The following is a 57,281-nucleotide window of genomic DNA, read 5'->3' on the forward strand; positions in this document are numbered from 1 at the left end:
CAGACGGTGATAATGAAACCGTAGCCCGGACGAGGCGTTTACGCCGACTCCGGGGAGGATGCACCGCAATAACGTAAATGCAGCAACGGATAAGGTCGCCCATGATCGTCCGTCTCCGACCGACCGGTCACGACAAATCCCATCTTCTGATAGAAACCCACCGCCTGCGCATTCTGCTCGTTTACATCCGTGGTCAGATCGGGAATTAGCGACAGCGCATGTTCAACCAACTTGCGCCCCACGCCGGTTCCTCGTGCATCAGGATCGACAAATAGCGCTTCCAGATGATGCTCAGACAGCAGCATAAACGCCACCGGCACATCATTATCATCTACCGCCACCCAGAGTGGGGCTTCCGGCAGAAATGCCCGTACCTGGACCTCAATATCGGCCCTATCCTGCGCAGAAAGAAAATCATGCGTCGCATCGACCGAACGACACCAAATCGCAATCAGCCGTTCGCCCTCATGGCGCTGTGAACGTCGAATTATCATCATTTTTCTCCTTTTCGAATCGTTTCAACATTCTACCCTATTAGTAATTGAAACTTTCTCACCTTCAACTTGCAGACTCGACATTTAACGGAAATCTGGGTATCGTTAGCTGTCTGGATGTCTAAACGTTTATACGTATGCTGTGAGGTAATAAGGTTATGCCGATTCGGGTGCAGGACGAGCTACCAGCCGTCAATTTCTTGCGTGATGAGAACGTCTTTGTGATGACCACGTCGCGTGCTACGGGTCAGGAAATTCGTCCTTTGAAGGTGCTGATCCTCAACCTGATGCCGAAGAAGATTGAGACAGAAAACCAATTTTTACGCCTTCTGTCAAACTCTCCGCTACAGCTGGATATCCAGCTCCTGCGTATTGATGCACGCGAGTCGCGTAATACACCAACGGAGCATCTTAATAACTTTTACTGCAATTTCGACGACATTCGCGACCAGAACTTCGATGGTTTGATAGTCACTGGTGCGCCGCTTGGGCTGGTAGAATTTAACGACGTTGCCTACTGGCCGCAGATCAAACAGGTGCTCGAGTGGGCCAAAGATCACGTCACGTCGACGCTGTTTGTCTGTTGGGCGGTACAGGCCGCGCTCAATATTCTCTATGGCATTCCTAAGCAAACCCGCAACGACAAGCTCTCCGGCGTTTATGAACACCACATTCTCCATCCGCATGCCCTGCTGACGCGCGGCTTTGACGATAGCTTCCTGGCCCCGCACTCTCGCTATGCCGACTTCCCGGCGCAGCTGATTCGTGACTATACCGACCTGGAAATTCTCGCCGAAACGGAAGGCGGTGACGCCTATCTGTTCGCCAGCAAAGACAAGCGCATCGCCTTTGTTACCGGCCACCCGGAATACGATGCCCATACCCTGGCGAGCGAGTTTTTCCGCGATGTGGATGCCGGTTTAACCCCGGAAGTACCGTATAACTACTTCCCGAAAGATGACCCAAATAACAAACCGCACGCGACCTGGCGCAGCCACGGAAATCTGCTGTTTGCTAACTGGCTCAACTACTACGTCTACCAGATCACACCGTACGATCTGCGGAATATGAACCCTACGCTGGATTGATCCTCTACCTTCCACGATCCTAAAGCGTTTCAGCATTCTCAATCAGGCACCTTCGGGTGCCTTTTTTGTTTCCGAAATAACCCCCAGTACAAAATAAATTTTTATCTTATTACTAATCAATAAGTTGTATTTATTTTAAATTTAAAATGGAAATTGTTTTTGTTTTTTTAATTTTATTGATTAGGATTAAAAGCGTTGAGCGAAAACTACACAACGATCTTCTGCTCAGCTGGCGGGGAAACTATTCGGATCACTCACGAGGAGCTGCACCATGACACAACAGGCCACAACAACCGATGAACTGGCTTTTCTGAAGCCTTCTGGCGCGCAGGAACAGCAGGTTCTGACTGCGGAAGCGGTGGAATTTCTGACCGAACTGGTGATCCGATTTACGCCTAAACGCAACAAGCTGCTGGCTGCACGTATCCAACAGCAGCAGGATATCGACGACGGCAAACTTCCAGGTTTTATTTCGGAAACTGCTTCCATTCGTCAGGGTGACTGGACGGTGCGCGGTATTCCGGCTGATTTGCAGGATCGTCGTGTAGAAATCACCGGGCCGGTTGAGCGCAAAATGGTGATTAACGCAATGAACGCCAACGTCAAAGTGTTCATGGCCGATTTTGAAGACTCCCTCGCGCCGGACTGGAATAAGGTCATTGAAGGTCAGATCAACCTGCGCGATGCCGTTAACGGCACCATCAGCTATACCAACGACGCGGGAAAAATCTACCAGCTCAAGCCCAACCCGGCGGTGCTCATCTGCCGCGTGCGCGGCCTGCACCTGCCAGAAAAACACGTGACATGGCGCGGTGAAGCCATCCCGGGCAGCCTGTTTGATTTCGCACTCTACTTCTTCCACAACTTCCAGGCGTTGCTGGCCAAAGGCAGCGGCCCCTATTTCTATCTGCCGAAAACGCAGGCCTGGCAGGAAGCGGCCTGGTGGAACGAGGTGTTCTGCTTTGCGGAAGACCGCTTTAACCTGCCGCGTGGCACCATCAAAGCCACGCTGCTGATTGAAACGCTGCCGGCGGTTTTCCAGATGGATGAAATTTTACACGCGCTGCGTGACCATATTGTTGGCCTGAACTGTGGCCGCTGGGACTACATCTTCAGCTATATCAAAACCCTGAAGAACCACCCGGACCGCGTCCTGCCGGATCGTCAGGTGGTGACGATGGATAAACCGTTCCTCAGCGCTTACTCGCGTCTGCTGATTAAAACCTGCCACAAGCGTGGCGCCTTCGCCATGGGCGGCATGGCGGCGTTTATCCCAAGCAAAGATGCCGAGCGTAACGCGCAGGTGCTGAATAAGGTGAAAGCGGATAAATCGCTGGAAGCCAATAACGGCCACGACGGCACCTGGGTGGCGCACCCCGGTCTGGCTGATACCGCAATGGCGGTGTTTAACGAGGTGCTGGGTGAGCGTCCAAACCAGTTAACCGTTTCCCGCGCTGACGACGCGCCGATTACCGCTGAAGAACTGCTTTCACCGTGCGACGGCGAGCGTACGGAAGAGGGGATGCGAGCCAACATTCGCGTGGCGGTGCAGTACATCGAAGCCTGGATCTCCGGCAACGGCTGCGTACCGATTTATGGCCTGATGGAAGATGCGGCAACCGCTGAGATCTCCCGTACTTCCATCTGGCAGTGGATCCACCATCAGAAGACGCTGAGCAACGGCAAACCGGTCACCAAACCGCTGTTCCGCCAGATGCTGGCCGAAGAGCTGCTGGTTATCAAAGACGAGCTGGGCGATGCGCGCTTCAGCGGCGGCCGTTTCGATGATGCCGCACGCCTGATGGAGCAGATCACCACCTCCGACGAACTTATCGACTTCTTGACCCTGCCTGGCTACCGCCTGCTGGCGTAATTCACCACATAACAATATGGAGCATCTGCACATGAAAACTCGTACCCAACAAATCGAAGATTTACAAAAAGAGTGGACGCAGCCTCGCTGGGAGGGCATTCGTCGCCCGTACAGCGCGGAAGAAGTGGTGAAACTGCGCGGGTCGGTCAACCCGGAATGTACGCTGGCTCAGCTTGGTGCCGCCAGAATGTGGCGTTTGCTGCACGGTGAATCGAAAAAGGGCTACGTCAACAGCCTTGGCGCGCTGACCGGCGGTCAGGCGCTGCAGCAGGCAAAAGCGGGTATTGAAGCGGTGTACCTGTCTGGCTGGCAGGTGGCGGCAGACGCGAACCTGGCCTCCAGCATGTACCCGGACCAGTCGCTCTACCCGGCGAACTCCGTCCCGGCGGTGGTCGACAGAATCAACAACACCTTCCGCCGTGCGGATCAAATTCAGTGGGCGAACGGTATTGAGCCAAACGACCCGTGCTATGTGGACTATTTCCTGCCGATCGTTGCGGATGCAGAAGCCGGCTTCGGTGGCGTACTGAACGCCTTTGAACTGATGAAGTCGATGATTGCAGCCGGTGCAGCGGCGGTGCACTTCGAAGATCAGCTGGCCTCAGTGAAAAAATGCGGTCACATGGGTGGCAAGGTGCTGGTACCGACTCAGGAAGCGATTCAGAAACTGGTTGCTGCGCGTCTGGCGGCCGATGTGATGGGCGTACCGACCCTGCTGATCGCCCGTACCGATGCGGATGCGGCGGATCTTATCACCTCCGACTGCGACCCGTACGATAGCGACTTTATCACCGGTGAGCGCACCAGCGAAGGCTTCTACCGTACCCATGCGGGCATTGAACAAGCCATTAGCCGCGGCCTGGCGTACGCGCCGTATGCTGACCTGGTATGGTGTGAAACCTCCACCCCGGATCTGGCGCTGGCGAAGCGCTTTGCCGACGCTATCCACGCGAAATACCCAGGCAAGCTGCTGGCCTACAACTGCTCGCCGTCATTCAACTGGCAGAAAAAGCTGGATGATAAAACCATCGCCAGCTTCCAGCAGCAGCTGTCAGATATGGGCTACAAGTACCAGTTCATCACCCTGGCGGGCATCCACAGCATGTGGTTCAACATGTTCGACCTGGCGCACTCTTACGCCCAGGGTGAGGGGATGAAGCACTACGTTGAGAAGGTGCAGCAGGCTGAGTTCGCCGCGGCGAAAGATGGCTACACCTTCGTTTCTCATCAGCAGGAAGTGGGCACCGGCTATTTCGATAATGTCACTACCATTATCCAGGGCGGCACCTCCTCGGTGACCGCGCTGACCGGCTCGACTGAAGAATCGCAGTTCTGATTACTGCCCGGTGGCGCAGCGCTTACCGGGCCTACAACAACATGTAGGCCGGAGAAGCGAACGCGCCATCCGGCATGACTCGGTGCCGGATGGGGAATAATAATGACGCGAGGCCTGGAATTACTGATTGCGCAGACCATTTTGCAGGGATTTGACGCCCAGTACGGGCGTTTTCTGGAAGTCACTTCCGGCGCACAGCAACGGTTTGAACAGGCCGACTGGCATGCGGTTCAGCAGGCGATGAAAAGCCGTATCCATCTGTACGACCACCACGTGGGGTTGGTGGTTGAACAGCTGCGCTGCATTACCGATGGTAAGAGCACCGATGCGGATTTTCTGCTGCGCGTTAAAGCGCAGTACACCCGCCTGCTGCCGGATTACCCGCGCTTTGAAATTGCCGAGAGCTTTTTTAACTCGGTCTATTGTCGATTATTCGATCACCGCTCGCTTAGCCCCGAGCGGTTATTTATTTTCAGCTCGCAGCCGGAGCGCCGCTTCCGCGCCATTCCCCGGCCGCTAGCGAAAGACTTCTTTCCCGAATATGGCTGGGAAGCGGTGATTTTCAAAATGCTCAGCGACCTGCCGCTGCGTCTGCCGTGGCAAAATAAATTCCGCGATGTTGGCTATATCATGGCGCACCTGAGCGAAACGCTGGGCGCTGAGATGCTGCATCGTGCGCATCTGCAAATTGCTAACGAACTGTTTTATCGTAATAAAGCGGCCTGGCTTATCGGTAAGCTCATCACGCCAAACGGTACGCTGCCGTTTTTAATCCCGATTCATCGCACCGATGAAGGGGAGCTTTTCGTCGATACCTGCCTCACCACCACCGAAGAGGCGAGCATCGTCTTTGGTTTCGCGCGTTCCTACTTTATGGTTTATGCCCCGCTGCCTGCCGCCCTGGTAGAGTGGCTGCGGGAGATCCTGCCGGGCAAAACCACCGCCGAACTGTATATGGCGATTGGCTGCCAGAAGCATGCGAAAACCGAAAGCTATCGTGAGTACCTGAACTATATCGCCAGCACCGACGAGCAGTTTATCGAAGCGCCGGGCATTCGCGGGATGGTGATGCTGGTATTTACGCTACCGGGCTTTGACCGGGTGTTTAAGGTGATCAAAGACCGCTTTGCGCCGCAAAAAGAGATGTCTGCCGCTCACGTACGCGCCTGCTACCAGCTGGTAAAAGAGCATGACCGCGTGGGCCGCATGGCGGATACCCAGGAATTTGAAAACTTCGTGCTGGATAAGCAGCAGATTGCGCCCGCGTTAATGGCGCTGTTGTTGCAGGAAGTGCCGGGTAAGATCGTCGATATGGGCGATAAAATTGCGATAAGCCATCTCTATATCGAACGCCGAATGGTGCCGCTGAATATCTGGCTGGAGCGGGTGGACGGTCAACCGCTGCGTGATGCGGTGGAGGAGTACGGCAACGCCATTCGCCAGCTTGCCGCCGCCAATATTTTCCCCGGCGATATGCTGTTTAAAAACTTCGGCGTAACCCGCCACGGCCGCGTGGTGTTCTACGACTACGATGAGATTTGCTATATGACGGAGGTGAACTTCCGCGATATTCCGCCGCCGCGCTACCCGGAAGATGAGCTCGCCAGCGAGCCCTGGTACAGCGTGTCGCCAGGGGATGTCTTCCCGGAAGAGTTCCGCCACTGGCTATGCGCCGACCCGCGTATCGGGCCGCTGTTTGAGGAGATGCACGCCGACCTGCTCAGCGCCGACTACTGGCGCGGCCTGCAGACGCGTATCAAAAATGGGCATGTGGAAGATGTTTATGCCTACCGCCGCAAGCAGAGGTTTTGCATCAGGTTTTCTCCCTCTCCTTGTGGGAGAGGGCCGGGGTGAGGGCATCAGGCCGCACGCAACCCTAACGAATTCCGCCGTACGCCAGCGTCACCTCTTTCGCCGCCTTAATCACCATCGCGCCAAACTCGGTGACCCGGTCGTCGGTAATGCGTGAAATCGGCCCGGAGATGGAGATGGCCGCAAACGGCTCGCGGTGCTCATCGTAAATACACGACGCCACGCAGCGCAGGCCGAGCGCATGCTCTTCATCATCAAACGAATAGCCGCGCTTGCGCGTCTGGGCCAAATCGTCCTTCAGATGCACCGGCGACACCAGCGTGGCGTGGGTGTAAGCGTGTAGCCCCTTACGGTGCAAAAGGCTGGTGACTTCCTCTTCGCTCAACTGAGATAAAAACGCTTTGCCCGCGCCGGAGGCATGCATCGGCAGCTTGCCGCCAATCGGGGCGGACATACGCATCAGCTGCGTACACTGCACCTGGTCGATAATAATCGCCTGATGATCGCTCTTATCAAGCACCGCCAGATTCACCGTCTCGCCGGAGTCTTCCATCAGCTTACGCAGAATCGGGTGCACGATCGCCAGCAGATTACGGCTTTGCAGGAAGCTGCTGCCGACGATAAAGGCGTGTGCGCCCACGGACCAGTGGCCCAGTTCTCCTACCTGACGCACGAACCCCAACTGCTGCATGGTGGTGAGCAGGCGGTGCGTGGTGGAGTTCGGTAGCCCAGCCTGCTGCGCGAGTTCGGTCAGCGCGACGCTGCTATGGGATTCGGCAATCCACTCCAGCAGCTTCAGGCCGCGGGTCAGTGATTGTACCTGGCCAGTTGCGGGGGCAGCGGCAGGGGCGGGTTTTCTACCGCGTTTCGCAGGAACGTTGGCAACCATCGCAACTCCTTTCTGTATCGTGGAAATTGTTTTCGTTTTTATTGATTATAATACAACCGTTCGTATTACTGCTCCGATGAGTCATGTTGAACATGTCTCAAGTAGCAAGTTGTTTCCTTTTCCACCCTCACAGTTTATGCCAGTATGCTTTATTGCCTTTTTATGTCTGGGTTTCGTTGAGCGGTGTCGGGAGTGCTTGTGAGCAGCAAAGTGGAGCAACTGCGTGCGCAGTTAAATGAACGTATTCTGGTTCTGGACGGGGGCATGGGCACCATGATCCAGGGCTATCGTCTGAGCGAGCAGGACTTCCGCGGCGAGCGTTTCGCCGACTGGCCCTGTGACCTGAAGGGAAACAACGACCTGCTGGTGCTCAGCAAGCCGGAGGTGATCGGCGCTATCCATAACGCCTACTTTGAAGCGGGCGCGGATATCATTGAAACCAACACCTTTAACTCCACGACCATCGCCATGGCGGATTACCAGATGGAATCCCTGTCGGCGGAGATTAACTACGCCGCGGCGAAGCTGGCGCGCGCCTGTGCCGACGAATGGACGGCGCGCACGCCGAATAAACCGCGCTACGTCGCGGGCGTGCTTGGCCCAACCAACCGTACTGCGTCTATCTCACCGGACGTCAACGACCCGGCTTACCGTAACGTCACCTTCGATCAGTTGGTGGCTGCCTACCGTGAGTCCACCAAAGCGCTGGTGGAGGGCGGTAGCGACCTGATCCTGATTGAGACCGTCTTCGATACCCTGAACGCCAAAGCGGCGATTTTTGCGGTGAAGGAAGAGTTTGAAGCGCTGGGCGTTGACCTGCCGATCATGATTTCCGGCACCATCACCGACGCCTCCGGGCGTACGCTCTCCGGCCAGACCACCGAAGCATTCTACAACTCCCTGCGTCACGCTGACGCCCTGACCTTCGGCCTCAACTGTGCGTTAGGCCCGGATGAACTGCGCCAGTACGTACAGGAGCTGTCGCGCATTGCGGAATGCTACGTGACCGCGCACCCGAACGCCGGTCTGCCGAACGCCTTCGGCGAGTACGACCTCGATGCCGACACGATGGCCGCCCAGATTCAGGAATGGGCGCAGGCGGGCTTCCTCAACGTGGTCGGCGGCTGCTGCGGCACCACGCCAGAACACATTGCGGCGATGAGCCGCGCCGTCGAAGGTTTACCGCCGCGCAAGCTGCCGGATCTGCCGGTTGCTTGCCGTCTGTCAGGCCTTGAGCCGCTGAACATCGGCGACGACAGCCTGTTTGTCAACGTCGGTGAACGTACCAACGTCACCGGTTCGGCGAAATTTAAGCGCCTGATCAAAGAAGAGAAATACAACGAAGCGCTGGACGTGGCCCGCCAGCAGGTGGAAAGCGGCGCGCAGATCATCGACATCAACATGGATGAAGGGATGCTCGACGCCGAAGCGGCGATGGTGCGTTTCCTCAACCTGATTGCCGGTGAGCCGGATATTGCCCGCGTACCGATCATGATCGACTCTTCCAAATGGGAGGTTATCGAAAAAGGGCTGAAGTGCATCCAGGGCAAGGGCATCGTCAACTCCATCTCGATGAAAGAGGGCGTTGAGCCGTTTATCGCACACGCGAAAAAGGTGCGTCGCTACGGCGCGGCGATGGTGGTGATGGCCTTTGATGAAGTGGGTCAGGCCGACACCCGCGAACGCAAAATTGAGATTTGCCGCCGCGCCTACAACATTCTGACCCAAGAGGTGGACTTCCCGCCGGAAGACATCATCTTTGACCCGAATATCTTCGCCGTGGCTACCGGCATTGAAGAGCACAACAACTATGCGCAGGACTTTATCGGTGCCTGCGAAGACATCAAACGCGAACTGCCACACGCGCTGATCTCCGGCGGTGTATCTAACGTATCGTTCTCGTTCCGCGGCAACGACCCGGTACGTGAAGCGATCCACGCGGTGTTCCTCTACTACGCCATCCGTAACGGCATGGACATGGGGATCGTCAACGCTGGTCAGCTGGCGATTTATGACGACCTGCCGGCCGAGCTGCGCGATGCGGTAGAAGACGTGATCCTCAACCGTCGCGACGACGGCACTGAGCGTCTGCTGGAGCTGGCCGAAAAATATCGCGGCAGCAAAACCGACGAGACCGCCAACGCGCAACAGGCTGAATGGCGCAGTTGGGACGTGAAAAAGCGTCTCGAATACTCGCTGGTGAAAGGCATTACCGAATTTATCGAACTCGACACTGAAGAGGCCCGCCAACAGGCCACGCGCCCAATTGAGGTTATCGAAGGGCCGTTAATGGACGGCATGAACGTGGTCGGCGACCTGTTCGGCGAGGGCAAAATGTTCCTGCCGCAGGTGGTGAAATCGGCCCGCGTGATGAAGCAGGCGGTGGCCTATCTCGAACCGTACATTGAAGCCAGCAAAGAGAAAGGCTCCAGTAACGGCAAGATGGTTATCGCAACCGTGAAGGGCGACGTACACGACATCGGCAAAAACATCGTTGGCGTGGTGCTGCAGTGTAATAACTACGAAATCATCGACCTCGGCGTGATGGTGCCGGCGGATAAAATCCTCAAAACTGCCAAAGAGGTGAATGCGGATCTGATTGGCCTCTCTGGCCTGATTACCCCATCGCTGGATGAAATGGTCAACGTGGCAAAAGAGATGGAGCGTCAGGGCTTTACCATTCCGCTGCTGATTGGCGGCGCGACCACCTCAAAAGCGCATACCGCGGTGAAAATCGAGCAGAACTACAGCGGCCCAACGGTCTATGTACAGAACGCCTCGCGCACCGTTGGCGTTGTCGCGGCGTTGCTCTCGGATACTCAGCACGACGACTTTGTTGCTCGTACGCGTAAAGAGTACGAAACCGTGCGTATTCAGCACGGGCGTAAGAAACCACGCACGCCGCCGGTGACGCTGGCTGCGGCGCGTGAAAACGATCTGGCGTTCGACTGGGAAAACTACACCCCGCCGGTGGCGCATCGACTGGGCGTGCAGGAAGTCGAAGCCAGCATCGAAACGCTACGTAACTACATCGACTGGACGCCGTTCTTTATGACCTGGTCGCTGGCCGGGAAGTATCCGCGCATTCTCGAAGATGAAGTGGTGGGGGAAGAGGCGAAGCGCCTGTTCAAAGATGCCAACGACATGCTGGATATGCTGAGTGCGGAGAAATCCCTCAACCCCCGTGGCGTCGTCGGGCTGTTCCCGGCCAACCGCGTGGGTGACGATGTGGAAATCTATCGCGACGAAACGCGCACCCACGTGCTGACCGTCAGCCGTCATCTGCGTCAGCAAACGGAGAAAGTCGGCTTTGCTAACTACTGCCTGTCTGACTTTGTGGCGCCGAAAACCTCCGGCAAAGCGGACTACATCGGTGCCTTCGCGGTAACCGGTGGTCTGGAAGAAGATGCTCTGGCCGATGCGTTTGAAGCGCAGCACGATGATTACAACAAGATCATGGTGAAGGCGATTTCTGACCGTCTGGCGGAAGCCTTCGCCGAGTATCTGCATGAGCGCGTGCGTAAGGTTTACTGGGGCTATGCGCCGAATGAAAACCTGAGCAACGAAGAGCTGATCCGCGAAAACTACCAGGGGATTCGCCCGGCACCGGGCTACCCGGCCTGCCCGGAACATACCGAGAAGGGCACCATCTGGGAGCTGCTGGACGTGGAAACCCACACCGGCATGAAGCTGACCGAATCCTTCGCCATGTGGCCAGGCGCGTCGGTCTCCGGTTGGTACTTCAGCCACCCGGACAGCAAGTACTACGCGGTGGCGCAGATCCAGCGCGACCAGGTTGAGGATTACGCCTTCCGTAAAGGGATGAGCGTGGCGGAAGTGGAGCGCTGGCTGGCGCCGAACCTCGGCTACGATGCCGACTGATTCACAAAACCGTCATCTTTCCTTACAACTAACAGGGCGCTCTTAGGGCGCCCTGTCTCTTTATTGTGCGTAAACCCTTATACTGAAAGAAGGCTCACGCGCGCTGTACACCTTTTCCGGCCAGCATAGGGATGATTTGTCGGCCTGATAAGCGCAGCGCCAACAGGCATATGAGCCTCAGGAACCCATAACAATAAGGAGAAAATGATTCCGTGTTAACTCTGCTGCACCTGCTTTCTGCCGTCTCGCTGTTGGTGTGGGGCACCCATATCGTGCGTACTGGCGTGATGCGCGTCTTCGGCGCGCGCCTGCGTACCGTGCTCAGCCGCAGCGTCGAGAAAAAACCGCTCGCCTTCTGCGCGGGTATTGGTGTTACCGCGCTGGTCCAGAGCAGTAATGCCACCACTATGCTGGTGACCTCCTTTGTCGCGCAGGATCTGGTCGCCCTGACGCCTGCGCTGGTGATTGTGCTGGGCGCCGACGTGGGGACCGCGCTGATGGCGCGTATCCTGACCTTCGATCTGTCGTGGCTGTCGCCGCTGCTGATATTTATCGGCGTAGCCTTTTTCCTTGGCCGCAAGCAGACCCGCGAAGGGCAGCTTGGCCGCGTCGGGATTGGCCTGGGGCTTATCCTGCTGGCGCTGGAATTAATTGTTCAGGCGGTCAGACCGATTACCGAAGCCAACGGCGTACAGGTGATTTTTGCCTCGCTGACCGGCGATATTCTGCTGGATGCCCTGATTGGTGCGGTGTTTGCCATCATCAGTTACTCCAGCCTGGCGGCGGTACTGCTGACGGCGACGCTGACCACCGCAGGGATTATCTCTTTCCCGGTGGCGCTGTGCCTGGTGATTGGCGCCAACCTGGGCTCTGGCCTGCTGGCGATGCTCAACAACAGCGCCGCGAACGCCGCTGCCCGCCGCGTGGCGCTGGGAAGCCTGCTGTTCAAGCTGGTGGGCAGCCTGATCATTCTGCCGTTCGTCCACATGTTGGCCGACGTGATGCACAAGCTGCCGCTGCCGGAGTCCGAGTTGGTTATCTACTTCCACGTCTTCTACAACCTGATTCGCTGCCTGGCGATGGTACCGTTCGCCGAGCCGATGGCGCGACTCTGTAAGCGTCTGATTCGCGATGAACCGGAGCTGGACGCCAACCTCAAGCCGAAGCACCTGGACGTGACCGCGCTGGATACCCCAACGCTAGCGCTGGCTAATGCTGCCCGAGAAACGCTACGCATCGGTGATGCCACTGAGCAGATGCTGGATGGGTTAAAGAAGGTGATGCACGGCGAGCCGCGTGAAGAGAAAAACCTGCGTAAGCAGGCGGATGATATCAATGTGCTCTACACCGCCATCAAGCTCTATCTGGCGCGAATGCCGAAAGATGAGCTGGCGGAAGAGGAGTCCCGCCGCTGGGCGGAGATTATCGAAATGTCGCTTAACCTCGAACAGGCTTCGGACATTATCGAGCGCATGGGCAGCGAGATTGCCGACAAATCGCTGGCTGCGCGCCGTGCCTTCTCGGTTGAGGGGTTAAAAGAGCTGGAGGCGTTGTATGAGCTGTTGTTAAGTAACCTGCAGCTGGCGATGTCAGTGTTCTTCGCCGGTGACGTCACCAGCGCCCGTCGCCTGCGTCGCAGCAAGCACCGGTTCCGTATTCTGAACCGCCGCTACGCGCACGCGCACGTCGACCGCCTGCACCAGCAGAACGTGCAGAGTATTGAAACCAGTACTCTGCACCTGGCGTTGCTGGGTGACATGCTGCGCCTGAACTCACTATTCTGCTCCGTTGCCTACAGCGTGCTGGAGCAGCCGGATGAAGACGACGACCGCGACGATTACTAGCGCAACCCCGGCGTCGCTGCGCTCGGCCGGGCTACCTTGATGATACGTAGCCCGGGCGAGGCGTTTACGCCGACCCCGGGTTTACGGCTCAGAAGCGATGCCCTTCCTCCAGCGCCACTGCCTCTTCGCCCGCTCTGAACACATAGGTCGTACGCGGCCCGCCAAGCGTCGCTTCCCCGTTTGCCACCTGAATCCAGTTGCCTTCCGGCAGACCAATCACCGTTAATTCCGGCGCCACGACCAACAGTTCGCGAATACGCTGCTCGCGGGTTTCGCCTTTATGGCCTTCCGGCAGCGCGTTGGTGAAGTGCGGGTTAATCTGCAGCGGGAACAGCCCCAGCGCATCAAACCCTTTCGGATCGACAATCGGCATATCGTTGGTGGTACGGATGGTCTGGCAGGCGAGGTTCGCGCCCGCGCTCCAGCCTACGTACAGCGCACCGCGCTTCACTACGTCGACAATCGGTGCCAGCAGCCCGCGCTCGCGGCTCTCTTTCAGCAGCTGGAAGGTGTTGCCGCCGCCGACGATAATCACCTCGGCATTTTCAATCGCGGAAATAGGATCTGCCACGCTATGGATACCGGTGACCGTCACGCCCAGCGGCGCCAGAACGGCGGCGGTTTTTGCCGTGTACTCGTCCCAGGTCTGCGTCACGCCTGCAAACGGCAGAAACACCGCGCGACGGCGGCCGTTCAACTGTCCGGCAATCAGCGGCAGCGCGTGTTCCAGCCAGGCTTTACCTGGCAGCGTTGAGTTACTCAGCAGAAGTAAGTCCATCATTTCTCCTATTTATCAGAAAATTATCGAGCAGGGCAGCATGTTATCACCCTGCGTCAGGCTGCTTGCTGATGTAGTTCACGATGTTGCAGTCGATACTCTGGAAGCGTGCTCGCAGGAACGATAAGTGTGGCATGACAGATGGTGTTGCGGCGTTTATTTTTCACCCTCAACGCTAAAGAGTAAGGAATAGAAAATGCTCGCTTATTACGCTAACCTGAGACAAATTATGCGCATTACTATGGGGGTGCTTATGCGCACGTCTTCTGGTGTAAAAAAATCCGTCAACGTCTCTCTGGCACCTGAAATTCTGGAGGAGGCGCGTAAACTCAAAATCAATTTGTCTGCGGTACTCACGGAAGCCTTGCTGGAAAAATTTCGCGAAAGCCATCGAGACGCGTGGCTACGAGAGAATAAAAAAGCGATTGAGTCCGTCAACCAATGGGTGGATGAAAACGGTTCGTTCAGCGACTTTCAAAGGCCATTTTGATGGACCAGTATTGCGCCTATGAAAATCAGGGGAGTGGGAAACAGGCCTATCCCTACTTAATTAATCTACAGCATCCCGTTGCGAACGTTTTAAAGCATGTCCTCGTTGCGCCCGCGATGGCATTGAGCCAGCTTCCGGGAGGAATTCCTCCGGCTAAAGTCTGCCCTGTCGTCACTATTTGTGGGCACTCCTATGTGGTGATGACGCATATGATGGCGGGGATACCGGCGAAAGAGTTGGGGGAGTGCGTGGCCGATTTACAGCAGGAACGCGTTGCGCTCTGTAATGCGGTAGATTTTATCCTAAGCGGCTATTAGCGCGCCCGCGAAGGCGCGCAGAATGGATGCGCTTACCCCGCTCTGGCAAACGCCGCTGCTTCGGCAACCAGCGCATCGTCCGGCCGCACCCCGGTGTACATCACAAACTGCTCCACTGCCTGCAGAGCAATCACTTCAGCACCGCTGATGGTCTTTTTCCCCAGGCGCTGGGCGAGCTGAATCACCGGCGTTTCCGGCGGCAGGGCCACCACGTCAAACACCACGCTGGCGCGTGCCACCATCGCTTCACTAAAGGCAAGCTGCTCGCTCTCTTTACCGCCCGCCATGCCGATAGGCGTGACGTTAACCAGAATATCAATACCGTCAGCGTCCGGCCGTGCCTGCCACTGGAAGCCGTACTGTTTTGCCAGTGCGGTGCCGTTGGCTTCATTGCGAGCGGCGATAATCACGTCGCTAAAGCCTGCGTCGCGGAAGGCGGCAATCACCGCTTTACCCATCCCGCCGCTGCCCTGAATCATCACGCGGGCGGAGGTATCAAGCTGGTGGCTGGTAATCAGGCTTTTTACCGCGATGTAGTCGGTGTTAAACCCGGTCAGATGGCCGTTATCATTGACGATGGTGTTGACGGAGTCGATGACCCTGGCTGACGGATCGATAGCATCCAGAAACGCCATGCAGCTCTCTTTAAACGGCATCGACACCGCGCAGCCGCGGATACCCAGCGCGCGAACGCCTTTCACTGCCGCCTCAATATCCTGCGTGGTAAAGGCTTTATAGATAAAATTCAGCCCCAGTTTTTCATACAGATAGTTATGAAAGCGCGTGCCAAAGTTGCCGGGGCGGCCGGCAAGCGACATGCACAGCTGGGTATCGCGGTTAATCATGGTCATGTCCTCGTTAATGTTTTACTGCACTAAATATTCTGCGGTGGCCCGGTCGGTGACCAGCGCGTTGATATGCTGCCCGCGCAGCGCGCCAAGGATAGCGGCATGTTTCTCTTCACCGCTTGCCAGGCCGATGACATAGCGGGCATGCTTTAAGCCCTTGAGCTCAATGGAGAGCGTTTTGTCCTGCATCGCGGTGGCAACGGGCGTGCCGTCAACGGCAAAAAAGCGCGAGCAGATGTCTCCTGCCACCTGAAGCGCCTCCAGCTCATCGCTTTGCGCATTACCGTAAAATGCTTGCCAGTTGGCCGCATGACGAATAGCGGGGGAGCCGATGCCAACCAGCGCGATGTCCAGACGCCGCCAGTACTCGGCCAGCGTCTGAAAATGCTGGGATTGCATGATGCCCTGGCGAATCAGCGGGTTATCCAGCAAAGCCGGGAAGTCTGCGAGATACGACTCGCCCTTTAACCGCGTGGCGGCGCTGTAGGTTAGGGTGTTGACGTGGTAGCGGCTTGGAAGCTTGCCAGAGGGTCCGCCAACGATAGGCACGCACACCAGCGGGCGAGGCTGACTGGACTGCGGTAACGCCTCGACCAGCGCGCTGACCGCGCGTCCCCAGCCGAATCCAATCACGACGTTGGGCGACAGCAGCCGTTCAAACAGCTGCGCGCCGTAAATTCCTGTCTCGCTCTCTTGTGGCGCCACGACGGCCTCTTTCAGACCAAATTTCTGCTTCAGCCGTTCTTCCAGCCACAAACCATCGTTGTAGTCATAGTTGATGGCGATGGTCACGACGCCCAGCTCGCGCCCGCGCTTGAGCAGGCGGCTAATGGTGGTGCGATAAATCCCCAACTGGTTGGCGATTTGCGCCTGCGTCATCTCCTGCTCGTAATAAAGTTGGGCAATTTTCACGATCAGACGGATATCGTCGCTGTTTTCCATCGAAGTGACTGACTCCTGCACATATGTGCAAAACGTAAAAACGGATTCTCGATCTGGTATAACGCCGTCATGTCGGGAGTTCAAGCGTATTTATGGGAAAGCCGTTGGTCATAGGTATGCACTTTTGTGCAGAAATGGCGTGATGAAAACAATGATTTGTCGCGGACTATTTTTTCTCACCCGAAAGGTAGGGTATATTTCGCTTTTACAGGAGAATTTATGCTGCCAGACTCATCCACCCGATTAAATAAATACATCAGCGAAAGCGGCATCTGCTCGCGTCGCGAAGCGGATCGCTTTATCGAACAAGGCAACGTCTTTATCAACGGTAAGCGCGCCACCATTGGCGATCAGGTTGTACCGGGCGACGTTGTGAAGGTTAACGGTCGATTGATTGAGCCGCGGGAAGCGGATGATCTGGTGCTGATTGCGCTGAACAAACCCGTCGGTATCGTCAGTACCACCGAAGACGGCGAGCGCGACAACATTGTGGATTTCGTTAACCACAGTAAGCGTATCTTCCCGATTGGCCGTCTGGATAAAGACTCCCAGGGGCTGATTTTCCTCACCAACCACGGCGACCTGGTGAACAAGATCCTGCGTGCCGGCAACGACCATGAAAAAGAGTATCTGGTCACCGTCGACAAGCCGGTTACCGATGAGTTTATTCGGGGGATGGGCGCGGGCGTACCGATTCTGGGCACCGTCACTAAGAAGTGTAAAGTCCGCAAAGAGGCACCGTTCGTCTTCCGTATTACCCTGGTGCAGGGCTTAAACCGTCAGATTCGTCGTATGTGTGAGCACTTCGGTTTCGAAGTCACCAAGCTGGAACGTACGCGCATTATGAACGTCAGCCTGACGGGAATTCCGCTGGGTGAGTGGCGTGACCTGACCGATGACGAGCTGGTGGATTTGTTCAAGTTGATTGAAAACTCGTCTTCCGAAGCTAAGCCGAAGGTGAAGGCCAAGCCGAAAACCGCCGGTATCAAGCGCCCGGTGGTGAAGATGGAAAAGACCAACGAGAAGCCAGCGCGCCCGGCGGGGAACGGAAACGGTAAACGTTTCACCGCGCCGGGACGTAAAAAGAAAGGCCGTTAACGCCTGCCGCGCGTCGGGGTACTTGCCGACCACGAAAACGAACTTTCGGTATCCGGTTTATAAGCCTGCTGTTTCTTCACCTGGCGGGCTTTCTTCGCTTCGGCTTCGCGCTGAACCATCAGCTTATCGATGTACTCCTTTTTCACGCTATTGGTTTCCGCGTTGGTCAGCGGACGGCCATGCGCAATGCGCGCGCGGTCGAGCAGGGTTTTCAGTTCACGCTGCTCGCGCTCGGTCATCTCTTTTTGCGTAATGCGGGGGAGTGCCATAAGGGTTGCCCTCAATCGGATAGTTAACCCAGTGTACGGCAAAGGGGCATATCTTTGTAGCCCGGCCAAGCAAAGCGCCGCCGGGGCGGCTCTGAGCTATCCCGGCGGCGCTTTGCCTGGCCGGGCTACGAGTTTATTTTTGCGTTGTCTGCTTGATAGGCTTCCCTGACCAATACCCCGCCAGCAGTGACCCAGACAGGTTATGCCATACGGAGAACAGCGCGCCCGGCAGCGCAGCCAGTGGCCCGAAGTAGATTTTCCCCAACGCCGCGGCAAGCCCGGAGTTCTGCATGCCGACCTCAATGGCCAGCGTGCGGCAGGTCGACTCATCAAAACCAAACAGACGCCCGCCCCAGTAACCGCCGAGCAGGCCGATGGTGTTGTGCAGAATAACCGCGATAATCACCATAAAGCCCACGGAAGCGATATGCGACGCGGAACCGGCGACCACCGCGCTGATAATCGCCAGAATGCAGACCATCGAAAACGCTGGTAGATAAGGCTCTACTGCTTTCACCACGCGTGGGAACAGGTGGTGGATAACCAGACCCATAGCAATCGGGATCACCACAATCTGCAGAATGCTAAGAAGCATACCCATCACATCGACCTGAATATGCGCATCGACGTACAGGCGGGTCAGCAGCGGCGTGGCAACGACGCCAACCAGCGTGGAGACGGACGAGATGGTGACCGACAGCGCCACATCGCCCTTCGCCAGAAAGATCATCACGTTCGACGCGGTTCCGCTGGCCACGCTACCCACCAGCACCATCCCGGCGGACAGCTCCGGCGGCATATGGAAGGCCAGCGCCAGCAGCCAGGCGGCGAGCGGCATCACCAGATAGTGCAGGAAAATTCCCGCAGCGACCGGCGCAGGTCGTGACAGTACGCGTTTAAAATCGTCCACCTTTAGATGCACGCCCATGCCGAACATAATCAGCATCAGCAGCGAGGGAACCAGCGGCCCGATGGGCGTGAAGGTGGCGGGAGTGAAGTAGGCAATAACAGAGAGCAGCAGTGCCCATAACGGGAACAGCCGGGTGATTACGGGGAGCATGTTGTATTCCTTGCGATATATTGGTGTTGTGTTTTTATAAAAAAAAGCCGGGTTCGAGCCCGGCTATAGTTATTGTTTATCGCGTGGTGAAATATTATTCAAACAAATTATGATGAAGTTTCTGCACCACCTGCTCGGCTTCCGCGCCCGGTACCAGGAAGCACAGGTTATAGCTGGACGCGCCATAGCAAATCATGCGGATGTTGAACGGCTCCAGCACGCCAAACACCTCTTTGCCCACGCCGCAGGCTTTCGACAGGTTATTACCAATCAACGCCACCAGCGCCAGATTCTCTTCTACTTCGACGCGGCACAGCGCCGACAGCTCCATCAGTAATGACTGCGTCAGCAGGGTATCGCCGGTAGAGGTGGAACCGGTGGTATCCAGCGTCAGCGCAACACTCACTTCAGAGGTGGTGATCAGATCGACAGAGATGCTGTGGCGCGCCAGAATGCCGAACACTTCCGCCAGGAAGCCACGGGAGTGCAGCATGTTCAGGCTGTGCAGGGTCAGCAGGGTCTGCTTGCGGCGCAGCGCCAGCGCACGGAACAGCGGCGGATTAGCGGTTTTGTTGCACACCATCGTGCCGCCAGCTTTCGGGTCCTTGCTGGAGCCGACGAACACCGGAATGTCGCTGCGAACGGCAGGCAGCAGGGTGGCCGGGTGCAGAACTTTCGCGCCAAAGGTCGCCAGTTCAGCGGCCTCTTCAAAAGCGATTTCATCAATACGTTTTGCCGCTGGCACCACTCGCGGGTCGGTGGTGTAGATGCCCGGCACGTCAGTCCAGATATCGACGCGGGTCGCATGCAGCGCTTCGCCCAGCAGCGCAGCGGTATAGTCGCTGCCGCCACGGCCAAGCGTGGTGGTACGGCCTTTGCCTTCGCTACCGATAAAGCCCTGGGTGATCACCAGACCCTCTTCGAGACGCGGGGCCAACTGTTGTGTTGCCAGTTCGGCCAGTGCGGCAACGTCCGGCTCAGCGCGGCCAAAGCGGTCGCTGGTGCGCATCACTTTACGTACGTCAAACCACTGCGCCTGCACGTGGCGTTCACGCAGAATTTCAACAAACAGCAGGGTGGACATCAATTCGCCGTGGCTGACCAGTTCATCGGTCAGGGCGGTGGAGGTTGCCAGAGCAGCGGCTTCTGCCAACGTGCCGAGGTTTTCCAGCAGGCGTTCGATTTCATCACGGATAACGGCAGGGTTTGCCAGACGTTCAAGCACGGCATACTGAATGGCGCGAATGGCTTCCAGTTTGGCCTGGCGGTCGGCGGGCTCCAGCCCTTCGGCGAGGGCAACCAACAGGTTGGTGACGCCCGCCGAAGCAGACAGCACAACAACGCGTACGCTGGCGTCGGAGAGCACCACATCGGCGCTACGGTTCATGGCGTCAAAATCGGCCACGCTGGTGCCACCAAATTTGGCGACGACTAATGCTGTCATAATAACCTCGTGTCAGGGGAGGCCTGGTTTAAATAAACCGGACCAAATTATTCAGCCTTGGCACAAGGGAAGAGCGAAAGACGGGTGGGCGCAGAGCGATAAACAACTACGATTTCACCCAGAAGTGCTCCACCACTTGCGAAACGCCCGACTGCGAACGTTTCTGGTGACAACCCAGGGGATTCAGCCCCTGCAGCCGATGGTGAACGCAACCTGTTGTTCACGCATCTCGGCGTTGCTCCCCCTCAGGTGTTTTCACAGGATTGGTTCCTCCCACACCCTTTACCTGGGCAACGCGCCTCTTCTGGCCTGCGCATGCGCAGGTAGTACGTTTATAAATAAAGGGTTAGCGGGTACCTTGTCAACGCTGGGGTTATGCGGATTTTTCATGCAGCTTGCCCCCGCAGTAATAGGGCTTATGAAGGCTATACTTTTGTCTGTTTTCTGCGCGATTTTGTCGCCTGGAGGGGGGATAACATTAAAACCATCACAATTTTTTGTGACAGGCGCTACAATCGAGGGCAGTTTGATTCTTAAATCAGAAGGGTATTGCTAATGAAAAACATCAACCCAACGCAGACCGCTGCGTGGCAGGCACTACAGAAACACTTCGATGCAATGAAGGACGTGACCATTGCGGAACTGTTCGCTAAAGATGGCGACCGTTTTAGCAAGTTTTCCGCCACCTTCGACGATCAGATGCTGGTCGATTTCTCCAAAAACCGTATTACCGAAGAGACCCTGGCAAAACTGCTGGATCTGGCCAAAGAGACCGATCTGAGCGGTGCGATTAAGTCCATGTTCTCCGGCGAGAAAATCAACCGCACCGAAGACCGCGCCGTGCTGCACGTGGCGCTGCGTAACCGTAGCAATACCCCGATTATCGTTGATGGCAAAGACGTGATGCCGGAAGTGAACGCGGTGCTGGAGAAGATGAAAGCCTTCTCTGAAGCGATCATCTCCGGTCAGTGGAAAGGCTATACCGGCAAATCCATCACTGACGTGGTGAACATCGGTATCGGCGGCTCCGACCTCGGCCCATTCATGGTGACCGAAGCGCTGCGTCCGTACAAAAACCATCTGAACATGCACTTCGTCTCTAACGTCGATGGTACCCACATCGCCGAAGCGCTGAAGAACCTGAACCCGGAAACCACGCTGTTCCTGGTGGCGTCTAAAACCTTCACTACTCAGGAAACGATGACCAACGCCCACAGCGCGCGCGACTGGTTCCTGGCAAGCGCGGGCGACCAGAAGCACGTAGCGAAACACTTCGCGGCGCTGTCTACCAACGGTAAAGCGGTGTCCGAGTTCGGTATCGATACGGCTAACATGTTCGAGTTCTGGGACTGGGTTGGCGGCCGTTACTCTCTGTGGTCCGCGATTGGCCTGTCTATCATCCTGTCCGTAGGCTACGACAACTTCGTTGAACTGCTTTCCGGCGCACACGCGATGGATAAGCACTTCTCCACCACCCCGGCGGAGAAAAACCTGCCGGTGCTGCTGGCGCTGATCGGCATCTGGTACAACAATTTTTACGGTACCGAAACTGAAGCGATTCTGCCGTACGACCAGTATATGCACCGTTTTGCCGCGTACTTCCAGCAGGGCAACATGGAGTCCAACGGTAAGTACGTTGACCGTAACGGCAACAAAGTTGAACACCAGACTGGCCCAATTATCTGGGGCGAGCCGGGCACCAACGGCCAGCACGCGTTCTATCAGCTTATCCACCAGGGCACCAAAATCGTACCGTGCGATTTCATCGCCCCGGCCATCACCCACAACCCGCTGACCGACCACCATCCGAAGCTGCTGTCTAACTTCTTCGCTCAGACCGAAGCGCTGGCGTTTGGTAAATCTCGTGAAGTGGTTGAGCAGGAATACCGTGACCAGGGTAAAGATCCAGCCACCCTGGACTACGTGGTACCGTTCAAAGTGTTCGAAGGCAACCGTCCAACCAACTCCATCCTGCTGCGCGAAATTACCCCGTACAGCCTGGGTGCGCTGATTGCCCTGTACGAGCACAAAATCTTCACTCAGGGTGCAATCCTGAATATTTTCACCTTCGACCAGTGGGGCGTAGAGCTGGGTAAACAGCTGGCTAACCGCATTCTGCCGGAGCTGAACGATGATAAAGCCATCGACAGCCACGATAGCTCCACCAACGGTCTGATCAACCGTTATAAATCCTGGCGCGCGTAAGGTTATATATTCTCAATGCCGGCGTAATGCCGGCATTTTTTTGTCAGATAATTCCGTATATCTCTGTTTTTTTAATTATATTGATGTTGAGTATAATCCTAAATATCACCTATCCCTGATGTGTGTTTCGGATTAACCGTATATTGCTATTCTTGCATCAATAATTAACTTACTGTTATTTATTGATATTTTATTTTATTAAATTCATTTTCATATTTTCTGAAAAAACCTTCCCCTATTTCCTATCACCGAATTCCGTTCATTTGGTTGTGTATACTCGATAGCGCCTGAATATTTTCGGGTACATCTCCATTCATCTAATGAAGGGAATACGTATGAAGAAAATCCTCTATGGCATTTTTGCCATATCGGCGTTTGCTGCGGCAAGCGTCAGCGCGGCACCTATTGAAACGGGTGAAGCGGCTGGTGCAGCAGCAACGTCCGTGTCGGCCGGGAGTTCAACCGCCACCAGCGCCAGCACCGTAGGTTCTGCGGTCGGTATGGCGCTAGCAGCGGCTGGCGGCGATGGTTCCAACACCGGGACCACCACCACGACCAGTACGACAACGACCACCCGTACTCAATAAAAACGGTACGTTAATCCTAACCACACTTCGGTGTGGTTATTTTGCCCCTGGAGAAACGTCGTGAAGCGACTCGTTATTCCCCTTATTTGCCTGTTGCTTCAGGCGTGTTCACCCAGCACTAAGGGGCTGGGAAAATCGCTTTGGGAAAGCGTATCTGGCGCGTCGGGCGTTCAGCTCACTGACGACGAAATTCAGACCATGCCGTACGCCAGCCAATATATGCAGCTTAACGGCGGCCCACAGATTTTTGTCGTGCTGGCGTACGCCGAAAACGGCCAACTGAAATGGCTAACGCAGGACCGGGCGATGCTGGTTACCCAGCACGGTCGTCTGGTGAAAACGCAGCTGGGGGGCGATAACCTGCTCACGGTGAATAACCTCGGCAACGATCCGCTGGTTCACCCTAACCAGATAACTGATGGTGCGCGTTGGACGCGGACGATGGGTTGGACCGAGCACCAGCAGGTGCGCTATGCCACCGCCACGTCGACCTTCCACTGGGATGGTAACGACACGCTGACAATGGCAGGCCAGAACACCGCCGTACGCGTGCTGGAAGAAGAGGTCACGACCTCTGAAGCAAGCTGGCGTAACCGCTACTGGGTCGACAGCGAAGGGCAAATTCGCCAGTCGGAACAGTACCTCGGCGCGGGGACGTTCCCGGTGAAAACCACGCTTATCAAGGCGGCGAAATCATGAAGAAACCGTTAATTATTGCTGCCATGCTAAGCGCTATCTCTTCTGCCGCCCTGGCCGCAGGCACCGTTGAGGTGCACATGGCGGGTGTTGAAAAGCCTCTGACGTTAACCCACGCCGAACGGCTGGCCGACCTGGTCGACCAGCCGACGTTGATGGGTGGCTGGTGGCCTGGTGCGGTCATCACTTCGCCTCAGGCCATGGCGAAGGCCGAACGTGACCATCAGACGCTGCTGGCAGAACTTGCGGCCCTTGCGGCGGATGAGGGCGGCAGCGAGGCGGGAGCGATTAATGCCCTGCGCAACCAACTGCAGGCCATCCCGGTGACCGGACGCTTACTGGTACCGCTGGACCCTGACACCGTGCGGGTTCACAACAAAAATAATCCGCCCCTCGAAGGAGACTACACCCTGTGGCTTGGACGTGAACCTTCCACCATTACGCTCGTGGGGCTAGTGGATAAACCGGGAAAAATTCCCTTCACGCCGGGGCGTGACGCCGCGAGCTACCTTGACGGTATCAACCTGCTCAGCGGTGCGGATCGCAGCTACGCCTGGGTGATTTACCCTGACGGACGCACGCAAAAAGCGCCGGTAGCGTACTGGAATAAACGGCACATCGAACCGATGCCCGGCAGCATCCTGTTTGTCGGCTTTGCCGACGCACTGTGGACGAATAAGTATGAGGCGCTGAACGCTGAGATCCTTCGCTCCCTGGCGCAGCGGAGACCTGAATAATGAAAAAAGCCTGTCTTTATAGCCTGCTGGCCCTGTCGGTCAGCGCGGCGTGTCATGCGGAGACTTACCCCGCACCGATTGGCCCCTCGCAGTCAGACTTTGGCGGCGTTGGCCTGCTGCAAACCCCGACGGCGCGTATGGCACGCGAGGGGGAGTTCAGCCTGAACTATCGCGATAACGATCAGTACCGCTACTACTCCGCCTCTGCTCAACTTTTCCCGTGGCTGGAAACCACGCTGCGCTATACCGACGTGCGTACCAAAGCGTACAGCAGCGTGGAGGGCTTCTCCGGCTCGCAAACCTATAAAGATAAAGCCTTCGACGTGAAGCTGCGTCTGTGGGAAGAGAGCTACTGGATGCCGCAGGTGGCGGTTGGCGCGCGCGATATCGGCGGTACCGGCCTGTTTGACTCGGAATATATCGTCGCCAGCAAAGCCTGGGGACCGTTTGACTTTACCCTCGGCTTAGGCTGGGGCTATCTCGGCACCAGCGGCAACGCCACCAACCCGTTCTGCTCTTACAGCGACAAATACTGCTATCGCGATAACAGCTATCGTAAAGCGGGCTCGGTCGACGGCAGCCAGATGTTCCACGGCCCGGCGGCTTACTTTGGCGGTATTGAGTACCAGACGCCGTGGCAGCCGCTGCGCCTGAAGCTGGAGTATGAAGGCAATAACTATCAGCAGGACTTTGCCGGCAAGCTCGATCAGAAGAGTAAAATTAACGTCGGTGCTGTTTATCGCGTTACCGACTGGGCCGACGTGAATCTCAGCTACGAGCGCGGCAATACCGTGATGTTCGGCTTTACCTTACGCACCAACTTTAACGATCTGCGCCCGTCCTATAACGACAACGCGCGACCGGCCTATCAACCGCAGCCGCAGGATGCGATTCTCCAGCATTCGGTGGTGGCAAATCAGTTATCTCAGCTCAAGTATAACGCTGGGTTTGCGGCGCCGAATATTCAGGTGCAGGGCGACACGCTGTATGTCACCGGCGAGCAGGTGAAATATCGCGACTCGCGAGAGGGGATCGAACGCGCCAATCGGATCGTTATGAACGATCTCCCTGAAGGGATCCGCACGATCCGTATTACGGAAACGCGGCTGAATCTGCCGGAAGTGACCACGGAGACCGATGTAGCGAGCCTGCAACGGCATCTTACCGGGGATCCACTGGGACAGGAGACGCCGCTGGTGCAAAAACGCGTAGCGCCGATCGTGCCGGATAAAACCGAGCAGGGCTGGTATATCGACAAATCGCGCGTTGATTTCCACATCGATCCGGTGCTGAGCCAGTCGATCGGCGGGCCGGAAAGCTTCTATATGTACCAGGTGGGGGTGATGGGCTCGGCGGACTGGTGGGTGACCGACCACCTGCTGACCAGCGGTAGCCTGTTTGCCAATATCGCCAATAACTACGACAAATTTAACTATACCAATCCGCCGAAGGATTCGTCGCTGCCACGCGTGCGTACGCATATTCGTGAATACGTGGAGAACGACGTCTACGTCAACAACCTGCAGGCAAACTACTTCCAGTATCTGGGCAACGACTTTTACGGCCAGGTCTACGGCGGTTATCTGGAAACCATGTACGGCGGCGCGGGGGCGGAAGTGCTCTATCGTCCGGTGGACAGCAACTGGGCCTTTGGCCTGAACGCCAACTACGTGAAGCAGCGTGACTGGCGCAGCGCGCAGGACATGATGAAGTTTACCGACTACAGCGTGAAGACCGGTCACCTCACCGCCTACTGGACGCCGTCGTTTGCGCAGGATGTGCTGGTGAAAGCCAGCGTCGGCCAGTATCTGGCGGGGGATAAAGGCGGTACGCTGGATATCTCGAAACACTTCGACAGCGGCATTGTGGTGGGCGCCTACGCCACCCTTACCAACGTCTCGGCGGACGAATATGGCGAAGGGGAGTTTACCAAGGGGGTTTACGTGAATATCCCGATGGATCTCTTCACTTCCGGCCCAACCCGCAGCCGTGCGGTTGTCGGCTGGACGCCGCTGACGCGCGACGGCGGCCAGATGCTGGGACGCAAGTTCGAGCTGTATAACATGACCGGCGATAGAAGCCAGAACTTCAGATAACGTGCCTCCCGTAGCCCGGACGAGGCGTTTACGCCGACTCCGGGGAGGCACCGAGCCGAACCCGGCGGCGTTTCGCCTGGCCGGGCTACAATAGGTGTTACAGCAGTCGCAACAACCGCGCCGGATTCCCGGCGTACACCCCTTTCTCCTTGATGGAGCGGGTCACCACGCTGCCTGCGCCAATCACCACGCCATCGCAAATCGACACGGCCAGAATGGTCGCACCGCTGCCGATAGAAACGTTGTTGCCAATCGTAATCCGCCCCCAGCTGTCACGGTCGGCGTTGGGCTTTCCCTCGCGGAACATATCGTTGGCAAACATCACCCCGTGGCCGATGAAGCAGTCGCGCCCGATGGTGACGTATTCACAGATAAAGGTGTGTGACTGGATTTTGCTGTTGTCACCAATCTGCGTATTGCCCTGAATTTCCACAAACGGACCGATAAAAACGTTATCGCCGAGCGTACAGTCATAGAGATTGGCGGGTTCGTAGATAACCACGTTATCCCCGCAGGTGACGTTGCGCGTGGCGACTGGACGAAATGAGGTCATCGTATCCTCTCAGAGCGTTTGAACTTGATTGTGTCAGCAGCTTACGTCAGGAGGTGAGGTATTTAAAAGGGGGAAGCGATTCCCCCTGTAGGCCCGATAAGCGCAGCGCCATCGGGCAACAGTCAGGAATTAACGCGGAACCGCAATAACCTCAATCTCCACGCCGGCATCTTTCGGCAGGCGCGCCACTTCCACACAAGAACGCGCCGGGAAAGTGGCATTGTGCTCGGTGAAGAATGCTTCGTACGCGGCGTTGATGGTCGCGAAATGATTGAGATCTTTCACGAACACGGTCGTTTTAACGATATCACCCACGGACAGACCTGCGGCTTCAACAATCGCCTTCACGTTCTCCAAAGACTGACGTGCCTGTACTGCGATATCATCAGACATGCTGCCGTCCTGCGGGTTCACCGGCAGTTGGCCCGACGTGATGACCATCGAACCAAGATTGACGCCCTGAACATAGGGGCCGATTGCCGCTGGGGCTTTAGGGGTATTAATGACCATTCTTTTCTTCTCCTTCTCAACTAAGCCATTGGCCGAATTACATAAAGTAGTTCAGCAAAAACAGGGTACCGACACCGCTGACGACCACCCACACCAGGCCCAGACGGAAACTGGCGAGGGTGCAGACGATCGCCGCGATCACTTTCGGGTTCTTCAGATCGAACTCCATGCTGGAGTTCACGTTTAATATCTGGATGGCGATAATCGCTGGCAGCACGGTCACTGGCACAAAACGCAGCGTTTTGGTCACGCGCTCTGACATCTGCACCTTTCCGGCCACGCCGATAAACGAGTAGCGAATCAGGAACGTGACGGCGGCCATGCCGAGCGTCAGGGCAAAAAACAGAGTGTTATTCATTTTCCAGCGCTCCTTCCAGCGGCAGAACCGGAGCGGCATGTGCGGCACGGCGCTCTTCGGCAAGGTCGACGCTCAGGCCAGCGAACACGCCCAGCACTGAGGCCACCACGATACCCAGCGAGTAGGGCAGAACCACCAGCAGCACGCCGGAAACGGCGGCGACAATGGCCGCCACGGTGCAGGCCTGACTCTTAATCTGCGGGACGACGATGGCGATAAAGGCGGCCACCATGGCGAAATCGAGCCCGTATTTCTCAATATTCGGGAAAGAAGCACCGACTAATGCGCCGAGGAAATCAGCCAGCACCCAGACGGCCCAGAAGGTCAGCATGGCGGAGAAATAAAAGATATATTTGTCTTTTTTATTCTGCTCCATCTCTTTAATTGTCGTGGCATACACTTCATCGGTTAAGGCATAAGCCATAAAACATTTTTTAAAGAATGATGCTTCCCGTACCTGGCTGGATAACGAGGCGCTATATAAGACATGGCGTAGGTTAATAATCAGCGTGGTGAAAATAATCACCCCGAGGCTGGCGCCGGTTTTCAACATATTTAAGGCTAGCATTTGGGCTGAACCGGCAATGACAATGGTAGACCAGGCGGTGCTCTGCCAGATACTCATGCCTGCGCTAACGCTCAGCGCACCAACAATAAATGAAAACGGAAAATCACCAATGCATAGCGGCATAATAGCGCTCATGCCGCGTAATATTGCTTTCTTACTCATCAATAAATACCTGCCGATTTAAGTTTCGGCTTATCAGGGAACAGAGACAGTGGCGTAAAATCGCGAATTACTTCGCGACCATAATGCTGATGATTTCCCTATCGGTATGCGTCATTGGCTTAATCACCAGACGGCACAGGTTATTAATGGTTTGTTCGACGTCGTCGCAAACAATGCCATCGTTAGCGCTGGCGCAGCTATCCTGCATCGCCATCAGTACGGATTTAAACGCGCTGGAGACCACGGAGGAGACCTTCATGGCGCAGCTATTTGAGGCACCATCGCAAATCATGCCGGTGATATCGCTCACCATGTTGATGATGGCGGTATTGATGGTGTTGAGGTTGCGGGTAAACAGCCAGGCCATTCCGGCGGCAGAGCCCATCGCGGCGGTGGATGCGGCGCACAGGGCCGACAGGCGGGTATAGCGCGAATGGATGGAGATGGCCGTCAGGTGCGACAGCGCCAGCGCGCGGGCCAGGGTATCGTCATCAGCATTCAGGTGTTTGGCGACGGTGACGACCGGCATGGTCGCGGCGATCCCCTGGTTGCCGGAACCAAAGTTAGACATCGCAATGACCGGTGCGCCGCCCATGCGGGCATCGGATGCCGCGACGGTATCGATGATCACTTTGCTCATCAGATCGTTGCTCATCAGCCCTTTTTTCACCGCATCGGAGAAGGTGCCGTTGATATTCAGACCATACTTTTTGTTTTTCCCTTCCTGCGACAGCGCCGAATTCAGGCGGCCGGCTTCCAGAATAAAGGCAATCTCTTGTGCTGGCGCGTGGGTAATAAAGTCGAAGGCTTCCTGCAGGCTAAAGGTTGGCAGTTCGTTGTTTTTTGCTGCGGCATTTTGCGCCTGCACCAGCGTTTGTGGTTCGCCGTTGAGATAAAGCTCAACTACATTGGTGTGGGTGCCTTTTACCACCACGCGGCAGGTCTGTTGTGCCGCGCTAAGCGTCAGGTCGAGGTGGATAAAGTCAGGCGTATCCTTAACGTCAATATTGACACCATTCGTGCGAATTAATGCCTGAGCTAATTCCACGTGCTGCTCGCTAATACCTTCCAGCGTTTGCAGACCTTTATCTGAATTGCCGCCGAATGCGCCAATGGCGGCTGCCAGATTCACGCCGGAAACGGTGGTCCCCGGAATCGTCACGCCCATTGCATTTTTATATAAATTGGCGGAAATAAAGCCGGTGATACGTTCGCAAGGGGCATTCAGATATTTCGCGGCATAAGCGGCAGTAAAGGCAATGGCGACCGGTTCAGTACAACCTAATGCCGGGGCGACTTCTTTTTTCAGCCACTGAATAAAAACGGAGGGATTTACATTGCTCATAATAAGCGCTTCCAGATTAAGTGATGCTCGAATGGCGCTAATGTAATTTTTTTTCTGAGGAAAAACTTACTCTAATTCCCTGCTATTTTTCAGGTTATAGGGAATTTCATTCTCTTTTTAATAAAATGTATCCGCAAAAGGGATTTAAAGTTAACTTATTGATTTGTTGTGTTTTTAATGGCGGTTTCTTGAACATTAAATGGGATTTAGTTAACTGGATCACGCTATTTTAAGAGTGTGAATTTTCTCTTTTTTCGCCATTTTGTGAAATGGGTTAATAAATAGACAGGTTCTGGTGATTCAGAACGGGTAAAAAAAGTAGATCTGGATCACACTTCTGCGTTATACAAAGAGCTCGGCCCAGAGAAAGAGGTGCTAGCCATGACGTCGCTATCTCGTCCACGCGTTGAGTTTATCTCCACCATTCTGCAGACCGTACTGAACCTGGGTCTGCTCAGTCTTGGCCTGATCCTGGTCGTTTTCCTCGGTAAAGAGACGCTACATCTGGCGGATGTCCTGTTCGCTCCTGAGAGCACCAGCAAGTACGAGCTGGTGGAAGGGCTGGTGGTCTACTTCCTCTACTTTGAATTTATCGCCCTGATTGTGAAGTACTTCCAGTCGGGCTTTCACTTCCCGCTGCGCTACTTTGTCTATATCGGCATCACGGCGATTGTGCGGCTGATTATCGTTGACCATAAATCACCGCTGGACGTGCTGATTTACTCTGCCGCCATTCTGCTGCTGGTGATTACGCTGTGGCTGTGTAACTCGAAGCGGTTGAAGCGGGAGTAAGTTGCCCGATGGCGCTGCGCTTATCGGGCCTACAAACATCACTTCCCTGTAGCTCGGCCAAGCGAAGCGCCGCCGGGAACGGCTCGGAGCCTACCGATACCTGCGACAAAAAAAGGCGCTCCATAGGAGCGCCAAACAGTCACAAGTTAGGGTTCGTTCAAGTTGAGGATAATAGCAGTGGCATTGCTGATGAAAATTAGCCCTTCACGCCCCCGGCCGTCAGGCCATTGACCAGCCAACGCTGCGCCAGCAGGAAGACCACGGTAATCGGGATAGCGGAAAGTACGGCCGCCGCGGCAAAGTCACCCCACAGGTAGTTTTGCGGGTTGAGGTATTGCTGCATACCAACGGCCAGGGTGTAGCTGTTCACATCACGCAGCAGCAGTGATGCAACCGGAACTTCGGTGATCGCGGCGATAAACGACAGGATGAACACCACCGCCAGAATCGGTACCGACAGCGGCAGCAGAACCAGACGGAATGCTTGCCACGGGGTAGCGCCATCCAGCGCTGCCGCTTCTTCCAGAGAACCATCAATCGTTTCGAAGTAGCCTTTAATTGTCCAGACGTGCAGCGCGATACCGCCGAGGTAGGCGAAGATCACGCCGCCGTGGGTGTTCAGGCCGATAAACGGAATGTACTGGCCCAGACGATCAAACAACGCGTACAGAGCAACCAGCGACAGTACCGCTGGGAACATCTGGAAAATCAGCATCCCTTTCAGCAGCGTGGCTTTGCCCGGGAAGCGCATGCGGGCAAACGCATAGGCACAGGTGGTGGAGAGCGTCACGATGCCAATCGCAGTGATACCGGCGATTTTTACCGAGTTCCATAGCCACAACAGGACCGGGAACGGCGGCGGTGTTACGCGCCCATCGGCGTGCTCAACGCTGAAGCCCAGCGCCAGCTTCCAGTGCTCCCAGGAGATGTTCTCCGGGATCAGGCTGCCGGTGGCGAAGTTACCTTCGCGCAGTGAAATGGCGATAACCATCAGCAGCGGGAACATAATCGCCGCAATGAAAATCAGCAGCAGAAGGTGCGTGGTAAAGAGACGCAGTTTCTGAGATTTGGGTTGTACCATAGCCATGTTCGAGTCTCCCTTAATCAAACTTCATGCGCGTGGCTTTCAGGTTCACTATCGCAAGCGCACCGACCAGCAGGAAGATAAGCGTCGCAATCGCTGCCGCCAGACCGAAGTCCTGGCCGCCGCCGCCTTCAAAGGCGATACGGTAGGTATAGCTCACCAGCAGGTCGGTATAGCCGGCTGGTGTGGTGGTGCCGAGACGGTCCGGGCCGCCGTTGGTTAACAGCTGAATCAGCACGAAGTTGTTAAAGTTAAAGGCGAAGCTGGCGATCATCAGCGGCGTCAGCGGCTTAATCAGCAGCGGTAACGTAATCTTGAAGAAGTTCTGGAACGGGCCAGCGCCATCCATTGCCGACGCTTCATACAGGTCGTCCGGGATTGCCTTCAACAGGCCCATGCACAGGATCATCATGTACGGGTAGCCGAGCCAGGTGTTGACGATCACAATCATCGAACGCGCGGTGGTCGGGTCACTGAACCAGGCCGGTTTGATACCGAACAGCGCGCTCAGCATCATGTTGATTTCACCAAAGCTCTGGTTGAACAGCCCTTTGAAAATCAGAATCGAGATAAACGACGGTACGGCGTACGGCAGAATCAACAGCACGCGGTAGATGGCTTTGCCCTTCAGTGATTCCCACTGTACGAGGCAGGCCAGCACCATACCGACGGCGACGGTCAGAATGACGGTCAGTACCGAGAAGACCACCGTCCAGACGAAGATAGCGAAGAACGGCTTCTGGATGCCTTCGTCGGTGAAGACGCGGGTGAAGTTGTCCCAGCCGATGCCGACGGTGTAGCCAGGGCTCAGCTTCTCATCGCCCCAGGAACCATCGGCGTTCACCGTCTGGTAGAAGCCCACGTCGTTGTTAGGACGGTATTTTACGCCGCTCTGGTTGTTGGTCAGTAGGCCATCGTCGGCCAGGGTGTAGAGCGGCTGGGTGCCGGAGAACTGGCGCAGCGAGCTCATGGTGACTTTGCTTTCATCCGGCAGCACGGCGGTCAGTTGGTTCAGCGCCTGGCGGTTTTGGGTGATCACGCGAAGTTGCGCGCGCTCGCCGGTCGGCAGTGCTTCCGTCTCTTTCAGCTGCAGCTTCTGCTCACCGCCAATCTTAAAGTTGTCGGAGAGGTAATTTTTGCCGCTCTCGCCGTCGGTGAGGGCCAGCTGCCACTCATCACCCGCCGGGAACAGGCTGAAGTTGTAGGTTTTGCCCGCCTGATAAGAACGGTCCATCAGCACCTGCTGGGCGCGTTCAAAGGTGAGCTGGTTGGTGCTGCTGTAGTTGGTAAAGGCGATGGCGATGGTGCAAATCAGGGGGAACAGGACGAACAGCCCCATCCCGGCCATGCCAGGGTAAACGTAGCGCCAGGCGTAGGTTTTACGGTTGGCGAAAATATACAGGCCCGCTGAGCTTAAGATCAGCGTCATGATGGCGAACAGGTACTCCCCTTGTGCGTACATTAAAACTACAAGGTAACCCACCAGCAAGCCCAGCAGACCAATCACTGACCATTTCAGCGTGTCGCTTTGCCACCAATGTTTCTTTTTAATGACATCCATGGGGATCTTCCTCTACAGCGTTTGAGCTTTTCCCCTCCCCCTGAGGGAGAGGGGATAAAAACATTACTTGGTGATACGACCCTGCGCGTCCTTCAGCGCTGCATCGACGGTCTGACGACCGCTTGCGGCGTTGATGACAGCGGTACGAACGGCATACCAGAATGCAGACATCTGTGGGATGTTCGGCATGATTTCGCCTTTCTGGGCGTTATCCATGGTGGCCGCGATACGCGGATCTTTCGCTAAGGTATCCTGGAAAGATTTCAGCGCAACGGCGCCCAGCGGTTTGTCCTTGTTCACTTCTTCCAGACCCTGGTCGGTCAGCAGGTAGTTTTCGAGGAACTCTTTCGCCAGCTCTTTGTTCGGGCTTGCCGCGTTGATACCGGCGCTCAGCACGCCAACGAACGGTTTAGACGGCTTGCCTTTGAAGGTTGGCAGCAGCGTAACGCCGTAGTTGACTTTGCTCTTGTCGATATTCGACCACGCCCACGGACCGTTGATGGTCATCGCCGTTTCGCCCTTGTTGAAGGCTGCTTCCGCGATGGAGTAATCGGTATCCGCGTTCATGTGCTTGTTCTTGATAAGATCAACCAGGAAGGTCAGGCCCGCTTTCGCGCCAGCGTTGTCCACGCCCACGTCTTTCACGTCATACTTGCCGTTTTCAAACTTGAACGCGTAACCACCGTCGGCAGCAATCAGCGGCCAGGTGAAGTACGGTTCTTGCAGGTTGAACATCAGCGCAGATTTGCCTTTCGCCTTCAGCGTCTTATCCAGCGCAGGGATCTCTTCCCAGGTTTTCGGTGGGTTTGGCACGAGGTCTTTGTTGTAAATCAGCGACAGCGCTTCAACCGCGATTGGGTAAGCGATCAGCTTGCCGTTGTAGCGAACGGCATCCCAGGTGAATGGATAGAGCTTGTCCTGGAACGCTTTGTCCGGGGTGACTTCTGCCAGCAGGCCAGACTGCGCGTAGCCGCCAAAGCGGTCATGTGCCCAGAAGATGATATCCGGGCCGTCGCCGGTCGCGGCAACTTGCGGGAATTTTTCTTCCAGTTTATCCGGGTGTTCTACGGTGACTTTAATCCCCGTGTCTTTCTCAAATTTCTTACCTACCTCGGCCAGGCCGTTATAGCCTTTGTCGCCGTTGATCCAGATAACCAGCTTTCCCTCTTCAATTTTTGCCAGGGCAGAGGCGGAAAACATCATCGTGGTTAATGCGGACAGCGCGAGGATGCGAGCGCCAGTTTTAATTTTCATATATCCCGTCCTTTCTAGGTGATGTACTCGTGGATACACAGAGGTGGTTTAACGTCGATGAGTTTCCTTTTTTAGCAACCCCTTTCCATCCTCCTGGGGTCTACGCCCTAGGGGTCTGTAGTGTGATCTCCGTAACATAAATCCCCGTTATGCGTCTTGGCGCACAAAAAAAAGCGCCGTTTTTTGCAAGCCCCATCACGATTTTCGTTTTGATGAGATGTCATCGGGGGCAGAGCGTCCCTTCTCATCCTCCCGTCTCCTCCCCCATAAAAAACCGGGGGGGTGGAGGATTCACCAAATGGATGTGTACGGCATAGTCAGCCCATCTTGAGTGTTTCTGTTGGTGACAAGTTGTAACGAGGGAGAAGGGCATGGCGAACGTACAGCTACGCAATGTAACGAAAGCCTGGGGCGACGTGGTGGTATCAAAAGATATCAACCTCGACATCCAGGAAGGGGAGTTCGTGGTGTTTGTCGGGCCATCCGGCTGCGGTAAATCGACGTTGCTGCGTATGATCGCGGGCCTCGAAACCATCACCAGCGGTGATTTGTTCATCGGTGAAACCCGCATGAACGATATCCCGCCTGCCGAACGCGGGGTGGGCATGGTGTTCCAGTCCTACGCGCTGTATCCCCATCTGTCCGTCGCCGAAAACATGTCCTTTGGCCTGAAGCTGGCTGGTGCCAAAAAAGAGATTATCAACCAGCGCGTGACCCAGGTCGCCGAAGTTCTGCAGTTAGCCCATCTTCTGGAACGTAAACCGAAAGCCCTGTCCGGCGGTCAGCGCCAGCGCGTGGCGATTGGTCGTACGCTGGTGGCCGAGCCGCGCGTCTTCCTGCTGGATGAACCTCTGTCTAACCTGGACGCCGCGCTGCGCGTTCAGATGCGTATTGAAATCTCCCGTCTGCACAAACGGTTAGGCCGCACGATGATTTACGTCACCCACGATCAGGTCGAAGCGATGACGCTGGCCGACAAAATCGTGGTGCTGGACGCCGGTCGCGTCGCGCAGGTCGGGAAACCGCTGGAACTGTATCACTACCCGGCAGACCGCTTCGTTGCGGGCTTTATTGGCTCACCGAAGATGAACTTCCTGCCGGTCAAAGTCACCGCCACCGCCATCGAGCAGGTACAGGTCGAGCTGCCGAACCGTCAGCAGATCTGGTTGCCGGTGGAGAGTAACAACGTTCAGGTTGGCGCCAACATGTCGCTGGGCATTCGCCCGGAACACCTGCTGCCGAGCCACATCGCCGATGTGACGCTGGAGGGGGTGGTCAACGTTGTCGAGCAGCTTGGTCACGAAACGCAAATTCATATCCAGATCCCTGCCATCCGTCAAAACCTGGTCTACCGCCAGAACGACGTGGTGTTGGTTGAAGAGGGAGCCACATTCGCTATCGGCTTGCCGCCAGAGCGCTGCCATTTGTTCCGTGAGGATGGCACCGCATGTCGTCGGCTGCACAAAGAGCCAGGCGTTTAAAGAAGTCCCATAAAACAAAACAAACATGAAGCTCTTACGTCGCCAGCGATAAGGCGAGAAGGGTGGAATGTTCAAGAAAAGCAATGATCTCAGGAGATAGAATGATGATTACTCTGCGCAAACTCCCCGTGGCGGTTGCCGTCGCAGCAGGCATTATGTCTGCTCAGGCAATGGCTGTAGATTTCCATGGTTACGCGCGTTCCGGCATTGGCTGGACGGGCAGCGGCGGTGAACAACAGTGCTTCCAGGCAACCGGTGCACAAAGTAAATACCGTCTCGGTAACGAATGTGAAACCTACGCCGAATTAAAACTGGGTCAGGAAGTGTGGAAAGAGGGCGATAAGAGCTTCTACTTCGACACCAACGTGGCCTACTCCGTAGCACAGCAGAACGACTGGGAAGGTACCGACCCTGCATTCCGTGAAGCGAACGTCCAGGGTAAAAACCTGATTGACTGGCTGCCAGGTTCCACCATCTGGGCCGGTAAGCGCTTCTACCAGCGTCATGACGTTCACATGATCGACTTCTACTACTGGGATATTTCTGGTCCTGGTGCCGGTATCGAAAACGTTGACCTGGGCTTCGGTAAACTGTCTCTGGCAGCGACCCGTTCTCAGGAAGCGGGCGGTTCTTACATCTTCAGCAGCAACAACACCTATAGCGCATCTAAAGACACCGCGAACGACGTCTTCGACGTTCGTTTAGCTGGTCTGCAAACTAACCCGGACGGCGTGCTGGAACTGGGTGCTGACTACGGTCGTGCTAACCACACCGATGGTTATAGCTTTGCTGATGATGCTTCTAAAGATGGCTGGATGTTCACCGCTGAACATACCCAGAGCATGCTGAAAGGCTACAACAAGTTTGTACTGCAGTACGCAACTGACGCAATGACCACCCAAGGTAAAGGTATTCCTCAGGGCACTAACAGCGCTCCTTCCTTCACCGTTGGCGGCATTACCTATCCGAACGTTGTTAACAACAACGGCAGCCTGTGGCGCGTATTGGACCACGGTGCAATCTCTCTGGGTGATAAATGGGACCTGATGTACGTCGGTATGTACCAGAACATCGATCTGGATAACAACCTGGGTACTGAATGGTACACCGTTGGTGTGCGTCCTATGTACAAATGGACACCAATCATGAGCACCCTGCTGGAAGTTGGCTATGACAACGTGAAATCTCAGCAGACTGGCGATCGCAACAACCAGTACAAAATCACCCTGGCGCAACAGTGGCAGGCGGGCGACAGCATCTGGTCTCGTCCAGCAATTCGCGTGTTCGCAACTTACGCGAAGTGGGATGAAAACTGGGGCTATGTGAAGAATGGCGACAGCGTGTCCCGTTACGCGGTGTCTAGCAACTCCAACCTTTCTAACACCAGCCGTGGCGACAGCGATGAGTGGTCCTTCGGTGCTCAGATGGAAATCTGGTGGTAATTCAGCACTAACCTGAAGCAATAAACTGACGAGGGGCGAAAGCCCCTCTGTTCCGTAAGGTTTAGCGCGCTATTGCCTGGCTACCGCTAGACCGACGATTTCTGAGGTCATCATAATGAAAATGAAAAAAAGTCTCGTTGCTCTGTGCTTATCCGCTGGATTGCTGGCGAGCGTTCCGGGTATCAGCCTTGCGGACGTCAACTATGTGCCGCAAAACACCAGCGCCGCACCCACTATCCCCACCTCGGCTCTCCAGCAACTGACCTGGACGCCGGTCGACCAATCGAAAGTGCAGTCCACCCAAATCTCTACCGGTGGTCAGAGCCTGAATGTACCGGGGATCACCGGTAACGTCGTGGCCTACAGCGTGCCGGCCAATATTGGTGAAATCACGCTGACGCTGACCAGCGAAGTGAACAAACAAACTAACGTCTTTGCGCCGAACGTGCTGATTCTCGATCAGAACATGACGCCTTCTGCCTACTTCCCAAGCAGCTACTTTACCTATCAGGCTCCGGGCGTGATGAGCGCCGACCGTCTGGAAGGCGTCATGCGCCTGACCCCAGCCTTAGGCCAGCAGAAGCTGTACGTCCTGGTCTTTACCACTGAAAAAGATCTCCAGCAGACCACGACGTTGCTGGATCCGGCTAAAGCCTATGCCAAAGGCACCGGCAATGCGGTACCGGATATTCCAGACCCGGTGGCGAAACATACCACTGACGGCCTCGTGAAGCTGAAAGTCAAAACCAACAGTAGCTCCAGCGTGCTGGTCGGCCCACTGTTTGGCTCCTCCGGTCCGGCACCGGTCACCGTGGGTAACACCGCCGCACCGGCCTATAGTGCGCCTGCTGCCGCCCCGGTGGTTGCGCCAGTTGCCGCTCCAGCGGCGAAAGCAGAGCCAATGCTGGATGACACGGAAACCTACTTCAACAACGGTATTAAGCAGGCGGTAGCGAAAGGGGATATCGACAAAGCCCTGAAGCTGATGAATGAAGCCGAACGCCTGGGCTCGAAATCTGCTCGTTCCACCTTTATCGGCGCTGTAAAAGGCAAGGGGTAAGTTCTCCCCACAGCGCTGATGTTTAGGCGAAGCCTTTTGGTGTGCCCATCCGGGCACGCCATTTTTCTACCCTCCATAGCGTGACACAAAACTGTTGCACTGCTGTTGCGCTAATGATCGTATTTGACCATTCCTGCACCCCCTCCCGCTGTGTTCTGCGATACAATAGCCAGAAGTTATGTATTGGAGAGACAGGCATGTCGCACCCCGCACTGACGCAACTCCGCGCGCTGCGCTATTTTGACGTCATTCCCCCGCTTGAATCGGCACAGCGTGACTGGCTGATGCTGGAAGATTCCATGACCAAACGGTTTGAGCAGTTCGGGAAACCCGTTAGCGTCACGCTGCTGAATGAAGCCTTCGTGGGCCCGGACGCGCTGGACGGTGAGCAGCACTTGCTGCCGGATGAACCTCGCTATTGGCTGCGAGAAATATTATTGTGCGTGGGCGACGAACCCTGGCTTGCCGGGCGCACCGTGGTACCGGAGTCGACGCTGTGCGGCCCGGAACTGGCGCTACAGAGGCTTGGGCAAACGCCGCTCGGGCGCTATCTGTTTACGTCATCGACGTTGACCCGGGATTTTATCGAAATAGGGTGTCATGATGCGCTGTGGGGGCGACGTTCCCGCCTGCGTCTGAGCGGCAAACCGCTGCTACTGACGGAGCTTTTTTTGCCCGCATCGCCGCTGTACTAAGAGGAAGAAGAAAAATGGAGTGGAGTCTTAGGTCGAATAAGCTGCTCGCTTACCATCGACTCATGCGTACGGACAAACCGATTGGCGCGCTATTGCTGCTGTGGCCGACGCTGTGGGCGCTGTGGGTGGCTTCCCCAGGCGTGCCGCCGCTGTGGATCCTGGCAGTGTTTGTCGCTGGCGTCTGGCTGATGCGCGCCGCGGGCTGTGTGGTCAATGATTATGCGGATCGTAAATTTGACGGCCACGTAAAACGCACCGCTAATCGACCGCTGCCGAGCGGGGCGGTGTCGGAGAAAGAGGCTCGCACGCTGTTTATCGTGCTGGTGCTGCTCTCCTTCATACTGGTGTTGACCCTCAACACCATGACTATTCTGCTGTCGATTGCCGCGCTGGCATTGGCGTGGGTTTACCCGTTTATGAAGCGCTATACCCATCTGCCGCAGGTGGTGCTTGGCGCGGCGTTCGGCTGGTCTATCCCTATGGCCTTTGCCGCCGTGAGCGAAACGCTGCCGCTGAGCTGCTGGCTGATGCTGCTGGCTAACATTCTGTGGGCGGTCGCCTACGACACGCAGTATGCGATGGTTGACCGTGACGACGATGTGAAAATCGGCATTAAATCGACGGCGATTCTATTCGGCGATAACGACCGTCTGATTATCGGCATTCTGCAGGCCGGTGTGCTGGGCCTGATGACGCTTATCGGCTGGCTGAACGGCCTGCACTGGGAATTTTACTGGTCAATCCTGATTGCTGGCGCGCTGTTCGTTTACCAGCAGAAGCTGATTCGCCACCGCGAACGCGGGCCTTGCTTCCAGGCGTTTCTGAACAATAACTATGTGGGGCTGGTGCTGTTTATTGGCCTGGCGATGAGTTACTGGCAGATCTGATACAGCCATTGAAACCGTAGCCCGGCCAAGCGAAGTGCCGCCGGGATTGGCTCTGAGCCTTCCCGGAGTCGGCGTGTCGCCTCGTCCGGGCTACGATATCAAACATAAAAAAATCCCCGGTCTCAGCCGGGGATTTTTGTTTTTACTGCGCCGCCTCTTCCTGCGTCACGCTCTCAATCGTCAAGCGCACGTCTGAGGTAATCAGGCTTGCCATCATCTGGTACACCTTCATCGTCTCTTCCGGTTCGGCATCGCCGCTGTCGCTGATATAGCCTTCATCGCGCAGGGTTAACACCAGTGAAGAGAACACCGCTTTATCGAAGAACTCCGGCGAGTTGATACCGTGCAGCACGGAGAGACGCTGAGCCAGCGTCCGGCTCTCTTTCTCCAGTGTACTACGGTTCATCGACGGATTGCCGCTCAGCAGCCAGAAGGTGATCGCATAACGCTGCAATGTCTCGCGTGCACCGGCAGCCAGCAGCTGCAGAGTGCGGGAGTGGGAAGCGTTGATACGCAGCTCGCCGTTGTGTTCGGTAAGCATCTCCTGACGAACCATCTCCGCAATCAGCGTATCGATAACCGCTGGCAGTTCCGCGCGATCCCAGCGCAGGAACAGCTCGGCTTTCAGCATCGGATACAGCGTATCGATAATGCTCAGCACCTGTTCACGCGAAATCTGGCGATGCTGGGTCATAATCGACGCCAGCAGTGACGGCATGATCAGCATATGCGCGATGTTATTGCGGTAGTAAGTCATCAGCACCGCCTGCTCGCGCGGCAGAATGATGATGTCACCGATGGTGTCCTTCTCAACTTCGAACTTATTCATCTGCAGCGCATGATCGATAAGCTCGCTGGCAGAGGAGGTCGGTGCCGTCGCATCAGGCGCATACGGTGCGTTACGCAGCAGCGCCAGATAGCAATCCAGTTGCTGAGTTAGCTGCTCGCGGGTCAGCGAACGCTGACGCGAAGCCAGCAGCGCGGTACAGCACAGGTTCATGGCGTTCGCCGCGCCTGCGTTGTTGATACGCACCATCAGCTCGGCCGCCATCTTGTTGACGGTCGGCGTCAGCCAGGCAGGACGCACGGCTTCGATCGGGTCGATAGACTCACGCCACTCCGGCACATGGTGGTTCAGGTAGGTCATCAGCGGCATCGGTTCGCCGAAGTTGACGTAGCCCTGGCCCAGATTACGCAGTTTGCTCAAGCCGCGCAGCATCTGCGGCAGGCTCTCTTTCTCTTTGGTCGCGCCGCGCAGCTCTTTCGCGTAGGTACCCACTTCCATCACGTGTTCGTAGCCGATGTAAATCGGCACCAAAGTGATAGGACGGGAACCGCCGCGCAGCATCGCCTGAATGGTCATCGACAGGGTGCCGGTTTTCGGATCCAGCAGACGACCGGTACGGGAACGCCCGCCTTCCACAAAGTACTCCACGGAATAACCGCGGCTGAACAGCTCGCCGAGGTATTCGCGGAAAACGGTGGAATAGAGCTTGTTACCCTTAAAGGTACGGCGAATAAAGAAAGCGCCCAGGCGGCGGAAAATCGGACCTGCTGGCCAGAAGTTCAGGTTGATACCGGCAGCAATGTGCGGCGGCACCAGCCCCTGGTGATAGAGCACGTAAGAGAGCAGCAGGTAGTCCATGTGGCTACGGTGGCACGGCACATAGACAATTTCATGCCCGTCGTGCGCCAGCTGGCGTACGCGCTCGGCGTTGTGAACGTTAATGCCCTGGTACAAACGGTTCCAGGTGAAGCTGAGGATACGGTCGGTCAGACGAATCATCTCGTAGGAGAAGTTCGCCGCGATCTCTTCCATCAGCGCAATGGCGTTCTGCTGCGCTTTCTCGTGGGAAATTTTCTTGCTGCGCGCTTCGTCTTCTACTGCTTTGGCGATAGCTTTTGACGCCAGCAGCTTCTTGAACAGGTCATGACGAGCAGGAAGACGCGGGCCGACCGCCGCCAGACGCTGGCGGGCAAAGTGCATACGCGCGACGCGAGCCAGTTTCTGAGCGATAGTTTTATCGGTACCGTGTTCGTCCGCCATGCGGCGCAGAGAGACGGAAGGCGAGAAGCGGACAAAGCTGTCGCGACCAAGCCAGGATACGGCAAAGAACTTCTGGAAGCCGTTTAGCATGCGCAGCGGTGGGTTAACCTCACCTTTCTCGCGACCAGGAGAACGACCAAACATCACCGACACCGGCACCATTTGCACATCCAGCTCAGGATTGCTGCGGTGCAAATCGAGGTAGTCGTGGAACAGTTTGATCGACTCTTCTTTCGGCGTGTAGTAGGTGAACACGCGCGGTCCGCCGTGGATAAAGACGTAGCGCGGCAGCAGCGTACCGTCGATCTCAAGCGGTTCAAGCGGGTCGGGTAAATCGTGCGCCAGGCACTGAGCGCGCAGCGTCAGCAAGTCAGCCTTAGAGTTATAAGGCAGGACGTACATAATCGGGCGCGACGTATCAAGCCCCAATTCCTGGGCAGGTTGTGCCGGAATAGACTTGCTTTTTACCAGAACACTTAATGGTAAATTCAGTAATTTGTAGTAAATTCGTGGCCAGCCGGACATAAACGATGTAAAGCCTCTGGTTAATCATGCAAATGCGCGGCAAGAATATCAGAAAGTCGGTGAAATTTCTGTTCTACCGCCTCATAACACGCATTGTCATTGACGTAAAAACAAAAAAGGTTCTTGAGATGGCCAATAATACCACTGGGATTACCCGAATTATCAAAGCTGCGGGCTATTCCTGGAAAGGATTCCGCGCGGCGTGGATCAATGAAGCGGCGTTCCGCCAGGAAGGCGTTGCCTCTGTTATCGCGATTATTATCGCCTGCTGGCTGGATGTTGATGCCATCACCCGTGTCCTGCTCATCGGATCCGTCCTTTTGGTGATGATAGTGGAAATTCTCAATAGTGCACTGGAAGCGGTCGTTGACCGTATCGGTTCTGACTATCACGAGCTCTCCGGTCGGGCGAAAGACATGGGTTCAGCGGCGGTGCTGTTGTCCATTTTTGTGGCGGTGTTCACCTGGGCGACCCTGCTGTGGTCACATTTTCACTAAAGCGGTGAAAACTGCCTGATTTCGTGAGTTTTATGGTTCCAAAATAGCCAGTAGCTGTATATACTCACAGCATAACTGTATATACACCCAGGGGGCGGAATGAAAGCGTTAACGACCAGGCAGCAAGAGGTGTTTGATCTCATCCGGGATCACATCAGCCAGACGGGCATGCCGCCAACGCGTGCGGAAATTGCTCAGCGTTTGGGGTTCCGTTCCCCGAATGCGGCTGAAGAGCACCTGAAAGCGCTGGCGCGTAAAGGCGTCCTTGAGATTGTCTCAGGCGCTTCTCGTGGTATCCGCCTGCTGGTAGAAGAAGAAGAGGGGCTGCCGTTGGTAGGCCGCGTCGCGGCGGGTGAACCGTTGCTGGCGCAGCAGCACATCGAAGGTCACTACCAGGTTGACCCGTCCTTGTTTAAGCCAAGCGCCGACTTCCTGCTGCGCGTGAGCGGTATGTCGATGAAAGACATCGGTATTATGGATGGCGACTTGCTGGCCGTGCATAAAACTCAGGACGTACGTAACGGTCAGGTTGTGGTCGCACGTATCGATGAAGAAGTGACGGTAAAACGCCTGAAAAAACAGGGTAACGTCGTCGAACTGCTGCCGGAAAACAGCGAATTTAAACCTATCGTGGTCGATCTGCGTCAGCAGAATTTCTCCATCGAAGGACTGGCCGTTGGCGTTATCCGCAACGGCGAGTGGCTGTAACTCTCTCCCCATACTAATGGCTGTGATACTTCCGCTATCGCAGCCTTTTTTCGTTCTGGTCAAAACTCATGCCGCTACTTACTCACGCCGATAAGGCGCTGTGGCGCCTTGCGCTGCCGATGATCTTCTCCAACATTACCGTTCCGCTGCTGGGGCTGGTGGATACCGCCGTTATTGGCCATCTCGATAGTCCCGTCTATCTGGGAGGCGTCGCGATAGGCGCCACGGCAACCAGCTTCCTGTTTATGCTGCTGCTGTTTTTGCGCATGAGCACTACCGGGCTCACGGCGCAGGCGTTTGGCGCAAAAAATCCGCAGGCGCTGGCTCGCGCGCTGGTACAGCCGCTGATGTTAGCGCTGGGGGCAGGATTGCTGATCATTCTTTTCAAAACGCCGCTGATAAACCTGGCGCTCTCCATCGTTGGCGGCAGCGGAGAAGTGCTGGAGCAGGCGCGGCGTTTCCTCGATATCCGCTGGCTCAGTGCCCCCGCATCACTGGCGAACCTGGTGCTGCTCGGCTGGCTGCTGGGCGTGCAGTACGCCCGCGCACCGGTCGTGCTATTGGTGGTGGGTAACGTGCTGAATATCGTGCTCGACCTGTGGCTGGTGATGGGACTGCACATGAACGTGCAGGGCGCGGCGCTGGCAACGGCGATCGCCGAATATGCCACACTGCTGGTGGGTCTGGGGATGGCGCGTAAGGTGCTGGTGATGCGCGGGATCTCGTGGGCGATGCTGAAAACGGCCTGGCAGGGCGATTTTCGCCGCCTGCTGGCGCTCAACCGCGACATCATGCTGCGCTCGCTGCTGCTCCAGCTCTGCTTCGGTGCGGTAACCGTCTTCGGCGCGCGGCTGGGCAGCGAAGTGGTGGCGGTGAACGCCGTGCTGATGACCATGCTGACCTTCACCGCCTACGCGCTGGATGGCTTTGCCTATGCGGTGGAAGCCCATTCCGGGCAGGCCTATGGTGCGCGCGACGGCAGTAAGCTGCTGGAAGTCTGGCGCGCGGCATGCCGCCAGGCGGGCGTCGTGGCGCTGGCGTTTGCGCTGATTTACGCCCTTCTGGGTGAGCATATTGTGGCGCTGCTAACCTCGCTGCCTGAACTGCAGCAGTTGGCCGATCGTTACGTGCTCTGGCAAGCGGTGCTGCCGGTGATCGGCGTGTGGTGCTATCTGCTGGACGGCATGTTTATCGGTGCCACTCGCGGCGCGGAGATGCGTAACAGCATGGCGGTGGCCGCCGCCGGGTTTGCGCTTACCATGCTTGCGCTGCCGCTGCTTGGCAACCACGGGTTGTGGCTGGCGCTCGCCGTATTTCTTGCGCTGCGCGGTCTGGCGCTGGCCTTTATCTGGCGTCGTCACTGGAAAAACAACAGCTGGTTTGCCTGACAGTATGGTTAAAGATTCCGAATAATGAAACGGCACCAGAATGACTGACTACAATTAGTCTCACGCTTAGCGAAAAAGATGTCTTCCTGAAACATCGCTTTTGCTATTCACTCACTGACGATCGAGGATTCGATGATGAATAAAGACGAAGTCGGCGGTAACTGGAAACAGGTTAAAGGTAAAGTGAAAGAGCAATGGGGCAAACTGACCGATGATGATATGACGGTGATCGAAGGCAAACGCGATCAGCTGGTCGGTAAAATTCAGGAACGCTACGGCTACGCGAAAGATCAGGCCGAAAAAGAGGTGGATAGCTGGGATAAACGCCACAACCACCGCTGGTAATAACGTCCTCCTGCCCGTGCGTACAAGGAAGTACGCTCCCCCTGCTTAACGCCCGTTAGCGGGATTTCTTTTTAATCTGAATGGTATGGTCGTGATGGCAGTGTTCGTGAGCGCTGCACGCTTCCACTTCCACGCAGGCTGAACACAGCCCGTGTGCTTCAATCACGTTATGGCGCAGAGCGAAGCCCATTTTGGCCGCCAGCGCGTGCATGATGTCTTCCACCCCTTCCGCACACTCTTCCTTCACCACGCCGCAGCGATCGCAGATAAACATGGCGGAGGTATGGGTGGGCTGATCGAACAGGTGACAGAGCACATAGCTGTTAGCGGATTCCACCTTATGCACGAAACCTTGTTCGAGCAGAAACTCTAGCGCGCGATAGACGGTCGGCGGCTTAGCCTGCGGCTCTTTAACGCGCAGCAGGTCGAGCAGGTCGTAGGCGCTAATGGCCCCTTCCTGGAGACTCATCAGACGCAGCACTTCCAGACGTTGCGGAGTCAGGCGCACGCCGCGTTGCGCACACAGCTTTTCAGCCTGCGCTAACAGTTCTTGCGTAGTGGTCTTATCCATTGGCGTCCTCGGGTTACGGGTGAAACAAACCCCTACTTTATCATGTTATGCCGGAAACACCGAGTTTCCGCAGGTGTACTATAGGTGTGTTATAGCAGGCGTACTTCACACTCAGGATGAAAAATGATGAAAAGACCCGATTGCATTCGCCATTGGCATGATGTTGAAGGACCAGATGACTCCACCTACCCCGACAGCAATGAACTTTTTGCTATAGGTGCGCCGCTGGCCCGCGCGCTGGGGCTGCGACATCTCGGTATTCACCACGAGCGCCTCCCGCCAGGCCGTCGCACCTCTTATCCGCATGCGGAGAGCGACGAAGAGGAGTTTATCTACGTGCTGGAGGGCTACCCGCAGGCGTGGATCAACGGCTATCTGTGGAAGCTCCAGCCAGGGGATAGCGTTGGCTTTCCTGCCGGAACTGGCGTTTGCCATACCTTTATCAACAACACTTCCGAAGAGGTTCGGCTGCTGGTGGTGGGCGAGGCGAACAAAAAACACAACCGTATCTATTACCCGCTGAACGCCTCATATGCCGTGACGCGGGAGGATCGCTGGGTGGATCATCCGCCGCAATTTTTCGGCCCTCACGACGGAAAACCTGGGCGAAATTAGCATCCCTCGTCCGGGCTACAGGGTAATATGGCCCTGTAGCCCGTCCAGGCGAAGCGCTGCCGGGGGGCCACGATTCCAGCTAGCCGTGCGCGGCCCTGGAAAGCGCATCGTTAATCCACTGATTAACGCTTTTCCCCGAAACTTCTGCCGCAACGTTGATGGCGGAGTGCACCTCAGGAGAAATGCGCAGGCTGATTTTGCCACTTGCTGGCCGCAGTGGTTCCCGTCCTTGCTCAGCGCAATAGGCAATGTAATCGTCAACGGCTTCTTCGAAGGTCGTACGAAGGTCAGCAACGTTATCGGCATGAAAGCCAATCACGTCCCTGATGCCTGCCACTCGCCCGACAAAACATAAATCTTCGTCGCTGTAATCAATCTTTGCGGCATAGCCTTTGTACGTCATGGTATTCATCATGGAGTTACTCCTACTGCGATAAGAAATGCCATTGCATCACGAACCTGGTAAACCTTTGCCTTTTTATCGGGGTGGGGACGGTGGAAAGAAGCCACAATCTGATTGATTTCGAACCGCACCCGAGAACCGTTCCATTCCGATACTTTTGCACCTAACGCGACAATCAGAGACTCAATTTTTCGCCATTCCAGGGTGGCTGGAGTGGGTAACGAGAATATCATCTGCAGTGTTTTCTGGTGCCTGGCGTTTAATGACCTCATTTATGCTTCCATTCCATTGTGTATTGCATCCGCCAAAGTCTAACTGATGATGTCATTTTGTGATATCACATCAAGGTGAATCGTATCCGATTACGGCCTGTGCTATAGTAGCGCCCCCAATTCACCAGATGCTCAAAACTTCGCCATGTCTTCAGAATCCCAACGCCATTTCCCCGCTCACCGTTTCTCCATCGCGCCGATGCTCGACTGGACCGACAGACACTGCCGCTACTTCCTGCGTCTGCTGTCGCAGCACACGCTGCTGTATACCGAAATGGTGACCACCGGGGCGATTATTCATGGCAAGGGCGACTATCTGGCCTATAGCGAAGAAGAGCATCCGGTAGCGCTGCAGCTGGGTGGTAGTGACCCGGCGGCACTGGCGCACTGCGCGAAGTTGGCGCAAGAGCGCGGCTACGATGAAATTAACCTCAACGTTGGCTGCCCGTCCGACCGCGTGCAGAATGGTATGTTTGGCGCCTGCCTGATGGGCAATGCGCAGCTGGTGGCGGATTGCGTCAAGGCGATGCGCGATGTGGTCTCTGTCCCGGTGACGGTCAAAACCCGTATCGGTATCGACGACCAGGACAGCTACGAATTCCTCTGCGATTTTATCGACACGGTCTCCGGCCGCGGCGAGTGTGAGATGTTTATTATTCACGCCCGCAAAGCCTGGCTCTCCGGCTTAAGCCCTAAAGAGAATCGCGAAATTCCGCCGCTGGACTACCCGCGCGTCTACCAGCTCAAGCGTGATTTCCCGCACCTGACGATGTCGATCAACGGCGGCATTAAGTCGCTGGAAGAAGCTAAAGCGCACCTGGAACATATGGACGGCGTGATGGTGGGCCGCGAAGCCTATCAGAACCCTGGAATTCTGGCTTCGGTCGACCGTGAAATCTTTGGCGCCACCGACGTTGACGCTGACCCTATCGCGGTGGTGCGCGCCATGTATCCGTACATCGAGCGCGAGCTGAGCAACGGCACCTATCTGGGCCATATCACCCGCCATATGCTGGGCCTGTTCCAGGGGATTCCTGGCGCACGCCAGTGGCGTCGCTACCTGAGCGAGAACGCCCATAAAGCCGGTGCCGATATCAACGTACTGGAACACGCGTTACAGCTGGTGGCCAATAAGCGTTAATTTTTTCGCTAAATTCTGGTCAAATTCACCACGCCCTGCACAACGTTGCGGGGCGTTTTTATTGATAATCAATAAGTTAGTTTTGGCACGGTTTTTGTAATAGTTCAGACAGTGATGTTTGAATTCTGGGAGAACCACCATGCTGGAACTGTTATTTGTGATTGGATTTTTTGTGATGCTGCTGGTCACCGGGATTTCACTGCTCGGCATTATTGCCGCGCTGGTGGTGGCCACCGTATTAATGTTCGTCGGCGGGCTGTTTGCGATTATGATTAAGTTACTACCGTGGCTGATCCTCGCGGTCGCGGCGGTGTGGATTATCCGGGCGATTAATTCACCGAAAGAACGGCCGTATCGCGGCAATTATCGGAGGTATTGAGGTACTCGTCACAACCTCAATAATTTTGCATAAAACCCCATAGGATTTGAGTAATAAATCTGTCACTATTGCCGTCGTTAACGAATTCATCGAGCTGTACCCTACATACAGCCGAACTAAAAAAAGAAAGGGCTTCCTACGGGAAGCCCTAGTCTTTTGTGCGATACAACCGCTATGGAATCAGCAGGCTTGAACCCTGCGTCGCCCGGCTCTCCAGAACCTCATGCGCGCGTCGCGCGTCCTTCAGCGGGTATTTCTGACTCTCCGCCACGTCCACTTTGATAATGCCGCTCGCAATCAGCGAGAACAGCTCGTGGCTGGCCTCTTTCAGTTCGTCATAGTTGGTGATGTAGCCGTTCAGGGAAGGGCGGGTGGCGAACAGTGAGCCTTTTTGATTAAGAATGCCGAGGTTAACCCCGGTAACCGGACCAGAGGAGTTCCCGAAGCTGACCATCAGCCCGCGGCGCTTCAAGCAGTCCAGCGACGCTTCCCAGGTATCTTTCCCCACCGAGTCGTACACCACCGACAGCTTTTTCCCACCGGTTAGCTCTTTGACGCGCTCGGCAATGTTCTCATCGCGATAGTTAATCACCTGCCAGGCACCGGCCGCGAGCGCACGCTGCGCTTTCTCCGCGCTGCCGACGGTACCGATAAGCTTCGCCCCTAATGCTTTCGCCCACTGGCAGGCAATCAGCCCTACGCCGCCTGCGGCGGCATGGAACAGGAACGCTTCGCCGGGTTTGATTTCGTAGGTTTTACGCAGCAGATAGAAGACGGTTAAGCCCTTGAGGAACGAGGCGGCGGCCTGCTCATAGGAGATAGCCGCTGGAAGCAGGGCGACCTTATCCGCCGGGACGTTATGCACCGAGCTGTAAGCGCCAAGCCCGGACTGCGCGTAGACCACGCGATCGCCCGCCTTGATGTGCTTCACGTTGCTGCCGACCTGGCTGACCACACCCGCTGCTTCGGTGCCTAAACCGCTCGGCATTGACGGCGGCGGGTACAGCCCGCTGCGAATGTAGGTGTCGATATAGTTGATACCGATGGCTTTGTTTTCCACCTGAACGTCGTTTTCACCAGGGGCGGATGGGGTGAATTCAACGGCGTTTAGCACTTCCGGGCCGCCATGTTTGCTAAATTCAATACGGGTTGCCATGCTTCCTCCAGAACGATTATGTGGTAATCTTTCGACCCACTCTTTATCTCGGTAATACCATTCACTATGGCAGCAAATAAACCCTTCAACAAACCGCAAACCGAACCTCGCGTCCGCGATTTTCAGGTAGACGGGCTGAAAGTACCGCCGCACTCGATTGAAGCGGAACAATCGGTGTTGGGCGGGCTAATGCTGGACAACGAGCGCTGGGACGATGTTGCCGAGCGCGTGGTGGCGGAAGATTTTTATACCCGCCCGCACCGTCATATCTTTACGGAGATGGGGCGTTTGCAGGAAGGCGGTAGCCCGATTGACCTGATTACGCTCGCGGAATCGCTGGAGCGCCAGGGGCAACTGGACAGCGTTGGCGGGTTTGCCTATCTGGCAGAACTCTCCAAAAACACGCCAAGTGCGGCAAACATTAGCGCTTACGCCGATATCGTCCGCGAACGTGCCGTTGTCCGTGAAATGATTGCGGTGGCCAACGAGATTGCCGAAGCCGGCTTTGACCCGCAGGGTCGCACCAGCGAAGACCTGTTGGATCTCGCGGAGTCCCGCGTCTTTAAAATCGCCGAAAGTCGCGCCAACAAAGACGAAGGCCCGAAAAATATTACCGAAGTGCTCGACGCTACCGTCGCGCGCATCGAACAGCTTTTCCAGCAGCCGCATGACGGCGTCACCGGGGTGAACACCGGCTATGACGACCTCAACAAGAAAACCGCCGGTTTACAGCCGTCGGACCTGATCATCGTGGCGGCGCGTCCGTCGATGGGTAAAACTACCTTTGCGATGAACCTCGTCGAAAACGCAGCAATGTTGCAGGATAAACCGGTGCTGATCTTCAGTCTCGAGATGCCATCCGAACAAATTATGATGCGTTCTCTGGCATCGCTATCGCGCGTCGACCAGACCCGTATTCGTACCGGCCAGCTCGATGACGAAGACTGGGCGCGTATCTCCGGCACCATGGGCATTCTGCTGGAAAAACGAAACATCTATATCGATGACTCCTCCGGTCTGACGCCGACGGAAGTGCGTTCTCGCGCACGCCGTATCGCCCGTGAACACGGCGGCATCGGCCTTATCATGATCGACTACCTTCAGCTGATGCGCGTGCCGTCGCTTTCCGACAACCGTACGCTGGAGATCGCCGAAATTTCCCGCTCGCTCAAAGCGTTAGCCAAAGAGCTGCACGTGCCGGTGGTGGCGCTGTCGCAGCTTAACCGCTCTCTGGAACAGCGCGCGGACAAACGCCCGGTCAACTCCGACCTGCGTGAATCCGGCTCCATCGAGCAGGATGCCGACTTAATCATGTTTATCTACCGTGATGAGGTTTATCACGAAAACAGTGACTTAAAAGGCATCGCCGAGATTATTATCGGTAAACAGCGTAACGGCCCAATCGGTACGGTACGTCTGACGTTTAACGGTCAATGGTCGCGCTTCGATAACTACGCTGGCCCGCAGTACGACGACGAATAACAACGCTGAATCAGCAAACTTATACCAAGGAACACAAATGCAAGCGGCAACTGTAGTCATTAACCGCCGCGCTCTGCGACACAACCTGCAACGTCTGCGTGAACTGGCACCTGCCAGCAAGCTGGTTGCGGTGGTGAAAGCGAACGCTTACGGACACGGCCTCCTCGAGACCGCGCGAACGCTCCCCGACGCCGATGCTTTTGGCGTTGCCCGTCTTGAAGAGGCGCTGCGCCTGCGTGAGGGCGGCATTACCCAGCCGATCCTGTTGCTGGAAGGTTTCTTCAATGCGACCGACCTGCCGACGATTGCCGCGCAGCATCTGCATACCGCCGTACATAACATCGAACAGCTTGAAGCGCTGGAAACTGCCGACATCAGCGAACCGGTCACCGTGTGGATGAAGCTCGACACCGGCATGCACCGTCTGGGCGTTCTCCCGGAAGATGCTGATGCGTTCTATCAGCGCCTGAGCCAGTGCAAAAACGTGCGTCAGCCGGTTAACGTAGTCAGCCACTTTGCCCGTGCCGACGAACCGGAATGCGGCGCTACGGAAAAACAGCTCGCCATTTTCACCGCCTTTACCGACGACAAGCCGGGCCTGCGTTCTATCGCGGCATCTGGCGGCATTCTGCTGTGGCCGCAGTCGCACTTCGATTGGGCGCGCCCTGGCATCATTCTCTACGGCGTCTCTCCGCTGGAGCAGAAACCGTGGGGCCCGGACTTCGGCATGCAGCCGGTGATGTCGCTGACCTCCAGCCTGATTGCCGTGCGCGAGCATAAAGCCGGTGAACCGGTTGGCTACGGCGGCACCTGGGTCAGCGAACGTGATACTCGCCTCGGCGTGGTGGCGATGGGCTACGGCGACGGTTACCCGCGCGCGGCACCGTCCTGTACGCCCGTGCTGGTCAACGGTCGTGAAGTGCCGATTGTGGGCCGCGTGGCGATGGATATGGTCTGCGTTGATTTGGGCCCGAACGCCGAGGATAAAACCGGTGATGAAGTGATTATGTGGGGCGAAGGTCTGCCGGTTGAACGCATTGCTGAAATCACAAAAGTGAGTGCTTACGAACTTATTACACGCCTGACGTCGCGGGTGGCGATGAAGTATATCGATTAGTTTTACGCCGCTATTCCCCGGCGTCACTGCGTTCGGCCGGGCTACAATGTAAACGTAGCCTGGCCGAGCAACGCGACGCCGGGAAAAACCCACCAACTACCGCTCGACCTTCCTCCCCATCCGGTTTATTGTGTTATTTCCTGCCTTCTGTAAACCTGGAGAACCATCGCGTGTTTCAAAAAGTTGACGCCTATGCGGGCGACCCTATCCTTTCTTTAATGGAACGCTTTAAAGAAGATCCGCGCAGCGACAAAGTTAACCTCAGCATCGGCCTGTACTACAACGAAGACGGCATTATTCCGCAGCTTCAGGCGGTGGCCGAGGCCGAAGCGCGCCTTAACGCGCAGCCGCACGGCGCGTCGCTGTATCTGCCGATGGAAGGGCTGAACAGCTATCGCCATACTGTGGCTCCGCTGCTGTTTGGCGCCGATCACCCGGTTCTCCAGCAGCAGCGCGTAGCAACCATCCAGACGCTGGGCGGCTCTGGCGCGCTGAAGGTAGGTGCAGATTTCCTTAAGCGCTATTTCCCGGATTCCGGCGTCTGGGTCAGCGACCCAACCTGGGAAAACCATATCGCGATTTTTGAAGGCGCAGGCTTCAAGGTCGGTACCTATCCGTGGTTCGACAACGATACCAACGGCGTGCGCTATGATGCGCTGCTGGAAACGCTGAACACACTGCCAGCGCGCAGCATCGTGCTGCTGCATCCGTGCTGCCACAACCCAACCGGCGCAGATCTGACGCATGAGCAGTGGGACGGCGTGGTGGATGTGCTGAAAGCGCGTGACCTGATTCCGTTCCTCGACATCGCCTACCAGGGCTTTGGCGCGGGCATGGACGACGATGCCTACGCGATCCGCGCGATTGCCGACGCCGGCCTGCCAGCGCTGGTCAGCAACTCGTTCTCCAAAATCTTCTCCCTCTACGGCGAACGCGTTGGCGGCTTGTCGATTATCTGTGAAGATAACGACACCGCGCTGCGCGTATTGGGTCAGCTGAAAGCGACCGTGCGCCGCAACTACTCCAGCCCGCCGAACTTTGGCGCGCAGATTGTGGCTGCCGTGCTCGGAGATGCCGAGCTGAAAGCCAACTGGCTGGCGGAAGTGGAAGGGATGCGCACCCGCATTCTGGACATGCGTCAGGCGCTGGTGAACGTGCTGAAAGAAGAGATGCCGAACGGTAACTTCGATTATCTGCTCAAGCAGCGCGGCATGTTCAGCTACACCGGACTGAGCGCCGCGCAGGTCGATCGTCTGCGCGATGAGTTTGGCGTCTACCTGATTGCCAGCGGCCGTATGTGCGTGGCGGGCCTCAACAGCCGCAACGTGCAGCGCGTGGCAAAAGCGTTTGCTGCAGTGATGTAAGTAAGCACTCACGCTGGCTCGGAGGTATATTCTGAGCCAGCGTCATTTCAAAGCACTAAACTGTGATCCCCTTACTTTTTTCAGGATTATTCTGAGATAAACCTTTCAATCGTATCCCTCAGACGGTAAGGTCGCAGTGCTTTTATTTGAAGCAACACTCACTTTATTACAATAACGACTCGACGAATTAAGGGAAAACATGCGCAAGATCACGCAAGCTCTCAGTGCCGTCTGCTTGTTATTTGCACTGAATGCTTCGGTGACGGCTCACGCCTCGTCACCTTCTCCAATCTATCCAGGTACCGACGTTGCGAAGCTGGCCGAACAGGCTCCTATCCACTGGGTTTCCGTGGCGCAAATTGAAAACAGCCTGATGGGCCATCCGCCAATGGCGGTCGGTTTTGATATCGACGACACCGTGCTGTTCTCAAGCCCAGGCTTCTGGCGCGGGCAAAGAACCTACTCCCCGGACAGCCAGGACTACCTGAAGAACCCGGAGTTCTGGGAAAAAATGAATAACGGCTGGGACGCCTTCAGCATCCCGAAAGAAGTGGCCCGTTCGCTCATTGCGATGCACGTGAAGCGCGGCGACAGTATTTACTTCGTGACCGGTCGTAGCCAGACCAAAACCGAAACCGTCTCCAAAACGCTGCAGGATGATTTCCTGATCCCCGGTGCGAACATGAACCCGGTGATTTTTGCCGGTGACCACCCAGGTCAGAACACTAAGACCCAGTGGCTGAAAGAGAAGAACATCAGGGTGTTCTACGGTGATTCCGATAACGACATCACCGCAGCGCGTGAAGTGGGAGCCCGCGGTATCCGCGTCCTGCGCGCCTCTAACTCGACCTATCGCCCGCTGCCGCAGGCCGGTGCGTTTAACGAAGAAGTGATCGTTAACTCCGAGTACTAACGCCCTACCAATAAATGATGCTTTTTTAGTCAAAATCAGGCGCTGAAAGGTTTATCCTTTCGGCGTCTTGTTGCACACTGAGATGATGCTTTTTTGCACAGCGTGGTTGGCGAGACTGAGGAGTATAAAATGATGACCAGTTCGGATCTTCTGCAGTACTGCATGGCGAAGCGTGGCGCGGAACAGAGCGTACACAGCGACTGGAAAGCAACACAAATTAAAGTGGCCGACGTGCTGTTTGCGATGGTGAAGGATGTGGAAGACCGCCCGGCGGTGTCGCTGAAAACTAGCCCCGAACTGGCAGAACTGCTGCGCCAGCAGCATAAAGACGTTCGCCCAAGCCGCCATCTCAATAAAGCGCACTGGAGCACCATCTACCTGGATGGTTCGCTGCCAAGCTCACAAATTTACTATCTGGTGGATGCGTCGTATCAGCTGGCGGTGGATCTGCTGCCGGAAACGCTCCGACAGCAGATGTACTCGTGATTAACCCAGCAGAGGCTTCAGGAAGCGTGCCGTGTGCGAGGCTTCGCAGTTCGCCACCGTTTCTGGCGTACCGGAAACGAGGATTTCACCGCCGCCGCTGCCGCCTTCTGGACCGAGATCGACAATCCAGTCCGCGGTCTTAATCACGTCCAGGTTGTGCTCGATAACCACAATGGTGTTGCCCTGATCTCTCAGTTGATGCAGCACTTCCAGCAGTTGCTGGATGTCAGCAAAGTGCAGGCCGGTGGTTGGTTCGTCCAGAATATAGAGCGTTTGACCGGTGCCGCGTTTTGACAGCTCGCGCGCCAGCTTCACGCGCTGGGCTTCCCCGCCGGAGAGCGTGGTGGCCGATTGGCCGAGACGGATGTAGGTCAGGCCAACGTCCATCAGCGTTTGCAGCTTACGCGCCAGCGCCGGAACGGCATCGAAGAACTCACGTGCCTCTTCAATGGTCATATCCAGCACTTCGTGGATAGTCTTGCCCTTGTACTTAATCTCCAGCGTTTCGCGGTTATAGCGTTTGCCTTTGCACTGATCGCACGGCACATAGATATCCGGCAGGAAGTGCATTTCGACTTTGATGACGCCATCGCCCTGACAGGCTTCGCAGCGACCGCCACGGACGTTAAAGCTGAAACGGCCTGGCGTATAGCCGCGTGAACGCGATTCCGGCACGCCCGCAAACAGCTCACGCACTGGCGTAAAGACACCGGTGTAGGTAGCCGGGTTGGAACGCGGAGTACGGCCAATCGGGCTCTGGTCTATATCGATAACTTTATCGAAATGCTCCAGCCCCTGAACGTCGCGGTATGGTGCCGGTTCAGCGATGGTGGCGCCGTTTAACTGGGTCTGGGCAATCGGGAACAGCGTGTCGTTAATCAGCGTCGATTTACCGGAACCGGAAACGCCGGTGATGCAGGTAAACAGACCGACCGGTAGCGTCAGGGTCACGTCTTTCAGGTTATTACCCGTGGCGCCCGTCAGCTTAAGCACTTTTTCCGGGTTTGCCGGCACGCGGTTTTTCGGCACTTCAATTTTGCGTTTGCCGCTCATGAACTGCCCGGTTAACGACTCTGGCACCGCCATAATGTCGTCCAGCGTCCCTTCAGCGACCACCTGGCCACCGTGAACCCCCGCGCCTGGGCCAATATCGATAACGTGGTCGGCGGCGCGAATGGCGTCTTCGTCGTGCTCGACCACAATCACCGTATTGCCGAGGTTGCGCAGGTGAATCAGCGTGCCGAGCAGACGTTCGTTGTCGCGCTGGTGCAGGCCGATAGACGGCTCATCCAGCACGTACATCACGCCAACCAGCCCCGCGCCAATCTGGCTTGC

General features: G+C 56.1%; 54 protein-coding genes and 1 riboswitch (1 of these 55 running past the window's edge). Of the genes, 32 read left to right on the forward strand and 22 right to left on the reverse strand.

The annotated features are described in order from the left end of the window. Window positions 1-38: 38 nt before the first annotated feature. Complete coding sequence (locus V6944_RS18205; protein ID WP_333499980.1) at window positions 39-497, reverse strand: acetyltransferase; 459 nt, start codon at window positions 495-497, stop codon at window positions 39-41. Window positions 498-652: 155 nt separating this feature from the next. Here V6944_RS18205 and metA point away from each other — a divergent pair, with 155 nt between their 5' ends. The 4 genes from metA to aceK all read left to right on the forward strand — a co-directional run bounded on the left by metA (window position 653) and on the right by aceK (window position 6,645). Next, the gene (metA, locus tag V6944_RS18210; protein ID WP_185668422.1) at window positions 653-1,582 is read left to right on the forward strand and encodes a homoserine O-acetyltransferase MetA; all 930 of its coding nucleotides are present in this window, start codon (window positions 653-655) and stop codon (window positions 1,580-1,582) included. A 271-nt stretch (window positions 1,583-1,853) separates the two neighbouring features. Further along, entirely contained in the window at window positions 1,854-3,455 is a 1,602-nt protein-coding gene (aceB, locus tag V6944_RS18215) for a malate synthase A (protein ID WP_333499981.1), read from the forward strand. Window positions 3,456-3,486: 31 nt separating this feature from the next. Beyond that, window positions 3,487-4,791, forward strand: a complete 1,305-nt coding sequence (gene aceA, locus V6944_RS18220) for an isocitrate lyase (protein WP_333499982.1) — start codon at window positions 3,487-3,489, stop codon at window positions 4,789-4,791. A gap of 102 nt (window positions 4,792-4,893) precedes the next feature. After that, the gene (gene aceK, locus V6944_RS18225) at window positions 4,894-6,645 is read left to right on the forward strand and encodes a bifunctional isocitrate dehydrogenase kinase/phosphatase (protein WP_333499983.1); all 1,752 of its coding nucleotides are present in this window, start codon (window positions 4,894-4,896) and stop codon (window positions 6,643-6,645) included. 22 nt (window positions 6,646-6,667) lie between these two features. On the opposite strand, the gene iclR is transcribed toward aceK, so the two are convergent. Then, window positions 6,668-7,492: a glyoxylate bypass operon transcriptional repressor IclR gene (gene iclR / locus V6944_RS18230; RefSeq protein ID WP_185668426.1), complete on the reverse strand. Its 825-nt coding sequence runs from the start codon at window positions 7,490-7,492 to the stop codon at window positions 6,668-6,670. A gap of 198 nt (window positions 7,493-7,690) precedes the next feature. On the opposite strand from iclR, the gene metH reads away from it, so the two are divergent. Continuing rightward, window positions 7,691-11,374, forward strand: coding sequence for a methionine synthase (gene metH / locus V6944_RS18235; RefSeq protein ID WP_333499984.1), 3,684 nt, complete (start codon window positions 7,691-7,693; stop codon window positions 11,372-11,374). 212 nt (window positions 11,375-11,586) lie between these two features. Next, window positions 11,587-13,218, forward strand: a complete 1,632-nt coding sequence (locus V6944_RS18240) for a Na/Pi cotransporter family protein (RefSeq protein WP_333499985.1) — start codon at window positions 11,587-11,589, stop codon at window positions 13,216-13,218. A gap of 88 nt (window positions 13,219-13,306) precedes the next feature. Here the strand turns inward: V6944_RS18240 and pepE are convergent, their stop codons facing one another. Continuing rightward, window positions 13,307-13,996, reverse strand: coding sequence for a dipeptidase PepE (gene pepE, locus V6944_RS18245; protein ID WP_185668505.1), 690 nt, complete (start codon window positions 13,994-13,996; stop codon window positions 13,307-13,309). 196 nt (window positions 13,997-14,192) lie between these two features. On the opposite strand from pepE, the gene V6944_RS18250 reads away from it, so the two are divergent. Both V6944_RS18250 and V6944_RS18255 read left to right on the forward strand, forming a co-directional pair. Further along, complete coding sequence (locus V6944_RS18250) at window positions 14,193-14,486, forward strand: type II toxin-antitoxin system CcdA family antitoxin (protein WP_333499986.1); 294 nt, start codon at window positions 14,193-14,195, stop codon at window positions 14,484-14,486. After that, window positions 14,486-14,803: a CcdB family protein gene (locus V6944_RS18255; protein ID WP_333499987.1), complete on the forward strand. Its 318-nt coding sequence runs from the start codon at window positions 14,486-14,488 to the stop codon at window positions 14,801-14,803. The genes V6944_RS18250 and V6944_RS18255 overlap by 1 nt, the downstream gene beginning before the upstream one ends. 32 nt (window positions 14,804-14,835) lie before the next feature. On the opposite strand, the gene V6944_RS18260 is transcribed toward V6944_RS18255, so the two are convergent. Beyond that, window positions 14,836-15,648: a shikimate 5-dehydrogenase gene (locus tag V6944_RS18260; RefSeq protein WP_333499988.1), complete on the reverse strand. Its 813-nt coding sequence runs from the start codon at window positions 15,646-15,648 to the stop codon at window positions 14,836-14,838. Window positions 15,649-15,669: 21 nt separating this feature from the next. Continuing rightward, on the reverse strand, window positions 15,670-16,593 hold the full coding sequence (locus V6944_RS18265) for a sugar-binding transcriptional regulator (protein ID WP_333499989.1): 924 nt from the start codon (window positions 16,591-16,593) through the stop codon (window positions 15,670-15,672). 219 nt (window positions 16,594-16,812) lie between these two features. Here V6944_RS18265 and rluF point away from each other — a divergent pair, with 219 nt between their 5' ends. Then, window positions 16,813-17,691: a 23S rRNA pseudouridine(2604) synthase RluF gene (gene rluF, locus V6944_RS18270; protein WP_333499990.1), complete on the forward strand. Its 879-nt coding sequence runs from the start codon at window positions 16,813-16,815 to the stop codon at window positions 17,689-17,691. On the opposite strand, the gene V6944_RS18275 is transcribed toward rluF, so the two are convergent. From V6944_RS18275 to lysC, 3 genes are all read right to left on the reverse strand, one after another. After that, a complete protein-coding gene (locus V6944_RS18275) occupies window positions 17,688-17,960 on the reverse strand; it encodes a DUF3811 domain-containing protein (RefSeq protein WP_202216762.1) in 273 nt (90 codons plus the stop codon). The two genes, rluF and V6944_RS18275, sit on opposite strands and share 4 nt — an antisense overlap. 133 nt (window positions 17,961-18,093) lie before the next feature. After that, the gene (gene panS / locus V6944_RS18280) at window positions 18,094-19,020 is read right to left on the reverse strand and encodes a ketopantoate/pantoate/pantothenate transporter PanS (protein WP_333499991.1); all 927 of its coding nucleotides are present in this window, start codon (window positions 19,018-19,020) and stop codon (window positions 18,094-18,096) included. A gap of 94 nt (window positions 19,021-19,114) precedes the next feature. Further along, complete coding sequence (gene lysC, locus V6944_RS18285; protein ID WP_333499992.1) at window positions 19,115-20,464, reverse strand: lysine-sensitive aspartokinase 3; 1,350 nt, start codon at window positions 20,462-20,464, stop codon at window positions 19,115-19,117. A gap of 114 nt (window positions 20,465-20,578) precedes the next feature. Beyond that, a riboswitch (Lysine riboswitch) is annotated at window positions 20,579-20,776 on the reverse strand. Between the two features lie 243 nt (window positions 20,777-21,019). Between lysC and pgi the strand changes: the two genes are divergently transcribed. From pgi to V6944_RS18310, 5 genes are all read left to right on the forward strand, one after another. Continuing rightward, entirely contained in the window at window positions 21,020-22,669 is a 1,650-nt protein-coding gene (pgi, locus tag V6944_RS18290) for a glucose-6-phosphate isomerase (protein WP_220440466.1), read from the forward strand. 335 nt (window positions 22,670-23,004) lie between these two features. Further along, on the forward strand, window positions 23,005-23,256 hold the full coding sequence (gene yjbE, locus V6944_RS18295) for an exopolysaccharide production protein YjbE (protein ID WP_333499993.1): 252 nt from the start codon (window positions 23,005-23,007) through the stop codon (window positions 23,254-23,256). Between the two features lie 60 nt (window positions 23,257-23,316). Further along, complete coding sequence (locus tag V6944_RS18300) at window positions 23,317-23,955, forward strand: YjbF family lipoprotein (RefSeq protein ID WP_333499994.1); 639 nt, start codon at window positions 23,317-23,319, stop codon at window positions 23,953-23,955. After that, window positions 23,952-24,689, forward strand: coding sequence for a capsule biosynthesis GfcC family protein (locus V6944_RS18305; RefSeq protein WP_333499995.1), 738 nt, complete (start codon window positions 23,952-23,954; stop codon window positions 24,687-24,689). Before V6944_RS18300 ends, V6944_RS18305 begins: the two co-directional genes overlap by 4 nt. Further along, window positions 24,689-26,785 carry a YjbH domain-containing protein gene (locus V6944_RS18310; RefSeq protein ID WP_333499996.1) on the forward strand — a complete coding sequence of 699 codons (2,097 nt, stop codon included), beginning with the start codon at window positions 24,689-24,691 and terminating at the stop codon, window positions 26,783-26,785. The genes V6944_RS18305 and V6944_RS18310 overlap by 1 nt, the downstream gene beginning before the upstream one ends. A gap of 97 nt (window positions 26,786-26,882) precedes the next feature. Here the strand turns inward: V6944_RS18310 and V6944_RS18315 are convergent, their stop codons facing one another. The 5 genes from V6944_RS18315 to V6944_RS18335 all read right to left on the reverse strand — a co-directional run bounded on the left by V6944_RS18315 (window position 26,883) and on the right by V6944_RS18335 (window position 30,281). Continuing rightward, window positions 26,883-27,338 (reverse strand): acyltransferase, encoded by a 456-nt coding sequence (locus V6944_RS18315; protein WP_333499997.1) that lies wholly within the window; start codon window positions 27,336-27,338, stop codon window positions 26,883-26,885. Window positions 27,339-27,467: 129 nt separating this feature from the next. Continuing rightward, window positions 27,468-27,848 carry a 2-iminobutanoate/2-iminopropanoate deaminase gene (ridA, locus tag V6944_RS18320; protein WP_333499998.1) on the reverse strand — a complete coding sequence of 127 codons (381 nt, stop codon included), beginning with the start codon at window positions 27,846-27,848 and terminating at the stop codon, window positions 27,468-27,470. 37 nt (window positions 27,849-27,885) lie between these two features. Further along, on the reverse strand, window positions 27,886-28,206 hold the full coding sequence (locus V6944_RS18325; RefSeq protein WP_333499999.1) for an AzlD domain-containing protein: 321 nt from the start codon (window positions 28,204-28,206) through the stop codon (window positions 27,886-27,888). After that, window positions 28,199-28,936: an AzlC family ABC transporter permease gene (locus tag V6944_RS18330; protein WP_333500000.1), complete on the reverse strand. Its 738-nt coding sequence runs from the start codon at window positions 28,934-28,936 to the stop codon at window positions 28,199-28,201. Before V6944_RS18330 ends, V6944_RS18325 begins: the two co-directional genes overlap by 8 nt. Window positions 28,937-29,003: 67 nt before the next feature. Then, window positions 29,004-30,281 carry an L-cysteine desulfidase family protein gene (locus V6944_RS18335; RefSeq protein WP_333500001.1) on the reverse strand — a complete coding sequence of 426 codons (1,278 nt, stop codon included), beginning with the start codon at window positions 30,279-30,281 and terminating at the stop codon, window positions 29,004-29,006. Between the two features lie 381 nt (window positions 30,282-30,662). Between V6944_RS18335 and psiE the strand changes: the two genes are divergently transcribed. Continuing rightward, on the forward strand, window positions 30,663-31,073 hold the full coding sequence (psiE, locus tag V6944_RS18340) for a phosphate-starvation-inducible protein PsiE (RefSeq protein WP_035896861.1): 411 nt from the start codon (window positions 30,663-30,665) through the stop codon (window positions 31,071-31,073). Window positions 31,074-31,269: 196 nt separating this feature from the next. Here psiE and malG read toward each other — a convergent pair whose 3' ends face one another. From malG to malE, 3 genes are all read right to left on the reverse strand, one after another. After that, window positions 31,270-32,160 (reverse strand): maltose ABC transporter permease MalG, encoded by an 891-nt coding sequence (gene malG, locus V6944_RS18345; protein ID WP_185668440.1) that lies wholly within the window; start codon window positions 32,158-32,160, stop codon window positions 31,270-31,272. Between the two features lie 13 nt (window positions 32,161-32,173). Continuing rightward, window positions 32,174-33,718 carry a maltose ABC transporter permease MalF gene (gene malF, locus V6944_RS18350; RefSeq protein WP_333012314.1) on the reverse strand — a complete coding sequence of 515 codons (1,545 nt, stop codon included), beginning with the start codon at window positions 33,716-33,718 and terminating at the stop codon, window positions 32,174-32,176. A 63-nt stretch (window positions 33,719-33,781) separates the two neighbouring features. After that, complete coding sequence (gene malE / locus V6944_RS18355) at window positions 33,782-34,972, reverse strand: maltose/maltodextrin ABC transporter substrate-binding protein MalE (RefSeq protein ID WP_185668442.1); 1,191 nt, start codon at window positions 34,970-34,972, stop codon at window positions 33,782-33,784. Between the two features lie 371 nt (window positions 34,973-35,343). Here malE and malK point away from each other — a divergent pair, with 371 nt between their 5' ends. From malK to ubiA, 5 genes are all read left to right on the forward strand, one after another. Next, window positions 35,344-36,453 (forward strand): maltose/maltodextrin ABC transporter ATP-binding protein MalK, encoded by a 1,110-nt coding sequence (malK, locus tag V6944_RS18360; RefSeq protein ID WP_333500002.1) that lies wholly within the window; start codon window positions 35,344-35,346, stop codon window positions 36,451-36,453. Between the two features lie 101 nt (window positions 36,454-36,554). Next, window positions 36,555-37,895, forward strand: a complete 1,341-nt coding sequence (locus V6944_RS18365) for a maltoporin (RefSeq protein WP_333500003.1) — start codon at window positions 36,555-36,557, stop codon at window positions 37,893-37,895. Between the two features lie 115 nt (window positions 37,896-38,010). After that, entirely contained in the window at window positions 38,011-38,955 is a 945-nt protein-coding gene (malM, locus tag V6944_RS18370) for a maltose operon protein MalM (protein ID WP_333500004.1), read from the forward strand. Between the two features lie 197 nt (window positions 38,956-39,152). After that, on the forward strand, window positions 39,153-39,650 hold the full coding sequence (ubiC, locus tag V6944_RS18375) for a chorismate lyase (RefSeq protein WP_333500005.1): 498 nt from the start codon (window positions 39,153-39,155) through the stop codon (window positions 39,648-39,650). A gap of 14 nt (window positions 39,651-39,664) precedes the next feature. Then, window positions 39,665-40,537, forward strand: coding sequence for a 4-hydroxybenzoate octaprenyltransferase (ubiA, locus tag V6944_RS18380; protein ID WP_333500006.1), 873 nt, complete (start codon window positions 39,665-39,667; stop codon window positions 40,535-40,537). A gap of 142 nt (window positions 40,538-40,679) precedes the next feature. Here ubiA and plsB read toward each other — a convergent pair whose 3' ends face one another. Further along, window positions 40,680-43,109, reverse strand: coding sequence for a glycerol-3-phosphate 1-O-acyltransferase PlsB (plsB, locus tag V6944_RS18385; RefSeq protein ID WP_333500007.1), 2,430 nt, complete (start codon window positions 43,107-43,109; stop codon window positions 40,680-40,682). Between the two features lie 128 nt (window positions 43,110-43,237). Here plsB and V6944_RS18390 point away from each other — a divergent pair, with 128 nt between their 5' ends. From V6944_RS18390 to V6944_RS18405, 4 genes are all read left to right on the forward strand, one after another. Continuing rightward, a complete protein-coding gene (locus V6944_RS18390; protein WP_185668449.1) occupies window positions 43,238-43,606 on the forward strand; it encodes a diacylglycerol kinase in 369 nt (122 codons plus the stop codon). Window positions 43,607-43,705: 99 nt separating this feature from the next. Then, window positions 43,706-44,314 (forward strand): transcriptional repressor LexA, encoded by a 609-nt coding sequence (lexA, locus tag V6944_RS18395; RefSeq protein WP_035897335.1) that lies wholly within the window; start codon window positions 43,706-43,708, stop codon window positions 44,312-44,314. Window positions 44,315-44,382: 68 nt separating this feature from the next. Then, on the forward strand, window positions 44,383-45,702 hold the full coding sequence (dinF, locus tag V6944_RS18400) for an MATE family efflux transporter DinF (RefSeq protein ID WP_333500008.1): 1,320 nt from the start codon (window positions 44,383-44,385) through the stop codon (window positions 45,700-45,702). A gap of 135 nt (window positions 45,703-45,837) precedes the next feature. Then, complete coding sequence (locus V6944_RS18405; protein ID WP_035897337.1) at window positions 45,838-46,047, forward strand: CsbD family protein; 210 nt, start codon at window positions 45,838-45,840, stop codon at window positions 46,045-46,047. A 55-nt stretch (window positions 46,048-46,102) separates the two neighbouring features. On the opposite strand, the gene zur is transcribed toward V6944_RS18405, so the two are convergent. Continuing rightward, window positions 46,103-46,618, reverse strand: a complete 516-nt coding sequence (gene zur, locus V6944_RS18410) for a zinc uptake transcriptional repressor Zur (RefSeq protein WP_035897338.1) — start codon at window positions 46,616-46,618, stop codon at window positions 46,103-46,105. A gap of 126 nt (window positions 46,619-46,744) precedes the next feature. Here zur and V6944_RS18415 point away from each other — a divergent pair, with 126 nt between their 5' ends. Continuing rightward, complete coding sequence (locus V6944_RS18415) at window positions 46,745-47,233, forward strand: cupin domain-containing protein (RefSeq protein ID WP_035897345.1); 489 nt, start codon at window positions 46,745-46,747, stop codon at window positions 47,231-47,233. 79 nt (window positions 47,234-47,312) lie between these two features. Here V6944_RS18415 and V6944_RS18420 read toward each other — a convergent pair whose 3' ends face one another. Further along, the gene (locus tag V6944_RS18420; protein ID WP_333500009.1) at window positions 47,313-47,648 is read right to left on the reverse strand and encodes a type II toxin-antitoxin system HicB family antitoxin; all 336 of its coding nucleotides are present in this window, start codon (window positions 47,646-47,648) and stop codon (window positions 47,313-47,315) included. Further along, entirely contained in the window at window positions 47,645-47,908 is a 264-nt protein-coding gene (locus tag V6944_RS18425) for a type II toxin-antitoxin system HicA family toxin (protein WP_333500010.1), read from the reverse strand. Before V6944_RS18425 ends, V6944_RS18420 begins: the two co-directional genes overlap by 4 nt. A gap of 145 nt (window positions 47,909-48,053) precedes the next feature. On the opposite strand from V6944_RS18425, the gene dusA reads away from it, so the two are divergent. Continuing rightward, window positions 48,054-49,049: a tRNA dihydrouridine(20/20a) synthase DusA gene (dusA, locus tag V6944_RS18430; protein ID WP_333500011.1), complete on the forward strand. Its 996-nt coding sequence runs from the start codon at window positions 48,054-48,056 to the stop codon at window positions 49,047-49,049. Window positions 49,050-49,188: 139 nt separating this feature from the next. Further along, entirely contained in the window at window positions 49,189-49,428 is a 240-nt protein-coding gene (pspG, locus tag V6944_RS18435) for an envelope stress response protein PspG (protein WP_035896763.1), read from the forward strand. A 172-nt stretch (window positions 49,429-49,600) separates the two neighbouring features. Here the strand turns inward: pspG and V6944_RS18440 are convergent, their stop codons facing one another. Then, window positions 49,601-50,584 carry a quinone oxidoreductase gene (locus V6944_RS18440; RefSeq protein WP_333500012.1) on the reverse strand — a complete coding sequence of 328 codons (984 nt, stop codon included), beginning with the start codon at window positions 50,582-50,584 and terminating at the stop codon, window positions 49,601-49,603. Between the two features lie 66 nt (window positions 50,585-50,650). Here V6944_RS18440 and dnaB point away from each other — a divergent pair, with 66 nt between their 5' ends. The 5 genes from dnaB to V6944_RS18465 all read left to right on the forward strand — a co-directional run bounded on the left by dnaB (window position 50,651) and on the right by V6944_RS18465 (window position 55,946). Continuing rightward, on the forward strand, window positions 50,651-52,066 hold the full coding sequence (dnaB, locus tag V6944_RS18445) for a replicative DNA helicase (RefSeq protein ID WP_035896759.1): 1,416 nt from the start codon (window positions 50,651-50,653) through the stop codon (window positions 52,064-52,066). A gap of 37 nt (window positions 52,067-52,103) precedes the next feature. Continuing rightward, window positions 52,104-53,183, forward strand: a complete 1,080-nt coding sequence (alr, locus tag V6944_RS18450) for an alanine racemase (protein ID WP_333500013.1) — start codon at window positions 52,104-52,106, stop codon at window positions 53,181-53,183. Window positions 53,184-53,353: 170 nt separating this feature from the next. After that, window positions 53,354-54,547, forward strand: a complete 1,194-nt coding sequence (gene tyrB, locus V6944_RS18455; protein WP_333500014.1) for an aromatic amino acid transaminase — start codon at window positions 53,354-53,356, stop codon at window positions 54,545-54,547. A 199-nt stretch (window positions 54,548-54,746) separates the two neighbouring features. After that, window positions 54,747-55,460, forward strand: a complete 714-nt coding sequence (aphA, locus tag V6944_RS18460; protein WP_333500015.1) for an acid phosphatase AphA — start codon at window positions 54,747-54,749, stop codon at window positions 55,458-55,460. Window positions 55,461-55,592: 132 nt separating this feature from the next. Further along, the gene (locus tag V6944_RS18465) at window positions 55,593-55,946 is read left to right on the forward strand and encodes an MmcQ/YjbR family DNA-binding protein (protein ID WP_185668508.1); all 354 of its coding nucleotides are present in this window, start codon (window positions 55,593-55,595) and stop codon (window positions 55,944-55,946) included. Here the strand turns inward: V6944_RS18465 and uvrA are convergent, their stop codons facing one another. Beyond that, window positions 55,947-57,281, reverse strand: partial view of an excinuclease ABC subunit UvrA gene (gene uvrA, locus V6944_RS18470; RefSeq protein WP_185668459.1) — the end only. 1,491 nt of this gene lie beyond the right edge of the window; 1,335 of the gene's 2,826 nt are visible here — the last part of the coding sequence; its start codon lies off the right edge, out of view; the stop codon is at window positions 55,947-55,949. It lies immediately after the preceding gene.

Source organism: Kluyvera sp. CHPC 1.2972, from assembly GCF_036759925.1.
GTDB lineage: Bacteria > Pseudomonadota > Gammaproteobacteria > Enterobacterales > Enterobacteriaceae > Kluyvera.

Bases quoted from the DNA above. Each gene is read 5' to 3' on its own strand.
- V6944_RS18250 (WP_333499986.1), top strand. From the start codon at position 14,193: ATGCTCGCTTATTACGCTAACCTGAGACAAATTATGCGCATTACTATG.
- malK (WP_333500002.1), top strand. From the start codon at position 35,344: ATGGCGAACGTACAGCTACGCAATGTAACGAAAGCCTGGGGCGACGTG.
- V6944_RS18330 (WP_333500000.1), bottom strand. From the start codon at position 28,936: ATGAGTAAGAAAGCAATATTACGCGGCATGAGCGCTATTATGCCGCTA.
- malE (WP_185668442.1), bottom strand. From the start codon at position 34,972: ATGAAAATTAAAACTGGCGCTCGCATCCTCGCGCTGTCCGCATTAACC.
- V6944_RS18255 (WP_333499987.1), top strand. From the start codon at position 14,486: ATGGACCAGTATTGCGCCTATGAAAATCAGGGGAGTGGGAAACAGGCC.
- dusA (WP_333500011.1), top strand. From the start codon at position 48,054: ATGTCTTCAGAATCCCAACGCCATTTCCCCGCTCACCGTTTCTCCATC.
- ridA (WP_333499998.1), bottom strand. From the start codon at position 27,848: ATGGTCATTAATACCCCTAAAGCCCCAGCGGCAATCGGCCCCTATGTT.
- V6944_RS18335 (WP_333500001.1), bottom strand. From the start codon at position 30,281: ATGAGCAATGTAAATCCCTCCGTTTTTATTCAGTGGCTGAAAAAAGAA.
- aceA (WP_333499982.1), top strand. From the start codon at position 3,487: ATGAAAACTCGTACCCAACAAATCGAAGATTTACAAAAAGAGTGGACG.
- pgi (WP_220440466.1), top strand. From the start codon at position 21,020: ATGAAAAACATCAACCCAACGCAGACCGCTGCGTGGCAGGCACTACAG.
- lysC (WP_333499992.1), bottom strand. From the start codon at position 20,464: ATGACAGCATTAGTCGTCGCCAAATTTGGTGGCACCAGCGTGGCCGAT.
- pepE (WP_185668505.1), bottom strand. From the start codon at position 13,996: ATGGACTTACTTCTGCTGAGTAACTCAACGCTGCCAGGTAAAGCCTGG.
- V6944_RS18275 (WP_202216762.1), bottom strand. From the start codon at position 17,960: ATGGCACTCCCCCGCATTACGCAAAAAGAGATGACCGAGCGCGAGCAG.
- V6944_RS18390 (WP_185668449.1), top strand. From the start codon at position 43,238: ATGGCCAATAATACCACTGGGATTACCCGAATTATCAAAGCTGCGGGC.
- malM (WP_333500004.1), top strand. From the start codon at position 38,011: ATGAAAATGAAAAAAAGTCTCGTTGCTCTGTGCTTATCCGCTGGATTG.
- V6944_RS18365 (WP_333500003.1), top strand. From the start codon at position 36,555: ATGATGATTACTCTGCGCAAACTCCCCGTGGCGGTTGCCGTCGCAGCA.
- metA (WP_185668422.1), top strand. From the start codon at position 653: ATGCCGATTCGGGTGCAGGACGAGCTACCAGCCGTCAATTTCTTGCGT.
- V6944_RS18465 (WP_185668508.1), top strand. From the start codon at position 55,593: ATGACCAGTTCGGATCTTCTGCAGTACTGCATGGCGAAGCGTGGCGCG.
- pspG (WP_035896763.1), top strand. From the start codon at position 49,189: ATGCTGGAACTGTTATTTGTGATTGGATTTTTTGTGATGCTGCTGGTC.
- V6944_RS18325 (WP_333499999.1), bottom strand. From the start codon at position 28,206: ATGAATAACACTCTGTTTTTTGCCCTGACGCTCGGCATGGCCGCCGTC.
- alr (WP_333500013.1), top strand. From the start codon at position 52,104: ATGCAAGCGGCAACTGTAGTCATTAACCGCCGCGCTCTGCGACACAAC.
- V6944_RS18260 (WP_333499988.1), bottom strand. From the start codon at position 15,648: ATGATTAACCGCGATACCCAGCTGTGCATGTCGCTTGCCGGCCGCCCC.
- ubiC (WP_333500005.1), top strand. From the start codon at position 39,153: ATGTCGCACCCCGCACTGACGCAACTCCGCGCGCTGCGCTATTTTGAC.
- psiE (WP_035896861.1), top strand. From the start codon at position 30,663: ATGACGTCGCTATCTCGTCCACGCGTTGAGTTTATCTCCACCATTCTG.
- iclR (WP_185668426.1), bottom strand. From the start codon at position 7,492: ATGGTTGCCAACGTTCCTGCGAAACGCGGTAGAAAACCCGCCCCTGCC.
- V6944_RS18310 (WP_333499996.1), top strand. From the start codon at position 24,689: ATGAAAAAAGCCTGTCTTTATAGCCTGCTGGCCCTGTCGGTCAGCGCG.
- V6944_RS18440 (WP_333500012.1), bottom strand. From the start codon at position 50,584: ATGGCAACCCGTATTGAATTTAGCAAACATGGCGGCCCGGAAGTGCTA.
- aceK (WP_333499983.1), top strand. From the start codon at position 4,894: ATGACGCGAGGCCTGGAATTACTGATTGCGCAGACCATTTTGCAGGGA.
- rluF (WP_333499990.1), top strand. From the start codon at position 16,813: ATGCTGCCAGACTCATCCACCCGATTAAATAAATACATCAGCGAAAGC.
- dinF (WP_333500008.1), top strand. From the start codon at position 44,383: ATGCCGCTACTTACTCACGCCGATAAGGCGCTGTGGCGCCTTGCGCTG.
- V6944_RS18420 (WP_333500009.1), bottom strand. From the start codon at position 47,648: ATGATGAATACCATGACGTACAAAGGCTATGCCGCAAAGATTGATTAC.
- V6944_RS18425 (WP_333500010.1), bottom strand. From the start codon at position 47,908: ATGAGGTCATTAAACGCCAGGCACCAGAAAACACTGCAGATGATATTC.
- aceB (WP_333499981.1), top strand. From the start codon at position 1,854: ATGACACAACAGGCCACAACAACCGATGAACTGGCTTTTCTGAAGCCT.
- V6944_RS18305 (WP_333499995.1), top strand. From the start codon at position 23,952: ATGAAGAAACCGTTAATTATTGCTGCCATGCTAAGCGCTATCTCTTCT.
- V6944_RS18405 (WP_035897337.1), top strand. From the start codon at position 45,838: ATGAATAAAGACGAAGTCGGCGGTAACTGGAAACAGGTTAAAGGTAAA.
- ubiA (WP_333500006.1), top strand. From the start codon at position 39,665: ATGGAGTGGAGTCTTAGGTCGAATAAGCTGCTCGCTTACCATCGACTC.
- V6944_RS18205 (WP_333499980.1), bottom strand. From the start codon at position 497: ATGATGATAATTCGACGTTCACAGCGCCATGAGGGCGAACGGCTGATT.
- V6944_RS18415 (WP_035897345.1), top strand. From the start codon at position 46,745: ATGAAAAGACCCGATTGCATTCGCCATTGGCATGATGTTGAAGGACCA.
- panS (WP_333499991.1), bottom strand. From the start codon at position 19,020: ATGCTCCCCGTAATCACCCGGCTGTTCCCGTTATGGGCACTGCTGCTC.
- malF (WP_333012314.1), bottom strand. From the start codon at position 33,718: ATGGATGTCATTAAAAAGAAACATTGGTGGCAAAGCGACACGCTGAAA.
- yjbE (WP_333499993.1), top strand. From the start codon at position 23,005: ATGAAGAAAATCCTCTATGGCATTTTTGCCATATCGGCGTTTGCTGCG.
- V6944_RS18315 (WP_333499997.1), bottom strand. From the start codon at position 27,338: ATGACCTCATTTCGTCCAGTCGCCACGCGCAACGTCACCTGCGGGGAT.
- plsB (WP_333500007.1), bottom strand. From the start codon at position 43,109: ATGTCCGGCTGGCCACGAATTTACTACAAATTACTGAATTTACCATTA.
- zur (WP_035897338.1), bottom strand. From the start codon at position 46,618: ATGGATAAGACCACTACGCAAGAACTGTTAGCGCAGGCTGAAAAGCTG.
- lexA (WP_035897335.1), top strand. From the start codon at position 43,706: ATGAAAGCGTTAACGACCAGGCAGCAAGAGGTGTTTGATCTCATCCGG.
- V6944_RS18265 (WP_333499989.1), bottom strand. From the start codon at position 16,593: ATGGAAAACAGCGACGATATCCGTCTGATCGTGAAAATTGCCCAACTT.
- malG (WP_185668440.1), bottom strand. From the start codon at position 32,160: ATGGCTATGGTACAACCCAAATCTCAGAAACTGCGTCTCTTTACCACG.
- dnaB (WP_035896759.1), top strand. From the start codon at position 50,651: ATGGCAGCAAATAAACCCTTCAACAAACCGCAAACCGAACCTCGCGTC.
- aphA (WP_333500015.1), top strand. From the start codon at position 54,747: ATGCGCAAGATCACGCAAGCTCTCAGTGCCGTCTGCTTGTTATTTGCA.